A 57,671-nucleotide genomic window follows, 5' to 3' on the forward strand; every position below is an offset into this window, starting at 1 on the left:
CCAGTTGGCCGAAGCGCGAACCGGGCCCGTGCAGAAGACCGCGCCGAGGACCCGGCGCGGCGGTGCGGACGGTCACCGGCACACGGGGTGAGCAGGGGGTTCTCCGTGGCTGAGGGGAGTGGGAAGGCGCCGGGCGGGACCGTCGCTACCGGCGGGTTGCCGCCTGGCCGCGTGTCACCCGCATGGCCCCGTGAGGCCCTGGTGCGGGCCGCTCAGATCGCCATCGCCTCCTGGATCCAGCGGTTCACCCGGTACGGCAGCCACCACAGGTACGGGCCCGTGCGGCTGACCAGGCGTTCGGTCAGGAAGTCGGTGGCGATGGCTTCCGGGACCGCCGACAGCGGCGCGCCGTAGGACAGCCGGGCGATCGCCTCGCGGTACGCGGGCTCGTCGGCGGTGAAGCGGCGCAGTTCGCCCCACCGGCGGTCGCGGATCTGCACGAAACCCGGGCCCTGCCGCCACAGGCACTTGCACAGGTAGTGCTCGGCGCGCCATTGCGTCAGCGCGGCGTCGGCGTCGGACGGGCCGGTGAGGGCGGTGGGCGGCTGCAGGTGGCTGAGGTCGCGCCAGGCGTCGTCGTCGGGCCCGGCCGCGGGCAGTCGCAGTCGCCAGTGGACGAGGACGGCCCGGGCCGTCAGGTCGCGGATCAGGCACAGCTGACGGACGGCGTACGCGGCGGCGTCGGGCGAGCCCACCGCCGTCAGGTCGATCTCGTCGGTGAACTGGACCCGGCGGGCGCCGAGTTCCCACAATTGGGCGGCCTGTTCGTCGGCGGGGCCGGTCGGTTCGAGTCGGCCCAGACTCATTCCGGGCAGGGTGCATGCCTGCTCGTCGTAGTCGCGCCAGGCGTGCAGCGCCGGCGGTCGGTGGGGGAGGGCGGCGGCGGGGCTGGTGTCTGTGGCGGTGGCGGTCATACGGCCTCCTGGGAAGGACTCGTCGGGAGCGGGCGGGGCGGCAGCGGGCGGGGCGGGCGCGGACGGGCAGGCGGCGGAGGGCCGGGAGCGGAGGGCGAGGGCTCAGGCCCGGGCGACGGCGGGGGCCGCGGCGCCGGACTCCTGCCGCGCGGTGCCCGACGCATGGCTGTGCCGCATGAAGTCCAGTCGCAGCAGGTCCTCGTTGACCGCGGCGGGTGCGAGGTGGACGTACTGGCCGCCGTCGGTGAAGACCAGCCCGAGCGTCAACCAGCGCTGGAGGAGGGTGTGCACGGTGGTGGCGTCGACGGTGTGCTCGGGCAGGCGCGCGGCGAGCTTGCGGGCCAGCGCGGCGGGCGCGTGCGGTTGGTCGAGGAGCCGGAACGCCTCGGTCTCGACCGGGTCGGCGAGTTCCCTGGTGCCCCAGTCGAAGGCGTGCCGGCGGCTGACGAGCACGATCCGGTCGCCGAGGTCGGCATGGGTGAACCTGCTGTCCGCGTGACGCTTCTTCCAGGCGCCCAGCGCGTCGTTGAGGGCGGTGACGGTGGGCTCGCCGATGCCGCGTTCCGGGGCCTCGAAGACGTAGGCCAGATCGAGCAGTTCGCTCTCGGGAAGGTCGTACGTGAAGCGGTAGTGCTCCTCGGGGCGCAGTCCGGTGAAGCCGAGCTCGGGCCGGTTGAAGTAGGGGCTGAAGCGTTCGATGGCGATCCGCGCGGACAGGTCCACCGGCGGATCGAGGTGTTCCAGGGCCGGGATCTGGGCGATGACCGGCTCGTAGTCGGCAGCGGTCTCGCCGGGGAAGCCGTGCAGGTAGTTCCAGGAGACGGAGAGTCCGGTCTCGGCGCCGTCGCGGAGCATACGGACGTTCTGGCAGCCGCTGACGCCCTTGTCCATCAGGTCCAGCACCCGGCTGTTCAGGCTCTCGATGCCGGGCTGTACGTAGATCATTCCCGCGTCGGCGAGGGTGCGCAGCTGCGGGCGGCGCATATTGGCCTTGATCTCGATGTGCATCCGCAGGTCGTAGCCGCTGTCGATGATGCGGGGCAGGACGGTGCCGAGGTAGCCCATGTCGAGGATGTTGTCGACGACGTACATGTCGAGCACGCGGTGCCGGCGCGCCAGGTCCATGATCTCGGTGTAGAAGGTGTCCGGGCTCTTGCTGCGGAACTGCATGAACGAGCCGTTGAGGCCGCAGAAGGTGCAGTGGTGCTTCTCGCCCCACCAGCAGCCGCGGGCCCCTTCGACGACGAGCTTGGGCTCCACCCAGTTACGGGCGACGGAGCCGGCCAGGCGCTCGAAGTAGCCGCTGTAGTCGGGCGGCAGGATGGCGGCGGGCGGCAGCGGACTGGTGCTCATCGGGTTGGCGGTGCTCGTGCCGTCCGCACCGCGGTGGCACAGTCCGGGAACGGCGGCCGGGTCCGTGCCCTCGTCGAGCGCGGTCAGCAGCTGGGGGAAGGCGGCCTCGCCCTCGCCGCGGACCACGAAGTCCAGGAAGGGGAAGTTGCGGTGGGCGGCGGCGCCCTGCTCGGCGTCGCAGTTGGCGCCGCCCATCACGGTCCGGATGTGCGGGGCGAGGCGTTTGACGTATTTGGCGGCGGCGAGCGCGGCGGTGTTCTGCTGGAAGGTGGAGGTGAAACCGACGACATCGGGCCCGGACGCCACGATCCGTTCGGCGATCTCCTGCACGAACTCCGCTACCACACGGTGGAGTTGGTGCGACATCCGGATCCGCTCGGCCTTGAGCTTGCCGCGCATCGCGGCGCTGAATTCCGCCGTGCGCCACTCGGGATCGTCGTAGAGCGCGGACGAGAACACCCAGTCCCCGCACCCCATGAAGTACGAGGAGAGCGCGTAGAACTGGTAGTCGTCGCCGGTGAAGTCGGTGCGCCGGGTGATCCAGTCGGTGAACTCCAGGTTGGCGTGCAGGACTTCGGCCCGTCCCGTGGTGCGTTCGTCGACGCTGCGCCGGAGGATGCCGAGCGCCAGCGACGGCAGATCGATCGGGGACCAGGGCATGTTGACCAGCAGGACGCGCATCTCGGCTCCTCGTGGGCGACTGGCGGGGTGTGAGGTGGCCGGCGGGCGCGAGCGGGCCGGCCGGGGCGGTGGCCGGCCGGCCCGGTGGTGTACCGGGCCGGCCGGGGAGGTCACTCCTCCTCGGTGTCTTCCGCGGTGCGGAACGGGACGGTCACCGTGATGCCGATGCCCGGCTTGCGGTTCTCCTCGTCACCCGCGAGCGGGTCGTTGTGGATGATGTCCTTCTGCATGGCTGGCCTACCTTTCCTGTTGGTGAACGGAGTTCGGGTCGTGCGATCCGGGGGCACCGGACGGGCCGGTGCTCCCGGAGACCCCGCTCTCGGGGAAGCGGGGAGTTCGGGGGGCCGCCGGGACCGGGCGCAGGTGCCGGTCGAGGAAGCCCAGGGCGCGCCGCAGCACGGCCATGTGGTCGGCGCCGGTGTATCCGTCGTGCCCGGTCTCCAGCCACATCGACTCGTGCACGACGCCGGCCGCCCGCAGCGCGGTGAGATAGCCGCGTACCTGGCCGGGCGGGCACTTGGCGTCGAGGCTCGCGGCGACCACCAGCAGCGGGGCCCGGACATCGGCGGCGTAGTGCAGCGGCGAACTGCGCCGGTAGCGGTCGGGAACGGTCTCGGGGGTGCCGCCGAACAGCCGCTCGTCCAGGGCGCGTAACGCGGGGGTGCCGGCACGGTACGCCGCCACGCAGTCGGCGACGGGCTTCACGGCCACGCCCGCCTGCCACAGCCCGGGCCGGGTGCCGAGCGCCAGCAGGGTCAGGTAGCCGCCCCAGGAGCTGCCCCACAGACCGAGCGCGTCCGCCCGCGCCAGGCCGCGGCGCAGCAGATCGGCACGGACCGCGACCAGGTCGGCGACCTGGGCGAGCCCGACGCCCTCGGTGTACGCGGTGCGCCAGCGCGGCCCGTAGCCGGTGGAGCCGCGGTAGTTGACCCGGGCGACCGCGAAACCGGAGGCGACCAGGGAGTGCACCTGCGGGTCGTAGGCGTCGCGGTCGTGGTCGGCGGGACCGCCGTGCACGAGGAAGACCAACGGGGGCCGCGGTCCGGGTGCCGGGTCCGGTTGGCTGAGCAGGGTGTGCACCGGACCGTCCGGGCCGGGCGTCCACAGGTCGCGGTGCCGGCCGGGAACGGGCGCGGGCAGGCCCCCGAGCGCCGGCAGCCGGGTGCCGGCGGTGGAGCGGAGCTGCGGGGGCGTGGTGCTGTCGGTCCAGAGGTAGTGCACATCGTCGCCCGGGTGCGGGGCGGCGTCCAGCAGTGTGCCGGGCGGGGTGGGCACGGTGGTGAGGGTGTGCCGGTCGAGGTCGGCCGTGGCGAGGGCGGAACGGCCGTGCCGGTCCTGCCGGACGAGGACCCGGCGCCCGGTGGGGTACCAGCGCGCCGTGATCTCGGTGTCGAAGCGGCACCAGTCGTGGTTCCGCAACCCGCCGCTCGGCGTCCAACTGGCAATCAGATAGCGCTCGTTGGCCTCGCGGACGAGCAGCAGCTCGCCGTCCGCCGCCGCCCCGGGGGCGAAACCGAGCGCCCACAGTCTCCCGTGTCGTCCGGACAGCCGGGCGACCTCCGCGACCTCCCCGCCGGAGCAGCCCAGGAGGATGACCGCACGATCGGATGCGGCCGGCCCCGACACCGCCAGCAGCCGGCCCGCCGGCGAGATGCCCGTGAGCAGCGCAGGGCCGTCGACGGTCAGCACCGGTCGGCCCGGGCCGCCCGCGATGCCGAGGTGCACGGTCGTCCGGCGGCCGTCCCCCAGGCCGATCGCCGCCGTCCCGGTGTCGCTGACGGCGAGGCCGTGCGGCAGCCCCGGCCGGAGGCCGGCCAGTCCCGGAACGGCCGGTCCGCCGTCGAAGTCCTGGAAGTGCCACCGTCCCCGGCCGCTCCGGTCCTCCGCGAACCACCACACCCGCGCGGCCGCGTCGACCGCGCAGTGCAGCGTCCCGTCGGGGCTGTCGGTGAGCTGGCGCGTGGTGCCCGTGCCGGCGTCCCAGGTGAAGATCTCGCACCGGCCGTCGGCGTCCGCGGCGAGTGCCATCCGTGCCGGGTCGCGCGGGCAGACCTCGGGCAGCGCCGGCCGGTAGACCCGGAAGCCCGTACCGGCGGCCGATAGGGGGCGGGCGTGTGCCGCGGAGGTGTTCATGCCCGCTCCTTCGGGGTGGCGGAGGATTCCGGCGGGCGGGTGCGGGACGCCGTGGCCTCGCGGCGGTACGCCGTGGCCTCGCGGCGGTACGCCGTTGCCGCGTGGCGGGAGGCCGGGGAGCAGGTGGCGTACAGCGCGAGCCCGCTCAGCACCACGGCGCAGCCGAGGGACGTGGCGACGGTCCCGGCCTGATCGGTGACCAGTCCCGCGACCGCCGGTGCCACGGCCGCCGCCGCCCCCGACGCGGTGGCCAGCACCGTCCCGGTACGGGCCTGGAGTTGGGGCGGGACGGTCTGCAGGACCCGGGCCTGGAGCGCCACGGTGGCGAGCGGGGTCAGCGCACACAGCAGACCGAAGAGCAGACCGAACTGCCAGGCGTCGCGGGCCACCGCCAGGGCCGCGGCGGGCGGCACCAGCAGCCAGGACACCGTCACCAGCACCTGCGTCGCGGAGTGCCGGCCGGCCAGGCGGGGTGCGGCGAGCGAACCGGCGAGACCGGTCGCCCCGGCCAGCGCGAGCACCAGACCCAGGGGAGCCGCGGCCCTGCCGTGGTCCTGCAGGGCGAAGACCGCCGTGTAATACAGCGCGACGAGCACGGCGTTGACCGCCGCGGTCCAGACCAGCGCCAGCCTGAGAAAGGGCTCGCGACGCACCATGCCGAGTCCCGCCCCGGCTTCGGCGGCCAGTGCCCGCCAGGGCCGGGACGGTCCGCCGGGCGCCGGGCGCCTGGTGTGCTGCGCCGACAGACCGGACCGCATGGCCCCGATGCAGGCCGCGGCGACGACGTACGACACCGCGTCCGCGAGGAACGGCAGCCAGCGCCCGGCGTGGAAGAGCAGCCCGCCCAGTGCGGGTCCCAGTACGAGGGCGGCTCGTTCCCCCGCCTGTAATCGCGACAGGACGCGTCGGTGGTCCGCGGGGGCGCACACCAGGGCGACGGTGCCGAGGGACGCCGTCTCGTAGCAGGCGGTCGCCGCCCGTTCGACGAGTATGAGGGCCAGGAGTGCGGCCGGCGGGGCCGAACCGGACCATGCTGCCGCGGCGACGACGGTCATCGAAGCGGCAGACACCAGCGCGGCGCCCACCATGACACGCTTGCGCGCTCCGCGATCGGCGGGAACGGCGGCGAGCGGGCCGAGCAGCAGGGTCGCTGCCGCGGAGAGCCCCGCGACGGCGCCGACTTCGGCCGGGGAACGGCCCAGGCTCAGCAGCAACAACGGCAGGACGAGCCCGGACGCCTGGCTGCCCAGCGCGTCGGAGGCACCGGCCCACCAGAAGAGCCGGATGTCGCGACGGGCATGCGGTGTGCCGCCGGTGAGGGCGCCCGGCCGGGAGTCCTGAGGTAAGTCGTACGGCGAGTCGCCTGCTGGGGGCCCCGCCGGTCTTCGTTCCATGCGAAGCCACCCCACATCTGTGTGCAGATCGTGAAGATCGACACACGTTTAGGTCAACTTGCGAAGGAAATGTGCTCGAAGCGTGCCGGAGCTTAGCCACACCGTGACGCAGGCCACAAGGCCCCGAAGGGGGAGTCTTGGCGGTGGGCACCGCCGCTTCGCGAGAAAGCCGTCCGTCCGCAACGGCCGGCAAAAAAAGAAGGGCAAAGAGCGCACCGCTCCCTGCCACTCTCAACGTATAGCGCATGGGGGGCCTTGCGGCAAGGCCCCCGTCATGCCGCAGAATCGCCCGCCGAAGCCCAGAACCTGCGGAAACGGGGATTGTTGTGATCGACGTGATCATTGCCGGCGGCGGACCGACCGGCATGATGCTGGCCGCCGAGCTGCGGCTGCACGGGGTGCACGTGGTGGTGCTGGAGAAGGCGACGGAGCCGACCGCGTTCGTCCGCGCGCTCGGCCTGCACGTACGCAGCATCGAAGTGATGGACCAACGCGGTCTGCTGGAGCGGTTCCTCCAGCAGGGCCGGCAGTTCAGGGTCGGCGGTTTCATCGCCGGCATCGGCGTGCCCTGGCCCGACCGGCTGGACACCGCACATCCCTACACCCTCGGCATCCCGCAGACCGTCACCGACCGTCTGCTGGCCGAGCACGCCGCCGAGCTCGGCGCCGAGATCCGGCGCGGCTGCGAAGTGGTCGGGCTGAGCCAGGACGACGAGGGCGTGACCATCGAGCTGGCCGACGGCACGCGGCTGCGCTCGCGCTACCTCGTCGGCTGCGACGGCGGCCGCAGCACGGTGCGCAAGCTGCTCGGCGTCGGCTTCCCCGGCGAGCCCACCCGGGTGGAGACGCTGCTGGGCGAGATGGAGGTGGACGTTCCAGAGGAGACGGTGGCCGCCGTGGTGGCCGAGGTGCGCAAGACCCAGGTGCGGTTCGGGCTCGGGCACCTCGGTGACGGGGTCTACCGCGTCGTCGTGCCTGCCGCGGGGGTGGCCGAGGACCGTACGGCCGCGCCGACCCTGGAGGAGGTCAAACGGCAGCTGGTGGCGACCGCCGGCACCGACTTCGGCGTGCACTCGCCGCGTTGGCTGTCCCGCTTCGGCGACGCCACCCGCCTGGCCGAACGCTACCGAGTGGGCCGGGTGCTGCTGGCCGGCGACGCGGCGCACGTCCACCCGCCGATCGGCGGACAGGGCCTCAACCTCGGCATCCAGGACGCCTTCAACGTCGGCTGGAAGCTCGCCGCCGAGGTGAACGGCTGGGCGCCGGAAGGGTTGTTGGACACCTACGAAGCCGAACGGCACCCGGTGGCCGCCGCCGTGCTGGACCACACCCGCGCGCAGATGGAACTGGTGTCCACCGAGCCGGGCCCCCAGGCGGTGCGCCGGCTGCTGTCGGAGCTGATGGACTTCGAGGAGGTGAACCGCCACCTGATCGAGAAGCTCACCGGAATCGCGATCCGCTACGACTTCGGCGAGGGACACGACCTGCTCGGCCGGCGGCTGCGGGACGTGGAGCTGAAGCAGGGGCGCCTCTACGAGTTGATGCACGGCGGCCGCGGACTGCTGCTCGACCGGACCGGCAGGCTTTCGGTGGCGGGCTGGGCGGACCGGGTCGACCACATCGTCGACGTCGGCGGGGAACCGGACGTGCCCGCGGTGCTGCTGCGGCCGGACGGCCATGTGGTGTGGGTCGGTGACGACCAGCAGGAGCTGACCGGGCGACTGCCCGAGTGGTTCGGTGCTGCGGTGAGTTGAGCGCGCGGTCACGGCCGGAAGGGCGGGCCGTGATCGGCCCCTCCCGGCCGACTCCGTCGTGGGTCGGCCGGGAGGGGCGTCGGCGCTGTTCGGGCCGGCGGTCTCCGCGCCGGCGGGATGCGCTGCGTCGATCAGTGGTGCTTCGCCTTGGCGGCGCAGGCGCCGGACGCGCACGCGGTGAGCCAGGCGTCGAAGTCGGCGTCGTAGTTGGTGCCGATGTCGTGGTAGACGGCGTAGCCGCCCTGGTAGTCACCGGTCCGGAAGCGGCCGAGCATGGTGGCGATGTCCTCGGGGTGCTTCTCGAACATATAGCGGACCGCGAGGTAGCCCCAGGGGTAGGTGCGGGTCACGTCGCTGTTGTCGTAGGTGCTCTGGAACAGCGTGCTCAGCTTGTAGGTGTGCTTCCCGGCCTCGCTGACCGCCTCTTCGTCGGTGATCTTCCGGTAGCCGTACGAGACGTACTCGGCGAAACCCTCGATCCACCAGACGTCCGGGACCGACGTCTGCTGGCCGAAGTCGCCCTTCATGTCGTCACGGGCGTCGATGTAGTGCGTGTACTCGTGGTTGAGGTTCCAGATCCGGGCCGGGAAACCGTTGTCGTCGCTCCTCTGGTACATGATGGACATCGGCTTGTTGTCGGGCTTGGTGGGGTCCCCGATCATGGTGATGCCGCCGTTGTTGGTGTCGACGCCGAAGATGGCCCCGGCGTAGGTCTGGTAGTCGCTGCGACTGCCGAACACGACGAGCTGGATGGTCGATTCGTACTGGCCGGGTATCGGGCCGTCGTTCTTCACCAGGTCGTGGACGTACGCGTCCTGGCTCAGGAGGCTGGTGCAGGCGGCGTCGAGCTCCTCGGGCTTCAGCGCCTGCGCCTTGATGGTGTGCGTCGCATCGCACTCGTGGGTGACCGGCAGCGCCGCCTTGGTCAGCTGGTCGGAGAGGTCGCAGACACCGAAGTACGAGCAGTTGTCCTTGTCGTAGGAGTCTGCCTGGGAGGCGACGGTGACCCACAGCGGCGCCGTCGGGCCGTTGATCTTCGAGGCGTCCAGCAGGCCCTTCATCAGCGGCCGGACCTTGTCCCGGAGGGCCTGGTGCTCGACGTACCGGGCGACGTTCATCCCGGCGTTGGAGTCGAGGTAGGAGTTCTCGGTGCCCAGCATGTCCAGGTGGTCGAGCGCGAACTTGTTGAGGGTGTCGATGATGCTCGGATCGGCCGTGACCGCTTTGACGTACTCGGGGTTCCAGTTCCCGCGCCACAGCGGGGTGTACACGTTGTTGACGGCGGCCAGCATGCTGGGGATGTCGTCGTAGGAGCTGTTGTAGCCGCCCAGCACCTGCTTGTAGACGTCCAGGTAGCGGCCCTGCTCGTTGGCGCTGTCGGTGAGGGTGATGACCTCGCTCAGGACGTCGCCGTTGTCCGAAGTGACGTCCTTGGAATGGGAGTTGGCGAAGAACGCGTCCAGGCTGCCCTCGCTGGCCGCTGCCAGGTTCGCGCCGTAGTCGCCGACGTCGTCCGGGTGGTTGGACTGCACGTAGTAGCCGGCGCGCAGGAACAGCACGAGCTGCAACACATTGGCCGAGTTGTCACCGGGGTAGGCCGTCGCCCCGCTCTTGAAGGCGTCGGCGACGGTGACCATCTGCTCCTCGCGGAAGACGTCGCGCGCATCGCTGCCGGTGACGCTGAACAGCGTGTTGACGCACTCCGTGGTCGAGGCCTGGACGAACGTGACCAGTTCGGAGCCCGTACGGCCGCCGAAGTCGCCCGGGCTGCAGGAGGCCTTGGTGCCCGGCTTCGGGGCGTGGTGCCGTCCCGCGCCGGTCGGAGGGGTGGTGGCCTTCTCCGCGCTGAGTGGGGGGAGTTGGGAGGTGCCGAGGGGGCGGCGCTGTGCGGCGGGCCGTTCGTTCGCACCGGTGGTCGGACCGGTCGGGGGTACGGCGTGGGGGGTGATGTTCCGGGATGCGGACACGGCCTGGTCCGGGGCGGCCGGCGGGGGCGGTGCCGCCAGTGCCGGTGCGGTCAGGAAGCCGGCCAGTGTGGCGCAGGCGGCCAGGGCGCCGGTCACGCATCTGGGCAGGGGTGAGCGGTAGCGCATCCATGCTCCTTTGTGGGGGTTTCGTGGGGGGCCGCCTCGGGATCGGGCTGAGGCGTGAGTGGCACCTTCTCAGCGCACACCGGCCGCGACAATACGGTGTGACATAGCACATGGCGCACCGCAGTCATAACCTCAGGAACCACGGACCCCAAGAGCCCCAGCGACCCATGGGTGTGGGCCGGCTACGGTCTGGTCGTCACGTTCCAGGTGCGCGAGGCCCAGGAGCGGAAGTGCGGTGACTGCGCGATGAGCGCACGGTATGCCGCGGCGGCGGAGGTGAAGAGGGTGTCCGCGACCTCGTCGGCCGGGCTTCCGCGCCGCCAGGCCAGTACGTAACGGCACCACAGGGGCGTGCCGGACAGCGGTTTGACCAGGACGCCGGGGATCGGCCGGAACGTCGCCTGCACGATGGAGGCCCCGAGGCCCTCGGCGATCATGTTCTGCAACTGCTGCTGGTCGCCGAGGAATTCGTGCACCGCCGCCGGGGTGAAGCCGGCCGCGTCACAGGCCGCGTAGAAGACGCCCGGCCAGCCCGCACCGTCGTCCGGGGTGAGGAACCACGGGTCGTCGGCCAGGTCGGCGAGCGCCACCTCCTGGCAGTGCCGGAGCCGGTGACCGGACGGCAGGGCGACGAAGCTCGGCTCGGTGACGATCCCGCGGTGCGCCACGGCGGCGGAATGCCGCAACTCGCGTCCGGGGTAGTCGGCGGCGATCGCGGCGTCCACCTCGCCGCTCTCCAGGAGGTCGACGATCTCCGAGGACGGGTACACGCTGCTCACCGTCAGCGCGAGATCGGACCGCCGGCTGCGGAGCCGGACGAGCATACCGGCGAGGACCGGTGAGTTGGTCGCGGCCAGGCGGATCGGCCGGCCGGCTCGCGTGCCCGCGGCCGGCAGGCGTCCGATCGCGGCCGCGCGGGCCAGCACGTCACGGGCCTGCGCCAGGACCTCGGTGCCGTACCGCGTCAGCTCGACGCCCGAGGGGTGCCGCTCGAACAGCGGGCGGCCGAAGTACCCCTCTATCCGCCGGAGTTGGGTGCTCATCGCGGGTTGTGAGTACCCCAGTTCCGAGGCCGCCCGGCCCACGCTCCCGGCGTCGGCGATCGCGCACAGCACCCTCAGATGCCGAAGCTCCAACTCCATGCCCGCAACTCCTCCCGTCCGCGTGGAAGCCACCTCATCGCGCTCCGGGCGCCGGCGCCAGAGCGGGGAACGGCCTTGCCGGCCATCGGACGGCAGGAAAGGCCGAGCGCCCCTGCGTGAGGGGCGCTCGGGCGCGGTTCCGGGGGGAGGGGCTACTCGCCCACCACGCCCGACTTGGCGATGACGATGTCGGCGCTGGTGGCACCGCTGCGCGAGCCCAGGGCCTCGACCTTCTTCACGACCTCCATGCCCTCGACGACCTCGCCGAAGACGACGTGCTTGTTGTCGAGCCAGTCGGTGACGATGGTGGTGATGAAGAACTGGGAACCGTTGCTGTTCGGGCCCGCGTTGGCCATCGACAGCTGACCGGGCTTGGTGTGCTTGATCCGGAAGTTCTCGTCGGCGAACTTCTCGCCGTAGATGCTCTTGCCGCCGGTCCCGTCGCCGGCCGTGAAGTCACCGCCCTGAAGCATGAAGGTCGGGATGACCCGGTGGAAGCTGGAGCCCTCGTAACCGAAGCCGTGCTGGCCGGTGGCGAGCTCGCGGAAGTTCCGCGCGGTCTTGGGGACCACGTCGTCGAACAGGGTGAAGACGATCCGGCCGGCCGGCTCGCCGTCGATGGTGATGTCGAAGTACACGTCGTTGTTGCTCATGGTGGCATCTTCACATCCCGTCGCTCCGGGCCGCGCGCGGGGCCCACCCCTTCCGTTCCTGGCCCCGCCGGGCCCCGGGGTGGCCGCACCGCCGGACGCCCTCCTGCGGCATGCCCGCCGTGCCGGCGCATTACGGCAAATCCGGCCGCGGGACGACTACTACGGCGTACGCCCCGTGGCAATGCATGAAATTCGGCCAATGAATAGGCAGTCGAAAGTCAGACATCGGGGGAAACCTCTCCATGGCCGAGCGGGCATCGCAGAATCTGGGCCGTGAAGAACTGTGCGCGCGTACACTTCCGGCCCGCCGGGTCGGGCCGTTGGGGCGGCCGGCCTGCGGCCTTGCTCGAACGAACGGGCGATTTCGTCGTCCCATGCGCAACGGGGGTCACCGGGGTTGTCGGGCGTTAAGGTAAATGAGGGTAAAAGTTACCGTCGGTTAGTCTGAGTGGGGGTTGCTAGTGCGTGACCGGGGGTGAGACTGTGGCCACGTCGAACTGGCGTAAAAAAGCTTCTACAGGTGGATCGCAGAGAATGTCGAACGGTACTTGTCGGTAATACGTACGCTTCTCTCGTTCCTCCTTTCGGGTGTCGCCGGCTCGTATGTAATGGGCTGCGACGTGCCGAGAGAGTCTCGTACGCGTCGGTTGTCAGCAGCTCTTGTGTGGGGGGTATGTGATAGCGAGCCGGGCCATGGTGCATATGCCGCCGGGCGTCCTCTCGGGGACGTGGGGCGGAGGAAGCGCCCCGCAGATGTCTGCATCGCATCGGATGTGTGCATCGAGGCGGAGGGGGTACGCGGCGGGATCCGGACGGTATCCCGTCGACTGTCCGAGCCCGGACGCATATGCGGCCGTCGCCGGAGGCCGATGACGCCGCCCGGCCGCACGCCCACATAAGTCCGTCAGCCACCGGGCCGGCGCGCTGCCGGGTGGATACGGTGCCCAATTCCCCGGGGCGCCGGTGACATCGTGAATACCGCTACCGCCGTTCCGGCTGCGGTCATTTCGTCCTGGGCGGCCTGGGCGCAACGGCGTGGAAACGGTGGAAACGCATGCACAACGACAACTCGGCAGGCAGCAATCAGGATCTGGAGTTTGCGGTGACAGTGAGTTCCTGGAGTTCCTCGTGCCGTTCGGAGCAGTGCTTATCCGGCGGCATACCCGGCTGCCGGCCGTTAGGGGTGCCGCCCGCTCGCGCGGAACGCTCCTTTTCCTGTCCCGCTCCCCGTTTCCGTCCGGCCTTCGGGGAGAAGCGGTGACCAGCAAGCAGAGACAGGCCCCGTTCGCCTTCGACGCGCTCGTCGACCGGTGGAGAACGCGGCGGAAGGCCGATCCGGTCCGTTACGACGAGGACCAGAAGCTGTGGCAGGTCGCGGACCACCGCACGGTGACCGCCGTGCTCGCCGACCCGGTGACGTACTCCTCGGACTTCTCGGGTCTGGTCCCCACTCAGGAGGACTTCGAGACCTTCCGCCGGGGGAACTTCGTCGGGATGGACCCGCCGGCGCACCGCACCCTGCGCACTCTGGTCAGCCAGGCGTTCACCCCGCGCGTGGTGGCCGGACTGGAACCGAGGATCGAGGCCATCACCCGGGAGCTGCTGGACGCCGTCGCGGACCGGGACCGGTTCGACATGGTGGACGCGCTGGCCTACCCCCTGCCGATCATCGTGATCGCCGAGCTGCTGGGCGTGCCGGTCAGCGACCGCGGGATGTTCCAGGAGTGGGCGACCACCCTCTTCGCCGGGGAAGGCATCGGCGAATCGCTGGACATGGCCGATGTGGAGCAGGCGCTGAACTCCATCGCGCCGACCGTCCGTGAGATGAACGGCTATGTCCTCGACCACATCCGGCAGCAGCGGAAGGACCCGGGCGACGGGCTGATCGCCCGGCTGCTGGCGGCCGAGGTGAACGGCACCCGGCTGGCGGACCAGGAGATCGTCGGGTTCGTGGCCCTGCTGCTGGTGGCCGGGCACATCACCACCACGGCCCTGCTCGGCAACGCCGTGGTGAGCCTCGACCAGTACCCGGACGCCGCCGCGCTGGTGCGGACCGATCCCGGCCGGCTGCCGGACGCCGTCGAGGAGGTGCTGCGCTGGCTCCCGCCGTTCCCCGAACTGGGCCGCCGCACCACCCGCGAGGTCGAGCTGGGCGGCCGGACCCTCCCCGCCGGCTCCGTGGTGATGGCGAACCTGGCCACCGCCAACCGCGATGCGGACCGGTTCGCGGACCCCGACGTCTTCGACGTGACCCGCAACCCCAACCCCCACCTGACGTTCGGGCACGGCATCCACTTCTGTTTCGGTGCCCCCCTGGCCAGGCTGGAGGCGCGGATCGCGCTGCGGCAGCTGCTGGATCGTTTCTCCGCTCTGGCGATCCCCTGCCGCGACGAGGTCGAACTGCAGAATCCGGCCGTCATCGTCAGCGTGCGCCGACTGCCGGTGGAGGTGCAGCGGCGATAGCCCGCCCGGCGGGCCACGCGTCCTTCCTCCTCCGTCCCTCGTACCGGGAGTTCCCTTCTCATGCCGTACGCCACGACTGCTCCGGCCACCACCCGGCAGCCGACGCAGATACGACGCCTCTTACAAGAGCGTCTGGACACGCTCGCCCGCGCCCACCAGGTCCCGGGTGCCCAACTCGCGGTTCATACGGGCGGGGTGACGTATGCGGTGCACACGGGAGTCGCGGACGTCACGACCGACGAACCCCTGGGCAGCGGCACCGCGGTGCCGCTCGGGTCCGTCACCAAGGTCTACACCGCGGCCGTCGCCATGCTGCTCGTCGCCGACGGCGATGTGTCGCTCACCGACCCCGTCGGCACCCACGTGCCGGAGCTGGCGCGGCTGCCGCGGATGACCGTGCGGCAACTGCTCAGCCACACCGCAGGGCTGCCGACGGGACCCGACTCCGACGACGCGGCGGCGCTGACCCCGGCCCGTTACCTTGCCGGCCACGCCACCGACGTCGTCTGCCCGCCCGGCGGCGGCTTCTCCTACTCCAACGCCGGTTATGTCGCCGCCGGACGGCTGATCGAAGCGGTGACCGGTATGTCCTGGCAGGAGGCGGTGCGGGCCTTCCTCCTGGAACCCCTGGGCACCACGCCGGCCTTCCTCACCGACCCCGCACCGGCCCGACCGGTGGCGCGCGGCCACTCCGCGAACGCCCTCACCGGCCGCGTCCGCCCGGTGCAGCAGACCCTGGCGCCGGTGGAGGCACCGGCCGGTGCGCTGCTGGCCAGTGCGCTCGAACTGGTCGCCCTGGGCCGGGTGTTGATCGGTCACGGCCCCCGTACGGTGCTGACCGCGGAGGACGCCGAGGAGATGCGCCGCCCCGTCCCCGGCGCCCACCCCGGCGTGCTCGCGGATGCCTGGGGACTGGGACCGGCGCTCTTCCAGGACGGCGGCCGGCAGTGGTGCGGCCACGACGGCAACGCCCAGGGCACGTCCTGTTTCCTGCGGGCCGAGCCGGACAGCGGCGACATCGTCGCCTTCACCGGCAACGCCAACAGCGGCACCGCCCTGTGGCACGAACTGGCCGACGACCTCGCCCAGATCGCCGGTGTGAGCCTCCCACCCGCCCCCGCCCCCGCTCCGCGCGACGCCCCCGTCCGCGCACTTCCCCAGGGCGCCGGGACGTACCGCAACGGCACCGTCGACTACCGCGTCACGGCCGACGAACAGGGGACCCTCACGCTGTCCGTCAACGGCGACAGCCCCGCCCCGCTGGTCTGCCATCCGGACCTCAGCTGCGATCTGGTGGACCCCGCCACCGGCCGACGGCTGCCCGGCGGACGCTTCCTCCGCGATCCGGACACGGGCGCGATCGACCGGCTGCAGATCTCCGGCCGGACGGCACGCCGCACCGACATCGGCTGACCGCTCACAGCCCGGCGGTTCCGCGCGCGCCTCCCCCCCCTTTTGTGCGCCGGACCCGCCCGTACACCCCCCCACACGTCCGGGACCGCTCACCCGGGCCGCTCGGCGCACCGCTGCACCACTTCCGTCCCCGCCTCGAAGGACTGACCTCCATGACGGACCAGCCCCAGAACTCCGCACCCGCGTCCGCACCAGCGCAGGACCGGACCGTTCCGCAGGTTCCCGGGGCCGGACCGGTCCGTCCGGTGCCGCGCGCCCCGCTCGCCGAGCTGTTCGCTGCCCGGGTGGCCCGCAGCCCGGAGGCGCCCGCCGTGACGGACGGCCGGCGGACCTGGTCCTACCGCGACACCGACGCCTGGGCCAACCGCCTCGCGCACGAGCTGATCGCGCAGGGGGTGGGGCCGGAGCGCACGGTGGCGCTGGTGCTGCCGCGTTCGGTCGAACTGATCGTGGCGGAGCTCGCGGTGGCCAAGGCCGGCGGCGCCTTCCTGCCGGTCGACCCGGCGTACCCCGCCGAGCGCCGGGAGCTGCTGCTGACCGACGCGGCCCCCGCGGTGGTCCTCGACGACCCGGCCCGGATCCGCCGCGCCAACGGCGCGGACCACGCCCCGCGGGACACCGACCGGCTCGCCCCGCTGCACCCGGAGCACCCGGCCTACGTCATCTACACCTCCGGCTCGACCGGCGTCCCCAAGGGCGTGGTGGTGGCCCACACCGGGCTGGGCGCCTTCACCGCCGCGGCGCAGGAACGGTACGCCGTCGGGCCGGGCGACCGGGTGCTGCAGTTCTCCTCGCCCAGCTTCGACGCCGCCGTCCTGGAGCTGTGCATCTCCCTGCTGTCGGGCGCCACCCTCGTCATCCCGCCGGACGGCCCGTGGCTGGGTGACGAACTCGCCGAGGTGCTGCGGGGCCACCGGATCAGCCATGCCCTGATCCCGCCGGCCGCGCTCGGCACACTGCCCGGCCCGGCGGACGGCAATCCGCTGCCCGACCTGCGCACCCTGATCGTGGGGGCCGAGGCCTGCCCGGCCGAGCTGGCCGACCGCTGGGCGGCGGGGCGGCGGCTGATCAACTCGTACGGCCCCACCGAGGCCACGGTGGTCGCCTCCTGGACCGGACCGCTGGCCGTCGGCGCCGGCACCCCCTCCATCGGCCGGGCACTGCCCCGGACCCAGGTCCACCTACTCGACGCGGCGATGCGGCCGGTGCCCACCGAAACCGCCGGCGAGCTGTACGTCGGCGGCGAGGGCGTGGCCCGCGGCTACCTCGGCCGCCCCGGCCTGACCGCCGCCCGCTTCGTGGCCGATCCGTACGGGCCGCCCGGTAGCAGGCTCTACCGCACCGGCGACCTGGCGCGCCGGAACGCCGACGGCGAGCTGGAGTTCCTCGGGCGGACCGACCACCAGGTCAAGATCCGCGGCTTCCGCGTCGAACTCGGCGAGATCGAGGCGGCGTTGGCGGCCCAGGACGGTGTCGGCGAGGCCGTCGTCGTGGTGCGCGAGGACGAGCCGGGCCGGCAGCGGCTGGTGGGCTACGTCACGGCCGGCGACCCGGCCCGGCCCCCGCAGCCCGGGACGCTGCGCACGGCGGTCGCCCGCACCCTGCCGGCCCATATGGTCCCGTCCGCCGTCGTGGTCCTGGACGCCCTCCCGCTCACTGCCCACCACAAGGTCGACCGGCGCGCGCTGCCCGCACCCGGCCCGCTCCAGAGCACCGCCCACACCCCGCCCCGGACGCCCGCCGAGCGGACCGTCGCCGCCATCTGGTCCGATGTGCTGGGCGTCCGGCCCGTCGGCGCCGACGACGACTTCTTCGCCCTCGGGGGCGACTCCGTCGTGGCCGTACGGGTGCTCTCCCGCATCCGGGAGGAGCGGGCGGTCCGGCTGACCGTCCGGGACCTGTTCACCGCCCGTACGGTGGCCGGGCTGGCCGCCCTCCTCGACGCGGCGGAAACCCACGATCCGTCAGGGCCGATCACCGCGGCCCCGCGCAGGGGCCCGCTGCCGCTCTCCCGCGCACAGCAGCGCCTGTGGTTCCTCGACGACCTCACCCCCGGCGGCACCGAGTACCACACCGGGGTGGGACTGCGGCTGCGCGGCCCGCTGGACACCGGTGCGCTCGGCCGCGCCCTGGACCGGCTCGCCGCCCGCCACGACGCGCTGCGCACCACGTTCACGACGGTCGACGGGCGCGTGGTGCAGCGGGTGAACGGCCCTGCCGCCCTGCCGCTCGACACCGCCGACCTGAGCACCCTGCCGGCCGACGAGCGGCCCGAAGAGGTCGAGCGCCTCCTCACCGAAGAGCTGCAGCGTGCCTACGATCTGGACCGGGGCCCGCTCACCCGGGCCCTGCTGATCCGGCTCGACGAGGACGAGCACCGGCTACTTCTGGCCCAGCACCACATCGTCACCGACGGCTGGTCGGTCGGCCTCCTCGTCCGCGAACTGGCCGCGCTCTACGCCGCGGAGACCGAGGGGACCCCCGACGGCCTCCCCGAACCCGCCCTGCAATACCCGGACTTCGCGCTCTGGGAGCACGGCCGGCCGGCCCCGGAGCGGCAGGCCGACGACCTCGCGTACTGGAAGCGGCAACTGGCCGGCCTGCCACAGCTGGACCTGCCCACCGACCGGCCCCGGCCGCCGGTGCGCACCACCGCGGGTGCGGCCCACCGGCACGAACTGCCCGCCGACCTCACCGACCGGCTGTCCCGGCTCGCCCGGGCCAAGGGCACCACCCTGTTCACCCTGTTCTCCGGGGCGGCCGCGGTCCTGTTCTCCCGCTACACGGGACAACGGGACATCGCCTTCGGCACCGTCACCAACGGCCGTGACCGCCGGGAGCTGGAGGAGGTGGCCGGCTTCTTCGTGAACACGGTGGTGCTGCGCAGCGACGTCGACGGCGCCGCCACCGTGGACCGCTTCCTGGACACCATGCGCACGACGCTGCTGGACGCCTTCGCCCACGACGGGGTGCCGTTCGACCGGGTCGTGGAGGAACTCGCGCCGCCCCGCGATCCCAGCCGTACCCCGCTGGTGCAGGTCCTCGTGGTCCAGCAGACCGCCATGGTGCCGCCCGGGCGGGCCGCCGGCGTCCGGATCGACGAGCACCCGCTGCCGCGCCCGGCGGCCCGCTTCGATGTGGTGCTGGAGTTCCTGCCGCGAGCCGACGGGTCGTTCGGGCTGACCGTCGAGTACAACACCGACCTGTTCGACGCCCCGACCGTGGCCCGGCTCGCCCGGCATCTGCACCTCCTGCTGGCGGGCATGGCCGACGGCCCGCACCGGACCGTGGCCGAACTCCCGCTGCTCACCGACGACGAGCGGCGCACCATGCTCGACGCCTGGAACACCCCGCAGGCGCCCGGCTCCGCCACGACGCTGCCGGCGCTCTTCGAGGAGCAGACCGCCCGTACCCCCGACCGCACCGCCGTGGTCTGCGGCGACACCCGGCTTGACTACGACGAGGTGAACCGGCGCGCCAACCGGCTGGCCCGGCTGCTGGCCGCCCGCGGAATCGGCCCCGAGTCCCTGGTCGCCCTGGCCCTGCCGCGCTCCGCCGACCTGGTCACCGTCCTGTGGGCGGTGCTCAAGGCGGGCGCCGGCTACCTCCCGGTGGACCCCGGCTACCCGGCCGACCGCATCCGCTTCATGCTCGCCGACGCCCGCCCGGCCGTGGTCCTCACCACCCGCGGGACGGCCGGCTGCCTGCCCGAGGACACCGAGGCAGTCGTACTGGACGAACCCGGCACCGCCGACGCGCTCGCCGCCCTCCCCGCGCACGACCTGACCGACGCCGAACGGGTCCGCCCGCTGGACCCCGGCCACCCCGCGTACGTCATCTACACCTCCGGCTCCACCGGCCGGCCCAAGGGCGTGGTGGTCACCCACCGCAGCGTGGCCGACCTGGCGGCCTGGGCGGGGGAGCGGTTCGGCCCGCAGCGGCTGGCGCACGTGGTGGCCTCCACCTCGCTCAACTTCGACGTGTCGGTCTTCGAACTGCTCTGCCCGCTGCTCTCCGGCGGCAGCATCGACGTGGTGCCCGACCTGCCGGCCCTCGCCGAGCAGCCGGACGGCGCTCCCCGGCAGGCCGGGCTGATCAGCGGGGTGCCCTCGGTGCTCTCCCGGATGCTCACCGAGGACGCCGCCGTACGGGCCGGCACCGTGGTCCTGGCCGGCGAGGCGCTGCCCGCGCAGACCGTACGGGAGATCCGCCGGACCATGCCGTCCTGCGAGATCGCCAACATCTACGGTCCGACCGAGGCCACCGTGTACGCCACGGCGTGGTTCGCCGGCGACGGCACCCCCGAGCAGGCACCGCCGATCGGCCGGCCGGTCGCCCGGACCCGCGCCTACGTCCTCGACGCCCGGCTGCGTCCCCAGCCCCCGGGCGTGACCGGCGAGTTGTACCTCGGCGGCGACGGGCTGGCCCGGGGCTACCTCCGGCGGCCCGGACTCACCGCCGCCCGGTTCGTCGCCGACCCGTTCGCCGGGCCGGGCAGCCGGATGTACCGCACCGGTGACCTGGTGCGGTGGACCGCCGACGGCGAGCTGGAGTACCTGGGCCGGGTCGACCACCAGGTCAAGGTGCGGGGCTTCCGCATCGAACTCGGCGAGGTCGAGGAGGCGCTGCTGGTCTGCGAGAACGTCGCGCAGGCCGCCGCCACCACCCGGGAGGGCGACGGCCACAAGCGGCTGATCGGCTATGTCGTCCCCGCGCCCGGAACGGAGGCCGACCCGGAGGCGATCCGCCGCGCGCTCGGCCGCCGGCTGCCCGACTACATGGTGCCCGCCGCGGTCGTCGTCCTGACGGCGATGCCGCTCAACCCCAACGGCAAGCTGGACCGCGACCGGCTGCCCGCCCCGGACTGGTCCGCCGAGGCCACCACCGACTACGTGGCCCCGCGCACCGCCACCGAGCGGGCCCTGGCCGCGGTCTGGGCCGAGGTGCTGCGGGTGGAACGGGTCGGCGTCGACGACAACTTCTTCACGCTGGGCGGCGACTCGATCCTCAGCATCCAGGTGGTCGCCCAGGCGCGGCAGGCCGGTCTGGCCGTGACCTCGCGCGATGTCTACCGGCACCAGACGGTCGGCGCGCTCGCCCAGTGCCTGGACGCCGCCGACCGCCCCGCCGAGCCCGCCCGCGCCGACGAGGCCGCCACTGGCACCGCTCCGCTCACCCCGATCCAGCACTGGCTCTTCGAGGCCGACGCCGAGCGGGCCGGCCACTTCGGACAGACACTCTCCGTCGAACTCACCGGAGAATGCGACCCGTTGGCGCTGGAACAGGCCCTGCGGGACGTGGTCGCCCACCACGACGCGCTCCGGTCGCGCTTCGACCGCGACGACGACGGCCGGTGGCGGCAGCACATCGACGCCGGGCCGCCCCACCTCGTCCTGCACCGGCACACCGGGCCCGACGACGACACACCTCACCTGGGCCCGTTCGACCTCGCGCGGGGGCCGCTGCTGCGCGCCGTCCTGCACGACCGCGCCGACGGCCGCCCCGCCGTCCTCCACCTGACCGTCCACCACCTGGTCGTCGACGGCGTCTCCTGGCGCCTGCTGCTGGCGGACCTGGACCGCGCCTACCGGGCCCGTCGCGGTGACGAAACCGCCGCCCTGCCGCCGAAGTCCACCCCGCTGCGCCACTGGGCGCGACGGCTGACCGACCACGCGGACGCCGGCGGCTTCGACGACGAGGCGGGCCACTGGACCGCCCTGGCCGGCAGCTGCGACCCGGAGCTCCCGACCGACCTCGACGGCCCCAACACCTACGCCTCGGCCCGCTCGGTGACCGTCCGCCTCCCCGCGAGAACCACCGCCGTCCTGCTGCACGCCCTCCCCGCCGCCTACCGCACCCAGGTCAACGACGTGCTGCTGAGCGCGCTGGCCCGGGTGCTGCACGACTGGACCGGCCGCGAGCGGACCCCGGTGGACCTGGAGGGCCACGGCCGCGAGGAGCTCTTCGAGGACGTCGACCTCAGCCGTACGGTCGGCTGGTTCACCACCCGCTACCCCGTCGCCCTCTCCGTGGCACCGGACGCGGACTGGGGCGCCGTGCTGAAGTCCGTCAAGGAACAACTGCGCGCGGTGCCCCGCCGCGGCCTCGGCCACGGCGTGCACCGCCATCTGCGCCGTCCGGCCGGCCTGCCCGACGCACCGACCGCCGGCCTCAGCTTCAACTACCTGGGCCAGTTCGGCCTGCCCGACGGCGCCGGCGGCCTCTACCGCGGCCTGCACCGCGGGCTGGCGCTGGACGCCGACCCCGCCGCGGCACGGCCGCACGCGCTGGAGGTCGTCGGCCGACTCGACGGCGATGCCATGGAGTTCACCTGGTTCTACTCGGCGAACCTGCACCACGAGGAGACCGTCGCCCACCTCGCCGGGCGGTTCGCCGGGGCGCTGGAGGAGATCGCCCGGCACGGCGCCCGGCCCGGGGCCGGCGGACGCACCCCGTCGGACTTCCCGCTGGCCGGCCTCGACCAGGCCACCGTGGACCGGCTGGTGGGGAACGGCGGGACCGTCGAGGACATCCACCCGCTCACCCCCACCCAGGCCGGCATGCTCTTCCACCGGCTGTCCCAGGACGACCAGGGCGTCTACCACCAGCAGCTCACCTTCGTGCTGGACGGCGTGCCCGACCCACAGGCGCTGGCCGCGGCCTGGCAGCGGGTGACCGACCGCACCACCGTGCTGCGCGGCCGGGTCGTCTGGCACGACGTGCCCGAGCCGCTGTTCGTCGTCGAACGCCGTGCCGAGGTGCCGGTCACCCACCTGGACTGGCGCGGCCTCACGGACGACGAACGGCAGCAGCGGCTGCGGGAGTTGCAGGACCGGGACCGTCGGCGCGGCATCGACCTGGACACCGCCCCGCTGCAGCGGCTGACCCTGGCCCGGCTGTCCGCCACCGAAGTGCAGGTCGTGTGGTCCTTCCACCACCTGGTACTGGACGGCTGGAGCCTGTTCCAGGTGCTGTCCGACGTCTTCCGCAGCCACGCGCTGCTGCGGGACCCGGCCACCGGCGACGGCGGCACCCCGACGGACGCCGGCCTGCCCGCGCGCCGGCCGTTCCGCGACTACGTCGCCTGGCTGCGCGACCGCGACCGCACCGAGGCCGAACGGCACTGGCAGACCCGCCTCGCCGGGCTCACCGAACCCACCGCGCTGCCCTACGACCGCGAACCCACCGAGACCCACCGCGCGGAGTCCTCCGAAGCGGTGCGGGTCACCCTGTCCGCCGCCACCTCCCGGCGCCTGGACGACCTGGCCCGCGGCTCCGGCCTGACCGTCAACACCCTCGTCCAGGCCGCCTGGGCGCTGCTGCTGGCCCGCCAGACCGGACGGCCGGACGTCGTCTTCGGCACCACCGTCTCCGGCCGGCCGCCCGAGCTGCCCGGCGTCGAGGCGATGAACGGCCTGTTCATCGCGACCGTACCGACCCGGCTGACGGTGCCCGCCGACGGCACCGTGCGGGACTGGCTGCGCCGGGTGCAGGAGATCCAGACCGACGACCGGCGCTTCGACCATGTACCGCTGGCCCGGCTCAAGGCCTTCACCGAACTGCCCGAACGGGCCCGGCTGTTCGACAGCATCGTGGTGTTCGAGAACTATCCCGTAGGTGACGACCTCGCCGCCGCGCACGGCCTGCGGCTGACCGGCCTCGACGGCATCGAGACCACCAACTACCCGCTCAGCCTCGTCGCCTACCCCGGCCCCGAGCTGGCCCTGCGGCTCGGCTACGACCCGGAGCTGTTCGACGCCGCCACCGTCGAGCGGATGGCCGAGTACCTCACCGTCCTGCTCGCGGAGATGGCCGCCGACGGCGGGCGGCCGCCCGCCCGGCTGCCGGTCCTCGGCGCCGCCCGCCGCCGGCAGGTGCTGGAGGAGTGGAACGACACCGCCACCGCCCTCCCCGAGGACACCGTCGCCGGGATGTTCGCCGCCCAGGTCCGGCGCACCCCCGACGCCATCGCCCTGGACGCCGGCGACCAGACCCTGACCTACCGCCAACTCGACGCGCGCGCAGCGGAGTTGAGCCACCGGCTGACCGCCCTCGGCGTCCGCCCCGAACACCCCGTCGCCGTCCTCATGGACCGCTCGGCCGCCCTCGTCATCGCCCAGCTCGCGCTCGCCGGAACCGGCGGCGTGTACGTCCCGCTGGACGGCCGCGCGCCCGAGCAGCGGCTGCGGCAGGTGCTGGCGGAGAGCAGCGCGGACCTCGTCCTCACCGACACCGCCTGGCAGGGCACGGCCGCGGCGGTGGCACCCGGCGGGCGCACCCTGCTGGTGACCGATGAAGCGGCCGACCCCGCCTTGGCCGGCGCCCGCACACCCGACGTCCACCCGGACCACGTGCTCCAGCTGATGTTCACCTCCGGCTCCACCGGGCGGCCCAAGGGCGTCGCGGTGCGCCACCGGGACGTCGTGGCGCTCGCCTCGGACCGCGCCTTCGCCGGACACGACCGGGTCCTGCTGCACTCCCCGCAGGCCTTCGACGCCGCCACCTACGAACTGTGGGTGCCGCTGCTGCGCGGCGGCCGCGCGGTCCTGGCACCGCCCGCTGACGTGGACGCCACCACCGTCCGGCGGGCCATCGCCGAGCAGGGGGTCACCTGCCTCTGGCTGACCGCCGGGCTGTTCCGGCTGCTGGCCCAGGAGGACCCCGGCTGCCTGCGCGGCGCCCGGGAGGTGTGGACCGGGGGAGAGGCCGTACCGGGCGGGGCCGTGCGCCGCGTCCTCGCCGCCTGCCCCGGCCTCACCGTGGTCGACGGCTACGGACCCACCGAGACGACGACCTTCGCCACCCGGCGGGCCTTCCGCGCCGGTGACCCGCTGCCCGCCACCCTCCCCATCGGACGCCCGCTGGACAACACCCGGGTCTACGTCCTCGACGGCGCGCTGCAGCCCCAGCCGCCGGGCATCCCCGGCGAGCTGTACCTCGCCGGGGCCGGACTCGCCCGCGGCTACCACGGCCGGCCCGGCGCCACCGCGGAACGCTACCTCGCCGACCCCTTCGGCCCGCCCGGCAGCCGGATGTACCGCACCGGCGACCTGGTGCGCTGGAGCCCGGACGGCGAACTGCACTTCGTCGGACGGGCCGACGACCAGATCAAGATCCGCGGCTTCCGCGTCGAACCGGCCGAGATCGCCGACCGGCTCACCCGCCACGAGGCCGTCGCCGAGGCGGTGGTGGCCGTCCCCGCGGACGGCGGCCGCAAACGCCTGGTCGCCTACCTCGTGCCCGCCGCGGGCGCGAGCGTGCCCCCGGCGGACGAGCTGCGCGCCTCGCTCGCCGCCGAACTGCCCGACTACATGGTCCCGGCCGCCTTCGTCACCCTGGACGCCCTGCCGCTCACCGCCAACGGCAAGGTCGACCACCGCCGGCTGCCCACCCCTGACTGGTCCACGGCCGGTGCCGGGGAACACGTGGCGCCGCGCACCGAGACCGAGCGGATCCTCGCCGGGATCTGGCGCACCCTGCTGGGCGTGGACCGGGTCGGTGTCGAGGACAACTTCTTCACCCTGGGCGGCGATTCGATCCTCAGCATCCAGGTCGTCTCGCGCGCCCGGAAGGCGGGCCTGACCCTCACGCCCCGGGACGTGTTCCGGCACCCGACCGTCGCGGCCCTGGCGGCCGCCACCGGTTCCGCCGCGCCCGTCACCGGCACCGGCCCGGTCGACGGGGACGTCGACCTCACCCCCATCCAGCACTGGTTCCTCGACGCCGACCCGCAGCGCCCCGGGTACTTCAACCAGTCCGTCCTCATCGAACTGGCCGAGGACCCCGACCCGCGGGCGCTGGAGACGGCGCTGCAGGCGCTGTGGCGCCACCACGACGCGCTGCGGACCCGCTTCGACCGGCGTGCGGACGGAACCTGGCACCAGCACTGCCCCGGCCCGGACGTGACGGAGCCGGAGCTGCTGCGGAGCCACCGGCTGACCGGGCACACCGCAAAGGAGTGCACCGCCGAGACCGACGCGGCCATGGCGGAGGCCCACGCCGGCTTCCGGCTCGCGGACGGTCCGCTGCTCGCCGCCCGGCTCTTCACCGGCGCCCCCGCCCTGCCACCCCGGCTCTTCCTGACGGTGCATCACCTCGTGGTCGACGGAGTCTCCTGGCGGGTCCTGCTGGAGGACCTGGAGACCGCCTACCGCCAGGCACGCGCCGGAGAGCCGGTCCGCCTGCCCGCCCGCACCACCTCCGTACAGGAGTGGGCCCGGCGGCTGCGGGCCCACACCGAAGCCGGCGGATTCACCGGCGAGAGTGCCCACTGGAACGCGGTCGCCGAGCACTGCGCGGCCCCGCTGCCGGTCGACGCCGACGGCGGCAACACCGTCGCCGACCTGCGCTCGGTCACCGTCCGCCTGGACCCGCGGCAGACCGCCGACCTGCTGCACAAGGTGCCCGGCGTCTATCGCACCCGGATCAACGACGTCCTGCTCACCGCGCTCGGCCGGGTGCTGGCCGACTGGACCGGCCGTCGCACCGTCGCCATCGGCCTGGAGGGCCACGGCCGCGAGGACCACCTCTTCGACGGCGTGGACCTGTCCCGCACGGTCGGCTGGTTCACCAGCCTGTTCCCGGTCGCCCTCGACGTGCCGGCCGGCGGCTGGGCCGAGGCGCTCAAGTCGGTCAAGGAGCAGCTGCGCGCCGTACCCGGCCGGGGCCTCGGCCACGGCGCGCTGCGCCACCTCACGCCCACCGCCGGGATCGCCGACGCGCCCCTGCCGCCGATCAGCTTCAACTACCTGGGCCGGTTCGACTGGACCGCCGACGGCGACGGGCTGATCCGCGGCGTACGCGGCGGACTCGACGGCGCCGCCGCACCCGAGTCCGTACGGCCGCACCTGCTCGACGTCGTGGGCCGGGTCGAGGACGGCAGCCTGGAACTCACCTGGCACTACAGCCGCGGCGTGCACCGCGAGGAGACGGTCACCGCCCTGGCCGAGGGCATGCGCACCGCGCTGACGGAGCTCGTCGCGCACTGCGCCGCCCCGGACGCCGGCGGCCGCACCCCCTCCGACTTCCCGCTGGCCCGCCTCGACCAGGCGGCCGTGGACCGGATCGTGGCGGACGGCCGCACCGTGGAGGACGTCTACCCGCTCACCCCGATGCAGGCCGGCATGCTCTTCCACGGCCTGATGGACCCGTCCTCCGAGGCGTACTTCAACCAGGTCCAGCTGCTGCTGACCGGCGTCACCGACCCCGCCGCACTGGCCACGGCCTGGCAGCAGACCGCCGACGCCAACCCCATGCTCCGCACCCGCCTGGTGTGGCAGGAGACCCCCGAACCGCTGCAGATCGTGCAGACCCGGGCCACCGTCCCCGTCACCCACCACGACTGGACCGGCCGGAGCGCCGAGCGGTGCGAGGAGGCCCTGACCGCCCTGCTCGCCGCGGACCGGGCGGCCGGCCTCGACCTGACCACCGCGCCCCTCATGCGGCTGACCCTGATCAGGCTCTCCGCCGACCAGGTACGCCTCGTGTGGACCTTCCACCACATCCTCCTCGACGGCTGGAGCGCGGCCCAGGTCGTCGACGAGGTCTTCGAGCGGTACGCCGCGCTCACCGCCGGCCGCCGCCCCGAGGTACCCTCGCGCGCCCCGTTCGCCGGCTACCTGCGCTGGCTGGCGGAGCAGGACGACACCGACGCCGAGCAGTACTGGCGCCGCACACTGGCCGGCTTCACCGCACCCACCGAACTGCCCCGCGACCGCACGCCGTTGGAGGCCCACCGCAGCGCGTCCTCCGACACCGTCCACCTCACGCTGGACGCCGCACACTCCGCACGGCTGCGGGAGACCGCGCAGCGGGCCGGCCTCACCATGAACACCGTGCTCCAGGGCGCCTGGGGCCTGCTGCTCGGCCGCTACGGCAACACCGACGACGTGGTCTTCGGCAGCACCGTCTCCGGTCGGCCCGCCGACCTGCCCGGCGTGGAATCCATGGTCGGCGTGTTCATCAACACCCTGCCGACCCGGGTGCGGATCGACGCCGAGCGCCCGCTGCTGGACTGGCTGCGCGAGGTGCAAAGCGCCCAGTCCGAGTCCCGCCGGCACGACTTCGTCTCCCTCGCCCAACTGCAGAACTGGAGCGAACTCCCCGGCGGGGTCGGCCTGTTCGACAGCATCGTGGTCTTCGAGAACTACCCCTTCGACCGCGACGCCCTCGCCCGGCACGGCCTGCGGGTGGCGGAACAAGGCGAACTGGAGCCGACCAGCTACCCGCTCAGCGTGGTCGTCGCCCCCGGCGAGCGCCTCACCATCGCCCTGGACTACGACCCGGCCGTCTTCGACGCCACCACCATCGAGCGGCTCGGCGGCTGCCTGCGCGTGCTGCTCACCGAAATGGCCGCCGACCCGGACCGCCGGCTCGCGGACCTGCCGCTGCTCACCGCGGAGGAGAGCGCGCGCCTCCTCGACCGGTCCGGCACACCGGCCGCCGCGCCGCCGCACCGCGTACTGCCGGAGGTCTTCGAGGAGCAGGCGGCCCGCACCCCCGACACCCCGGCCGTCGTCGCCGGGACCGAACGCCTCACCTACCGGGAACTCAACGCCCGCGCCAACCGGCTGGCGCGGCTGCTGATCGCCTCGGGCGCCGGCCCGGAACGGTTCGTCGCCCTCGCGCTGCCCCGCACCGCCGACCTGGTCGTGGCCCTGCTGGCCGTCCTCAAGAGCGGCGCCGGCTACCTGCCGGTCGACCCCGGCTACCCGGCCGAGCGGATCTCCTTCCTCTTCGACGACGTCCGCCCGGACATCCTGCTGACCACCACCGACCTCGGCGCCCGCCTGCCCGACGGGCCCACCGTCCGCCTCGCCCTGGACGACCCCGGGCTGGCCGGACGCCTCGCCGCGCGGTCCGCCGCCGACCCCGCGGACGCCGAGCGGACCGGTGCGCTGCTGCCCGCCCACCCCGCCTACGTCATCCACACCTCGGGCTCGACCGGCACCCCCAAGGGCGTCGTCGTCACCCACGGATCGGTGGTGGCCCTGGCCGACTGGGCGGCGGACGCGTTCGGCAGCCGGGGCCTGGCCCACGTCGTCGCCTCGACCTCGCTCAACTTCGACGTCTCGGTCTTCGAACTGCTCTGCCCGCTGCTCTGCGGCGGCTGCATCGACCTGGTGCCGGACCTGCTGGCACTGGCCGAACGCACCGAGCCCTGGACCGCGAGCCTGCTCAGCGCCGTCCCCTCCGCCCTCGGCCGGCTGCTCGCCGAGGACACCGTCCACGTCACGGCGGACACCGTGGTCCTCGCCGGCGAAGGACTCGCCGCCCGCACCGTCCGCGACGTCCGCGCCGCCGTCCCCGGCTGCACGGTCGCCAACATCTACGGCCCCACCGAGGCCACCGTCTACGCCACCGCCTGGACCTGCGACCCCGCCGACCCGGAGCGCACCCCGCCCATCGGCAGCCCCGTCGGCGGCGCCCGCGCCTACGTCCTCGACGCCCGGCTCCGGCCGGTACCCCCCGGCGTACCCGGCGAGCTCTACCTCGCCGGCACCGGCGTGGCCCGCGGCTACTTCGCCCGGCCCGGCCTGACCGCCCGCCGGTTCCTCCCGGACCCGTACGGTCCCGCGGGCACCCGGATGTACCGCACCGGCGACCTCGTACGCCGGGACGCCGACGGCCAGTTGGTGTACCTGGGCCGGACCGACGACCAGGTCAAGGTGCGCGGCTTCCGGATCGAACTCGGCGAGGTCGAGGCCGCGCTGACCCGCCACCCCGACGTGGCCGAGGCCGCCGCCCGGGTCGTCGAGACCGACGGCCACAAGCGCCTGGTCGGCTACGCGGTCGGCCGGGGCGCGGCCCGCCCCGACCCCGCCGCCGTACGAGCCTTCCTCGCCGCGCGCCTGCCCGACCACCTGGTCCCCGCGGTCGTCGTCCCCCTGGACCGGCTGCCGCTGGGCGCCACCGGCAAGCTCGACCGGCGCGCCCTGCCCGCGCCCGACTGGACCGCCCCCACCGGCGGCCAGGTGGCCCCGCGCACCGACACCGAACGGACGCTGGCCGCCATCTGGTCCCAGGTGCTGGGCGTGGAGACGGTCGGCGTGGAGGACAACTACTTCACCCTCGGCGGCGACTCGATCCTCAGCATCCAGATCGTCTCCGCGGCCCGCCGCGCCGGCCTCGACCTGGCACCCCGGCACCTGTTCGTCCACCAGACCGTCGCCGCGCTGGCCGCCGCCGTCGGGCACCTGCCGGCCCCGGCGACCGGCACCGACCGGGGCCCGGTGGTGGGCGAGGTGCCGCTCACCCCCGTCCAGCACTGGCTGTTCGAGACCCTGCCCGGCACCGCGGCACACTTCACCCAGTCGCTCTCCTACGAACTCGCCGCCGACACCGACGAGGACGCGCTGCGCACCGCGCTGGCCGCGGTGCTGGAGCACCACGACGCGCTGCGCTCCCGGTACGAAACGGCCGGCGACGGCCGGTGGCGGCAGCACACCGCGGCCCCCGGCGCGGCCCCCGCCCTGGAGGTCCGTGACCTGCCCGGCCGGGACCCGAAGGACCGGGCCGCGGCGCTGCGCACCCTGTCCGGTGAGCTCTGCGCGGGCTTCGACCTGGCCCACGGGCCGCTGCTGAAGACCGTGCTGTGCCGCCCGGCCGACGACGAGGAGGCCCGCCCGGTGCTGCTGCTGGCCGCCCACCACCTGGTCGTGGACGCGGTGTCCTGGCGCATCCTGCTGGAGGACCTCGACACCGCCTACCGCGCGGTGCGGGCCGGGGGCCGGGCCGAGCTCGGGCCCCGCACGACCTCCTTCCGCGACTGGGCACAGCGGCTCCGGGACCACACCGCGGCCGGCGGCTTCGACGACGAACTCCCGTACTGGACACGGGAGCACGCGCCGTCCTCCCTGCCCACCGACCGCACCGGCCGCAACACCGCCGCCTCCGAGGACACCGTCACCGTCCGCCTGGAGGCCGAGGAGACCCGCAGGCTGCTCCAGGACGTCCCCGACGCCTACCGGACCCGGATCAACGACGTCCTGCTGTGCGCCCTGGGCCGGGTACTGGCCCGCTGGACCGGGCACGACCGGGTACTGGTCGGGCTGGAGGGCCACGGCCGCGAGGAGATCTTCGACGACGTCGACCTGTCCCGCACCGTCGGCTGGTTCACCACCATGTTCCCGGTCGCGCTGGACGTGCCGCCGGGCGCCGGGCTCGGCACCGCGCTGAAGTCGGTGAAGGAGGGCCTGCGGGCACTGCCCCGGCACGGCCTTGGCCACGGCGCCCTGCGCCACCTCCGCACCCCCGCCGCCCCGGGCCTCCCGGCCGCCCCGCAGATCGGCTTCAACTACCTCGGCCAGCAGGACTGGCACGCCTCCGCGGGGGACGGCCTGCTGCACGCACCGTACGGCCCGCTGGAGGGCGGGATGGACCCGGCGGCCGAACGGCCCCAGCTGATCGACGTGGTCGGCCGGGTGGCCGACAAACGGCTGGAGTTCACCTGGTCGTACTCGACCGAGCGGCATCTGCGCGCGACCGTGGCCCGGCTTGCCGAGGAGACGGCCGCCGAACTGCGGGAGATCGTCCGGCACTGCGCCGAACCGGGCGCCGGCGGCCGCACCCCCTCCGATTTCCCGCTGGCCCGCCTCGACCAGGACACCGTCGACCGGCTGGTCGGCAACGGCCGGGACGTCACCGACCTCTACCCGCTGACCCCCACCCAGACCGGCATGGTCTTCCACGGCCTCGACGCCCCGGAGGAGGGCCTCTACGTCGAACAGGCCACCTTCGTCGTCGACGGCGTCCGCAACCCCCGATTGCTGGCCGCCGCCTGGCAGCACGTCGTCGACCGCACCCCCGTTCTGCGCACCGCGGTGCTGCTGCACGCGGCGCCCGCCCCGCTGCAGGCCGTGCACCGCTCGGTCATCCTGCCGGTGACCGAGCTGGACTGGAGCGACCTGCCGCCGGTCGAGCGGGCGGCCGCGCTGGAGAAGCTGCTCGCCGAGGACCGGGCCCGCGGCATGGCCCTGGACCGGCCGCCGCTGCTGCGGCTCACCCTGATCCGGCTCGCCCCGGCCGAGGTACGGGTCGTGTGGACCTTCCACCACGTCCTGCTCGACGGCTGGAGCGTCTTCCAGGTGCTCGCCGACGTCTTCGCCTGCCACGCCGCGCTCGCCGCCGGCACCGAGCCCCGGCTGCCGGACCGCAGACCGTTCGCGGACCACGTCGGCTGGCTCGCCGCCCAGGACCCGGCCCCGGCCGAGGCGCACTGGCGCCGGGCACTGGCCGGACTCACCGCCCCCACCCCGCTGCCCTACGACCGCCGCCCGGCCCCCGGCGCCGCCACCCGCTCCGGCACCTGGCTGACCCTCGACCTCGACGAGGAACGCACCGCCGCGCTCCAGGACTTCGCCCGGCGCCACCACCTCACCCTCAACACCGTCGTCCAGGGCGCCTGGGGCCTGCTGCTGTCCCGCTGGAGCGGGGAGCGGGACGTCTGCTTCGGCTCGACGGTCTCCGGCCGGCCCGCCGACCTGCCCGGTGCCGACGCCATCCCGGGCCTGTTCATCACCACCCTGCCGGTACGCCTCGACGTCACCGGCGACGCACCCCCGGCCGAGTGGCTGCGCGGCGTCCAGACCGCCCAGGCCGACGCCCGCGGCTTCGAACACGTCGCCCTCGCCGACCTGCACGCCTGGAGTGAACTGCCCGCCGGCACCGCGCTGTTCGACAGCCTGGTGGTCTTCGAGAACTACCCGATCACCACCACCGCCGCCACCGCACACGGTCTGCAAGTACGCGAGCTGCACGCACTGGAGGCCACCAACTACCCACTGACCGTGGTGGTGTCGCCCGGCCCCCGGCTGACCGTCGAACTCGGCTACGACCCCCGGTACTTCGAGGAGGGCACCGCCGGGTCCCTGGCCGGCCAACTCGTGCACACCCTCGGCGCGCTCGCGCAGCCCGGCGCGGCGACGTCCCTGAACGGGATCGACGTGCTGCCGCCGGAGGAGCGCGCCCGGCTGACCGGCCGGCCCGACGCTGAGGCGGTCCGGCCGGCCACCCTTGCCGCGCTGGTCGAGGCGGCGGTGGACCGCCGGCCCACCGCGCCCGCGCTGGAGGGCCCCGAACTACGGCTCACCTTCGCCGAGTTGGAGGACCGCGCCAACCGGCTCGCGCACCGGCTGATCGCCCGCGGAACCGGCCCCGGCGACCTCGTCGCCCTGGTACTGCCCAGATCGGCCGACATGGTCGTCGCCCAACTGGCCACCGCCAAGGCGGGCGCCGCCTACCTGCCCGTGGACCCCGGCTACCCGGACGAGCGGATCGCCCTGATGCTGCGCGACGCGGCGCCCGCCGTCACCCTGCGGACCGCGGACGTCCGGGACCTCCTGGCCGCCGGTGCGGACGGCACCCCGTCCCACCGCCCCACCGACCACGACCGGACCCGTCCGCTCGACCTCGACGACCCCGCCTACGTCATCTACACCTCAGGGTCCACCGGAACCCCCAAGGGCGTGATCGTCACCCATCGCGGACTGGCCGCGTTCGCCGCCGCCGAGGCCGACCACTACCAGGTCCGCCCCGGTGACCGCGTACTGGCCTTCGCCACCCCCAGCTTCGACGCGTCCGTACTGGAGCTGTGCATGGCCCTGCCGGCCGGCGCCTGCCTGGTGGTACCGCCGCCCGGCCCGCTGCTCGGTGCGCAACTCGCCGACGTCCTGCGCACCGCCCGCATCACCCACACCCTGCTGCCGCCCGCCGCGCTCGCCACCGTGCCGCCGGACACTCCCGGCACCCTGCCGGACCTGCGCACCCTCATCGTCGGCGCGGACACCTGCGGCGCCGATCTGGCCGCCCGCTGGGCCCCGCACCACCGGATGATCAACTCCTACGGGCCCACCGAGACCACCGTCGTCGCCACCTGGTCCGACCCGCTGCGGGCCGACGGCGGCCCACCCCCCATCGGGCGCCCGCTGCCGGCCACCGGGGTGTACGTCCTCGACGCCCGGCTACGGCCGGTCGCCGACGGAGTCCCCGGGGAACTGTGGATCAGCGGCCCCTCCCTGGCCCGCGGCTACCTGGGCCGCCCCGGCCTGACCGCCGCCCGCTTCCTCGCCGACCCCTACGGCCCGCCGGGCAGCCGTATGTACCGCACCGGAGACCTGGTGCGGCGCGACGCCCACGGCGACCTCCACCACCTCGGCCGCACCGACCACCAGATCAAGCTGCGCGGCCACCGCATCGAGGCGGGCGAGGTCGAGGCCGCGCTCGCCCGTCACCCGGCCGTCCGCGACGCCGTGGTGACCGTACGGGAGGACGAGCCCGGACAGCCGCGGCTGGTGGCCCATCTGCTCGCCGCACCCGGGGCCGACGTCCCGACCGGGCCGGAACTACGGGCGTTCGCCGCCCGCACACTGCCCGCCCCCATGGTCCCCGCGGCCTACGCCGTCCTGGAGCGCTTCCCGCTCACCGAGAACGGCAAGACCGACCGCGCCGCCCTGCCCGCGCCGGAACCCGAACCGGACGGCCCCGCCGCGCACACCGCCCCGCGCACCCCCACCGAGGAAGTCCTCGCGGACATCTGGTCCCAGGTCCTGGAGACGGCCGTGGGCGCCGAGGACGACTTCTTCGCCCTCGGCGGTGACTCGCTGCGCAGCCTGCACATCGCGGCCCGCGCCAACGAGACCTTCGGCGTGGCCCTGACCCCCCGGGACGTCCTGGCCTCCCGCACCGTCGCCGCCCTCGCGGAACTGGTGGAGGAGCACGTCCTGCGCGAACTCGAAGACGCCGCCCGCGGCGACCACGACCCCGACGAACGGTGAGGACCGACGACATGACGTCTTCGAAGGAAGGCCGCGCCGCGGCCCTGCCGGCAGAACTCCAGGAAGCCCTGCGCCGCCGCCTGGCCGGCAAGGCCGGCGGCCCGGCCGCGGGCGCCCGGCCCGCGATCCCGCGCGCGGACCGGTCCGAGCCGCTGCCGCTGTCCTTCGCCCAGCAGCGGCTGTGGTTCCTCGACCAGCTGCGGCCCGGCGACGCCCGCTACAACAGCGCGGTCGCGCTGCGGCTCACCGGCGGCCTCGACCGGGCCGCGCTGTCCCGGGCGCTGGACGCCGTGGTCGAGCGGCACGAAGCACTGCGCACCACGTTCGACGACCACGACGGCCGGCCCGTGCAGACCGTGCGGCCGCCCGCCCCGGTACCGCTGCCGGTACGGGACCTCGCGGACGAGCCGGACCGCACGTCCCAGGGGCGCCCGGAAGCCGCCCTCGACGCCCTCCTCCTCGCCGAGTACTCCCGCCCGTTCGACCTGCGCACCGGGCCGCTGCTGCGCGCCCTGCTGATCCGCACCGCCGCCGACCGGCACGTCCTGCTGCTCACCGCGCACCACATCGTCACCGACGGCTGGTCGATGGGCGTGCTGCTGGAGGAACTCTGCACGCTCTACGACGCCTTCGCCGCGGGGGAGACGCCCGCCCTGGCGCCGGTGGCCACGCAGTACCCGGACTTCGCCGTGTGGCAGCGCGGCAGACTGTCCGGCGCCCTGCTCCAGGAGCAGCTGTCCTACTGGACCAAGCAACTGGACGGAGCGGTACCGCTGGAGCTGCCGCTCGACCGGCCCCGCGACGGGGCGGAGCCGGCCGGCGGCGCGGTGCACACCTTCCGCGTCCCGGCGGGGACCACGGCCCGGCTGCGGCAGGTGGCGGCCGACCAGCACACCACCCTCTTCGCCGCGCTGATCGCCGGCTGCCAGGCGCTGTTCGCCCGCTGGTCCGGTCAGGACGACATCACCCTCGGGTCCCTGACCCCCGGGCGCGGCCGCACCGAACTGGAGCGCGCGGTCGGCCTCTTCGTGAACACGGTCGTGCTGCGCTGCCCCGTCGACACCGCCCGCCCGTACCGCGACCTGCTCGACACCGCCGCCGCCACCGTCCTCGACGCCTTCGCGCACGACGACACCCCCTTCGAACGGCTGGTGGAGGCGGTCGGCACGGCCCGGGAAGCGGGCCGCAACCCGCTCTTCGACGTCATGGTCCTGCTCCACCCCGCCCCACCCGCCGCCCCCGGCCTGCGCGGACTGACCGCCGAGAACGTGACCGTGCCCCGCCGCTCGGCCACCTTCGACCTCAGCGTGGAGTTCGTGCCCGACGGGGACGGTCTGACCGGGCTGCTGGAGTACCGCACCGACCTCTTCGACGCCCCGACCGTGGCGCGGATGGCCGAGCAACTGGTCCTCCTGCTCGACGGCGTGGCCGCCGCACCCGACCGGCCCCTGGGCGAGGTGCCGCTCCTCACCGAGGACGACCGGCGGCGGCTGACCACCGAGTGGAACGACACCGCCCTGGACGTCGCCCCCGCCACCTACCCCGCCGTGTTCGAGGCCCAGGCCGCCCGCACCCCGCACCACACCGCACTGGTCGCCGGCGACACCACCCTGGACTACGCCGACCTCAACGCCCGCGCCAACCGGCTCGCCCACCACCTCATCCGCCAGGGCGCCGGCCCCGAACACCTCGTCGCGCTGCGGCTGCCGCGCACCGCCGGCATGATCGTGGCGCTCCTCGCCGTCCTCAAATCCGGCGCCGGATACCTGCCCCTCGACCCCGAACTCCCCACGGAACGGCTGGAGTTCCTGCTCGCCGACGCCCGTCCGCTGCTGGTGCTCGACGAGGCCGCACTGCGCGCCGTACCCGGCGACACGCCCGCGACGAACCCCACCGACGCCGACCGCCGCGCCCCGCTGCACCCCGGCCACACCGCCTACGTCATCTACACCTCCGGCTCGACCGGCCGGCCCAAGGGCGTCGCCGTCGAGCACCGGTCCCTGATGAACCTGCTGGCCGCCCACCGGCACGGCTTCGTCGCCGAGGCCGGCGGCGGGCCGCTGCGGGTCGCGCTGACCGCGTCGTTCTCCTTCGACACCTCGCTGGAGGGCGTCCTGCTGATGGCCGACGGCCATCAGCTGCACCTCGTCGACGAGACCACCCGGCTCGACCCGGCCGCGCTGGTCGAGTACGTCGTCACCCACCAGGTCGACTTCCTCGACCTCACCCCCTCCTACCTGCGGCAACTGCTGCCCGCCGGACTGCTCACCGACCCCCGGCACCGGCCCCGGGCACTCATGCTCGGCGGCGAGGCCGTCGGCCCCGCGCTGTGGCGGGAGCTGTCCGCGCTGCCCGACACCGCCGCGTACAACTTCTACGGCCCCACCGAGTGCACCGTCGACGCCCTGGCCTGCCGCATCACCGGCACCGGACGGCCCGTGGTGGGCCGGCCGCTGGCCAACATGCGCGCCTACGTCCTCGACGACCGGCTGCAGCCGGTGCCGCCCGGTGTCGGCGGCGAGCTGTACCTGGCGGGCGCCCAGGTCGCCCGCGGCTATCTGCACCGCCCCGGCCTGACCGCCGCCCGCTTCACCGCCGACCCCTACGGGCCGCCCGGCAGCCGGATGTACCGCACCGGCGACCTCGCCCGCTGGACGGCCGACGGCCGGCTCGACTACCTGGGCCGCGCCGACGACCAGATCAAGATCCGCGGCCACCGCATCGAACCCGGCGAGATCGAGGCGGCCCTGCTGGCCCTGCCGGACGTCGCCGAGGCGGCCGTCCTCGCCGTGGAAACCGACCAGGGACACGCCCGGCTGGCCGCCTACGTGGCGCCCTCCGCCACCGGACGGCCCACCGCGGCCGGCCTCCGCGACGCCCTGGCCCGCACCCTGCCCGGCCACATGGTGCCCGCCGCCTTCGTCGTCCTCGACGCCCTGCCGCTCAACAGCAGCGGCAAGCTGGACCGGCGCGCCCTGCCCGCCCCCGACCTCGACGCGGCCCCGCGCGAGCGGGAGTTCGTCGCACCGCGCACCCCGGCCGAGCGCGAGCTGGCCGCGATCTGGTCCGAGGTCCTCGGCCTCGCCCGGGTGGGCGTGACGGACAACTTCTTCGAGCTGGGCGGCGACTCGATCCTCAGCATCCAGGCGGTCTCCCGGGCCCGCGCCGCCGGCTGGCAGCTGACCTCCCGGGACGTCTTCCGGCACCAGACCGTCGCCGACCTCGCCGCCGCGGTCACCCGGCGCACCGCCCCGGCGACCACGCCCCGGCCGCGGCAGGACGCCGGCCCGGCCCCGCTCACCCCCATCCAGGAATGGTTCTTCGCCACCCACGGGCCGCAGCGGCACTTCACCATGTCGATGCTGCTCGACCTGCCGCACGACCTCGACCAGGCCGCCCTGGAACGGGCCCTGCACGCCGTCGCCGCACACCACCCCGCGCTGCGCACCCGCTTCCTGCGCACCGGCGACACCTGGCGCCAGCACCCCGGAGCCCCCGTGGCCCCCGGCCTCCTGGCCCGCCACGACCTGTCCGGGACCGGCGGAGCCGCCCAGGACGCCGCCCGCACCGAGGCGGCCGACGCCGCCCGCGCCGCCCTGGACCTCACCACCGGCACCCTGCTGCGTGCCGCCCTGTTCCTGCCCGGCCCGGACGAGCGCCCGCAGCTCTTCCTGACGGCCCACCACCTGGCCGTCGACAGCGTCTCCTGGCGCATCCTCCTCGCCGACCTGGAGACCGCCTACCGCCAGGCCGCCGCCGGCCGGCCGGTCCAACTGGAGCCCACCGGGACGCCGTTCACCACCTGGGCGACCACCCTGGTCCGCCATGTGCAGAACGGCGGCCTCGACGACGACCTCGCCTACTGGACCGCGCAGACCGCCGTACCGCGCACCCCGCTGCCGGCCGACCGCACCGGCACCCCGGTCGCCGGATCGGTCCGCACCGTACGCGCCTGCCTCGACCGCGACACCACCGAGGACCTGCTCCGCCGGGTCCCCGGCGTGTACCGCACCCAGGTCAACGACGTGCTGCTGAGCGCGCTGGGCCGGGTCCTCGCCGACTGGGCGGGCACCGACCGGGTGACGGTGGCGCTGGAGGGCCACGGCCGCGAGGACCTCGGCGGCACCGAGGCCGACGCGGGTGCCGGTGACGCGGCCGCCGCCGACGCCCCCGACCTGTCCCGGACCGTCGGCTGGTTCACCACCCAGTACCCGGTCACCCTCACCCCGGCCGGCCCGGCGGACGACCCGGACTGGGGCGGTACGCTCAAGGCGGTCAAGGAACAGCTGCGGGCCGTCCCGCGCCGCGGCCTCGGCTACGAGGCGCTGGCCCGCCTCGGCTCCCCCGACCCGGCCGCCCGCGCCCTGCACGACCGGCCGCTGCCCGAGGTCTGCTTCACCTACCACGGCCAGTGGGAGACCCCGCAGGACGCCGACTTCGCGCCCGCCGGCCCGGCCCCCGGCCGCGATCTGGCCGCCGACGCGCGGCTCGACCACCTGCTGGACGTCTCCGCCGTAGTGGCCGACGGCGTACTGGAACTGACCTGGCACTACAGCGACCAGGTGCACGATGAACGCACGGTCCGCGACCTGGCCGACGGCGCGGTCCGCGCACTGGCCGGGATCGTCGCCCACTGCGCCCGGCCCGGGTCCGGCGGCCGCACCCCCTCCGACTTCCCGCTCGCCGGACTGGACCAGGCCGGCCTCGACCGGCTCATCGGCGACGGACGCGGCATCGAAGACCTCTACCCCCTGACGCCCCTTCAGGAGGGCATGCTCTTCCACCGCCTCGTCGGCGGGGAGGGCGGGGACGGCGACGTCTACCTCGACCAGGCCGCCCTGCTCCTCGACGGGGTGAGCGAACCGGAGACCTTCGCCCGCGCCTGGCAGCGGGTGGTCGACCGGACCCCGGTACTGCGCACCTCCGTGGTCTGGGACGGCGTACCGGCCCCGCTGCAGCTCGTGCACCGCCGGGCCGCCGTGCCGGTCGTCCACCTGGACTGGCGCGACCTCGACGACGCCACCCGCGCCGACCGGCTGGCCCGCCTCCGCGCCGACGACCTGGCGCAGGGCCTCGACCTCGGCACCGCACCGCTGATGCGGCTCACCCTCGTCCGGCTGCCCGGCGGGCGGTTGCGGCTGCTGTGGACCTCGCACCACCTGATCCTGGACGGCTGGAGCCTGGCACAGGTGCTGACCGAGGTGTGCGAGGAGTACGCCGCCCTCACCGCCGGCCGGGACGCGACGCCGCCCGTCCGCCGCCCCTTCGCCGACTACGTCCGCTGGCTCACCACCCGCGACGGCCGCGCCGCCGAGGAGCACTGGCGCACCGTCCTGGCCGGCTTCGCCACCCCGACCCCGCTGCCCTGCGACCGTCCGCCGCGCGAGGCCCACCGCACCCGCTCCGCCGACGTCCTGGCCGCCGGCCTGACCTCCGAGCGGTCCCGCGCACTGGAGGACACCGCCCGGCGCTGCGGACTGACCCTCAACACCGTGGTGCAGGGCGTCTGGGCGCTGCTGCTGGCGCGCTACAGCGGGGAGCCGGACGTGGTGTTCGGCACCACCGTCTCCGGCCGCCCCGACGAACTGCCCGGCGTCGACGCCATGGTGGGCATGTTCATCAACACCCTCCCCACCCGGGTACGCGTCGAAGGACACCGCACGGCCGCCGACTGGCTGCGGGACCTCCAGGACGCCCAGTCCGAGTCCCGCCGCTTCGAGACCGTCTCGCTCGCGCAGCTGACCTCGCTCAGCGACGTACCGGCGGGCACCGCGCTCTTCGACAGCATGGTCGCCTTCGAGAACTACCCCTTCGACGAGGCCCGGACCTCCGGCGCGGGTGTGCGCATACTGGACGTCGCCTCCCTGGACGCCACCAACTTCCCCCTGGTGCTCCGCGCCCACCACGGCGACCGCCTGGGCTTCGACCTCGCCTACGACCCGGCTCTCTTCGACGAGGCCACCGTCCGCTCCCTCGGCGACCGGTTGTGCCTGCTGCTCGACGAGATCGCCACCGGCCCCGACCGGCCGCTGCGCGACCTGGCCTGGACGACCGCCGAGGAACGCCGACGGATGCTGGTGGACTGGAACGGCTCCGCGCACGGCCGGCCCGACCGGACGCTGGTCGACCTGTTCGAGGCCCAGGCCGCACGCACCCCCGGCGCCACCGCCGTGACCTGCTCCGGCGCCACCCTGACCTATGCCGAACTCGACGCACGGGCGGGGCGGTTGGCGCACCGGCTGGCCGCTTCCGGAGCCGGCCCCGAGCGGTTCGTGGCGCTCGCCCTGCCCCGCTCGACGGACCTGCTCGTGGCGATCGTGGCGGTGCTCAAGACCGGCGCCGCCTACGTACCCGTCGACCCGGAACTCCCCGGCGACCGCATCACCCACCTGCTGACCGACGCCGCCCCCGCCCTGCTCGTCACCACCACAGCGGTCGCCGGACGCCTGGGCGACACCGCCGTGCCCCGCCTCCTCCTCGACGACCCCGCGACCCGCGCCGACCTGGCCCGGCGTCCCGCCACCGCCCTCGCGCCGGAGCACCGCCCGCTGCCGGAGAGCCCCGCCTACGTCATCTACACCTCGGGCTCCACCGGCCGGCCCAAGGGCGTGGTCGTCCCGCACGCCAACGTGGTGCGGCTGTTCTCCGGTACCCGCGACCGGTTCGGCTTCGACGCGCACGACGTGTGGACCCTGTTCCACTCCTACGCCTTCGACTTCTCCGTGTGGGAGATCTGGGGCGCCCTGCTGCACGGCGGCCGCCTGGTCGTCGTCCCGCACGACATCGCCCGTTCGCCGGCGGACTTCCTCCGCCTGCTGGCGGACGAGCGGGTCACCGTGCTCAACCAGACGCCGTCCGCCTTCTACCCGCTGATGCGCGCCGACAGCGAACAGCCGCAGCCGGCCGCCGAATTGGCGCTGCGCCACGTCATCTTCGGCGGCGAGGCCCTCGACCTCGGCCGGCTCACCGACTGGTACGAGCGGCACCCGGACACCGCCCCGGCCCTGGTCAACATGTACGGCATCACCGAGACCACCGTGCACGTCACCCACGCACCGCTCGACCGCGCCACGGTGGCCGGCGCCACCGGCAGCGCCATCGGCTCCGGCCTGCCCGACCTCCGGCTCCATGTGCTGGACGCCGCTCTCGCCCCGGTGCCGCCCGGCGCGATCGGCGAACTGTACGTGGCCGGTGAGGGTCTGGCCCGCGGCTATCTGAACCGCCCCGGCCTGACCGCCGCACGGTTCGTCGCCCACCCCTTCGGGCCGCCCGGTGCCCGCATGTACCGCACCGGCGACCGCGTCCGGTGGCGGCGCGACGGGACACTGGAGTACCTGGGCCGGGCCGACCAGCAGGTCAAGATCCGTGGTTTCCGCATCGAACCCGGGGAGATCGAGGCCGCGCTGAACACCCACCCCGCGATCAGCGCCTGTGTGGTCTCCGTGCGCGAGGACACCCCCGGCGTGCGGCGACTGGTCGCCCACGTCGTCGGCACCGGCCCGGACGCGCCGCCGTCCGCCGCCGCACTCCGCGCCCACCTGGAGCGGACCCTGCCCGCCCATATGGTCCCCGCCGCCTACGTGCCCCTGGACGCGCTGCCGCTGACCGTCAACGGCAAACTCGACCACCGGGCGCTGCCCGCCCCGGGGCCGGACGGATTCGCCGCCGGTGAGCAGCGCACCGCCCCGCGCACCGCCGCGGAACGGCTGGTCGCCGGCGTCTGGGCCGAGGTCCTGGACGCCGCCGAGATCGGCGTCGAGGACAGCTTCTTCGCGCTGGGCGGCGACTCGATCCTCGCCATCCGCGTCACCTCCCGGCTGCGCGCCGCCTTCGGCGTGGACGTCTCGCCGCGGCTGCTGTTCACCCGGCCGACGGTGGCCGCCCTGGCCGCCGCCCTGCCCGACCCGGCCGCGGACCACCGGCCACCGGCCGACCCGATCCCGCCGGCCGACCGCGACAGCGCACTCCCGCTGTCGTTCGCCCAGCAACGCCTGTGGTTCCTCGACCACTTCGAGCCCGGCAGCACCGAGTACCTGACCTTCTTCGTGCTGCGCCTGCGCGGCCGGCTCGACGAGGCCGCGCTGCACACCGCCCTGGACGGCCTGGTGGCCCGGCACGAACCGCTGCGCACCACCTTCGCCGAGCAGGACGGGCACGCCCACCAGCACATCCACCCGCCCCGCCCGGTGGACCTGCCGGTGCACGACCTGTCCGCCGTCCCGGCCGACGCGCGCCCCGGCGCCCTCGACGAACTGCTCACCGCCGAGGCCGCCACCCCCTTCGACCTGGGCCACGGGCCGCTGCTGCGCACCCGGCTGATCCGCCTCACCCCGGACGAGCACGTCCTGACCCTGGCCCTGCACCACATCGTCACCGACGGCTGGTCCACCGCCGTCCTCGGCCGGGACCTGGGCGAGCTGTACACCGCGGCCCTGCACGACCGCCGGCCCGACCTGCCCCCGCTGCCCGTCCAGTACGCCGACTACGCCGCCTGGCAACGCGCCCGCGCCACCAAGGCCGAGCAGCAACTCGACTACTGGCGTGAGCAGTTGGCGGACACCGCCCCGCTGGAGCTGCCCACCGACCGGCCCCGGCCCGCGGTGCGCACCAAGAACGGCGCACTGCTGGAGTTCTCGCTGCCCGCCGCGCTGATCGAACGGCTGCGGGAGACCGGCCGGCGCACCGACGCCACCCTCTACATGACCCTGCTCGCCGCCTGCAAGGTCCTCCTCGCCCGCTGGGCCGGCCAGGAGGACATCGCGGTCGGCACCGTGACCGCCGGCCGCGAACGCCCCGAACTGGAGCACCTGGTCGGCATGTTCGTGAACACCCTCGTCCTGCGCACCCGGGTGCGCGCCGAGGAGCCGTTCGACGCCCTGCTGTCACAGGTCCGCGGCACCGTGCAGGACGCCTTCGCCCACCAGGACGTGCCCTTCGAACGGGTCGTCGACGCCCTGCAGCCGGAACGCGACACCAGCCGCACCCCGCTCTTCCAGGTCATGGTCGCCCTGCACAACCTGGGCGGCCGGGCCCCGCAGCTGCCCGGGCTGGACGTCGAGACGGTCCAGCCGCCCGGCCGGAGCGCCGCCTTCGACCTGGGCCTCGACTTCGTCGAGCAGGACGGCGGCGGCCTCACCGGCTTCGCCGAGTACCACACCGACCTGTTCGACCGGGACACCGTCGAGCGGCTGACCGGCCGGCTCCGCCTGCTGCTGGAAGCGGTCGCCGACGACCCCGGACGCCCGGTGGGCGAGCTGCCGCTGCTGTCCGACGCGCAGCGCCACCAGGTGCTGGAGGAGTGGCAGGGCGCCGCACTGCCCGTCCCGGACGCCACGTTCCCCGAGCTGTTCGAGGCCCAGGCGGCCCGCACCCCGCACGCCACCGCGCTGGTGGCGCGGGACGCCACCCTCGACTTCGCGGCGCTCAACACCCGCGCCAACCGGCTGGCCCACCACCTCATCTCGCTCGGGGTCGGCCCCGAGCGGGTGGTCGCCGTCCAACTGCCGCGCACCACCGACATGTTCGTGGCGCTGCTGGCCGTCCTCAAGGCCGGCGGCACCCAGCTGTCCGTCGACCCGGAGCTGCCCGCCGACCGGGTGGCCCACCTGCTCGCGGACGCCGCACCGCAGACCGTCCTCACCCCCGACGCGCTGCGCGACGCCCCGCTGGACCGGCAGCCCACCCACAACCCCACCGACGCCGACCGCATCGCCCCGCTGCACCCCGCCCACACCGCCTACGTCACCTACACCTCCGGCTCCACCGGCCGCCCCAAGGGCGTCGCCGTCGAACACCGCCAGCTGGTCAACCTCTGCCACGACCACCGGGAGGGGCTCCTCGCCCCGCACACCACCGACGGCACCCCGCTGCGCGCCGCGCTGAGCGCCGCCTTCTCCTTCGACACCTCCTGGGAGGGCCCGCTGCTGCTGGCCCTCGGGCACCAAGTGCACCTGATCGACGAGGACGTACGGCTCGACCCCGCCGCGTTCGTCGCACAAATCGCCGGCCACCGCCTGGACTGCCTCAACGTGACACCGTCCTTCCTGCACGAGCTGCTGGCCGCCGGGCTGTTCACCGCCGGCGGCCACCGCCCCCGGCTCGTCCTGGTGGGCGGCGAGGCCGTCGGCACCGCCGCCTGGCAGCAGCTCCGCGCGCTGCCCGACGTCACCGCGTACAACATCTACGGCCCCACCGAATGCACCGTCGACGCGGTCTACGGCCGCTTCACCGACCACGCGGAGCACCCGGTCATCGGACGGCCGGGGCGCAACCTGCGCGCCTACGTGCTGGACGGCTCGCTGCGGCCCGTACCGGTCGGCGTGCCCGGTGAGCTGTACCTGGCCGGCGCGCAGGTCGCCCGCGGCTACCGGGGCCGGCCGGGCCTGACCGCCGGGCGCTTCGTCGCCGACCCGTTCGGCCCGCCCGGCAGCCGGATGTACCGCACCGGCGACCGCGCACGCCGGCACCCCGACGGACTCCTGGAGTTCCTCGGACGCACCGACGACCAGGTCAAGATCCGCGGCTTCCGCATCGAACCCGGCGAGGTCGAGGCGGCCCTCCTCGACCACCCGGAGGTGGGCGACGCCGTCGTCGCGGCCCGCACCCAGGCCGGTCGCACGATGCTGGTGGCCTACGTCGTACCCCGCGGCACCCGGCAGCCCGCCGCCGACGCACTCCGCGTCCACCTGCGCCGGACGCTGCCCGACTACATGGTCCCCGCGGCCTTCGTCCCGCTCGCGCGGGTGCCCCGGACCAGCAGCGGCAAGACCGACCGGCGCGCCCTGCCCGCACCCCCGCTCCAGCCGGACACCGACACCCCGTACGTGGCCCCGCGCACCGACACCGAGACCCTGCTCGCCGGCATCTGGGCCGAGGTGCTCGGCGCCCCCCGCATCGGCGTCGAGGACAACTTCTTCGCCCTCGGCGGCGACTCGATCCTCAGCATCCAGATCGTCTCCCGGGCCCGCCAGGCCGGGCTCGCCCTCACCTCCAAGGACGTCTTCCGCCACCAGACCGTGGCCGAACTCGCCCTGCGCACCGGCGCATTGGCGACCCCTGCGGTCTCCGACGCCGCCGCCGAGGCCGGACCGGCGCCGCTCACGCCCATCCAGCGCTGGTACCTGGACGGCCGCCGGCCCGGCGACCGGCTGCACTTCACCATGACCCAGCGGCTGGAACTCGCCCCCGACACCGACCCGGAGGCGCTGCGCCACGCCGTCGACGCCCTGATCGCGCACCACCCGGCGCTGCGCACCCGGTTCCGCCACACGGACGGCACCTGGCACCAGGAGATACTGCCCACCGCACCCGGGGGCACCTTCACCCACCACGACCTGAGCGGCCTCGACGACCGTGCGCAGGAGGACGCCGTCCAGCGCACGGCCGCCGACGCCCAGACCTCCCTGGACCCCACCGAGGGCCACGTCCTGCGCGCCCTCCTCTTCGACCGCGGCCCCGGCCGGCCGCCCCAACTCGTGCTCACCGCCCACCACTTGGTCATCGACGGAGTGTCCTGGCGCATCCTGCTGGCCGACCTGGAGGCCGCCCACCGCGACACCGCCGCCGGCCGCCCGGCCACCCTGCCCCCGGCGAGCACCCCCTACCCGCAGTGGGCCCGCCACCTGGAACGGCACACCCGCTCCGGCGCCTTCGACGGCGACCTGCCCTACTGGCGCCGGGTCTGCGACGCCCCTGCCGACCTGCCCGTCGACCGTCCCGGCGGCAACCCGCACGGCGCCGCCGCCACCGTCACCGTCCGCCTCGGCCGGGACGCGACCGACGCCCTGCTGCGCCAGGTGCCGGACGTCTACCGCACCCAGGTCAACGACGTCCTGCTCAGCGCCCTGGGCCGCACCCTCAGCCGCTGGAGCGGCCGGGACACCGTCCTCCTCGGCGTCGAGGGACACGGCCGCGAGGACCTCTTCGACGACCTGGACCTGTCCCGCACCGTCGGCTGGTTCACCGCGGAATTCCCGCTCGCCCTGACCGTCGACCCGGACGCCGACTGGCGCGACACCGTCCGGTCCGTCAAGGAGCAGCTACGCGCCGTCCCGCTGCGCGGACTGAGCCACGGCGCGCTGCGCCACCTCGCCCCCCACACCCGGCTGCCCGACGCGCCCAGGCCGCGGATCGGCTTCAACTACCACGGCCAGTGGGACCTCACCGCCACGGACCGCCCGGCGGACGACGCGCTCTACCGCGCCGCCCTGCCGCCCGCCGGACAGGACACCGATCCCGACGAGGAACGCAGCTACCTGCTCGACGTGACCGGCGTGGTCCAGGACGGCCGGCTCGAACTCGGCTGGACCTACCCGCCCGCCGTCTACGACGAGTCCACCGTGCGCCGCCTCGCCGAGGACACCCTCGCGGCGCTCGACGAGATCGTCGCGCACTGCGCCCGCCCGGACGCCGGCGGCCGCACCCCCTCCGACTTCCCGCTCGCCGGACTCGACCAGCACCAGGTGGACCTGCTCGCGGGCGACGGCCGCGACGTGGCGGACATCCATCCGCTGACCCCGCTGCAGGCCGGCATGCTCTTCCACGGGCTGGTCGACGACGCCGACGCCTACTTCGACCAGATGGCGGTCCGGATCGCCGGCATCGCCGACCCGCACGCCTTCGCCGCGGCCTGGCAGCGGGTCGCCGACCACACCCCGGCACTGCGCAGCAGCGTCCACTGGCACGGCCTGCCGCACCCCGTCCAGGTCGTCCACCGGCACGCCGTCCTGCCCGTCACCCACCACGACTGGCGGACCCTGACGCCCGGCGAACGCGACCGGGCCCTGGACAAGCTGCTCGCCGAGGAACGCGCCACCGGCGTGGACCTCACCCGTGCCCCGCTCAGCCGGATCGCGGTGGCCGCACTCCCCGGCGACGAGGTCCTCCTGGTGTGGTCCTCGCACCACCTGATGCTCGACGGCTGGAGCACCGGCCAGATCTTCACCGACGTGTGCGCGCAGTACGCCGCCGCGGCCCGCGGCGCCACCATCCGCCCGCCGGCCCGCCGCCCGTTCCGGGACTTCCTCCAGTGGCTGGCCGACCAGGACGAGGAGCGGGCCGAACGGCACTGGGCCGATGCGCTGACCGGATTCACCGCCCGCACCCCGCTCCCGTGCGACCGGCGGCCCGCAGAGGCGCACCGGGCCCGGGCCACCGACAGCGTCGCCGTCGAACTGAACCCCGAGGTCTCCGACCGGCTGCGCACCCTGGCCGGACGCCACGGGCTCACCGTCAACACCGTCGTCCAGGGTGCCTGGGCACTGCTGCTGGCCCGCGCCGCCGGCCGCCGGGACGTCGTGTTCGGCACCACCGTCTCCGGCCGCCCGGCCGAACTGGCGGGTGTGGCGTCGATGGTCGGCATGTTCATCAACACCGTCCCGACCCGGGCCCGGATCGACGGCGCCCGCACCGTACCGGACTGGCTGCGCGACCTCCAGGAGCAGCAGAGCGACTCCCGCCGCTACGACTTCGTCTCGCTCGCCCGCATCCAGGCCCTCAGCGAACTCCCCGCCGGTGAGCCGCTGTTCGACAGCATGGTGGTCTTCGAGAACTACCCCTTCGACGAGTCGGCCGCGGCCGGCGCCGGCATCCGCATCACCGACGTGCGCGCCGACGACGCCCCCACCTTCCCGCTGTGCCTGCGCGCCTACCTCGCCGACCGCCTCGGCTTCGGCCTCGCCTACGACCCGGCGCTGTTCGACCGCGGCACGGTGGAGCGCACCGCGGACCGGCTGCTGGCCCTGCTCACCGCCGTCGCCGACGGCGCCGCCCGCACCGTGGACGACCTCGACCCGCTCACCGACGCCGACCGCGCAACGCTGCACCGGTGGAACACCCCGGCGCGCCAGGCGCCGCCCGGTTCCCCGGTGGCCCTCTTCGCCGAGCAGGCCCGCCGCACCCCGGACGCGCCCGCCCTCGGCGACGGCGTACAGGAGGTGACGTACCGTCAACTCGACGGCTGGTCCGACAGGTTGGCCCATCGTCTGCACGCTGACGGGCTGCCCGCCGAGGGCCGGGTGGCGCTGCTCATGGACCGTTCGGTGGCGCTCGTCGTCGCCCAGCTCGCGGTGCTCAAGGCCGGCGGCGCCTACGTCCCGGTGGACCTCCGCGCCCCCGAGGAGCGCCGCCGCACCCTGCTCCGCCAGGCGGGGGTCACGGCGCAGCTGACCGACCGGGACGTGACCGACGCCCGCAGCGACGGCCCGGCCGACCCCCTGCCGGCACCGGCCACCGACCCCGACCGCCTCGCGTACGTGATGTTCACCTCCGGCTCGACCGGTGAGCCCAAGGCCGTCGGCGTGCGCCACCGCGACGTGGCCGCGCTCGCCACCGACCCCCGCTTCCAGGGCCCCGACTGCGCACGGGTGCTGCTGCACTCCCCGGTGGCGTTCGACGCCGCCACCTTCGAGGTCTGGGCGCCGCTGCTGAACGGCGGCCGCATCGTGGTCGCCCCGCCGGGCGCCGTCGACGCGGGCCTGCTGCGGCGGCTGGCCGGCGGGGGAGAGGTGACCGCGCTGTGGCTGACGGCCGGGCTGTTCCGGCTGCTGGCGCAGGACGCGCCGGACTGCTTCGCGGGGCTGCGCCAGGTGTGGACCGGCGGCGACGTGGTCCCGGCCGCGGCCGTGCGCCGGGTCCTCGACGCCTGCCCCGGCCTGACCGTCGTCGACGGCTACGGCCCGACCGAGACCACCACCTTCGCCACCACCCACGCCATGACCGACGCGGCCGCGGTGCCCGACCCGGTGCCCATCGGCACCCCGCTCGACGACATGCGGGTGCACGTCCTCGACGCCCGGCTGCGGCCCGTACCGCCCGGCACCGCGGGCGAGCTCTACCTGGCCGGCGAGGGCGTCGCCCGGGGCTACCTCGGCCGGCCCGGAGCGACCGCCGAACGCTTCGTCGCCGACCCCGCCGGCCCGCCCGGCAGCCGGATGTACCGCACCGGCGACCTCGCCCGACGGCACCCCGACGGCACCGTCGAGTTCCTCGGCCGCGCCGACGACCAGGTCAAGATCCGCGGCTTCCGCGTCGAACCCGGCGAGGTCGAGGGCGTCCTGGCGACCCACCCGGCCGTCGCGGACGTGGCGGTGGTGGCCCGCGAAGGACGGTCCGGCGCACAACGGCTCGTCGCCTACGTCGTCGGGCACGACGGACTCGACCCCGACGCACTGCGCGCCCACGCCCGCCGCACCCTGCCCGACTACCTCGTGCCCAGCGCCGTCGTCGTGCTGGACGCACTGCCGCTGAGCAGCAACGGCAAGGTCGACCGGGCGGCCCTGCCGGCACCCGACGCCGCCACCGGCAAGGCGGAGGCCGTCGCACCGCGCACCGACGCCGAACGCCGCACCGCCGCCGTCTGGGCCGACGTCCTCGGCGTACCCGAGGTCGGCGTGACGGACGACTTCTTCGCCCTCGGCGGCGACTCCATCCTCAGCATCCGGCTCACCTCACGGCTGATGGAGGAGTTCGGCACCGAGCTGACCCCGCGGGCCGTGTTCAGCCACCCGACCCCGGCCGCCCTCGCCGCCCTGCTCACCGCACCCGAACAGCCCGCGGTCCGGCCGGGCGGCGCCCTGGTCCCGGTCGGCCGGGACATCCCGCTGCCGCAGTCCTTCGCCCAGCAACGCCTGTGGTTCCTGGACTCGTTCGCCCCGGAGAGCACCGAGTACCTCACCCCGCTCGCGCTGCGGCTGCGCGGCCGGCTCGACACCACCGCGCTCGCCGCCGCCCTGACCGCACTGGCGGCCCGGCACGAATCGCTGCGCACCACCTTCGACTCCGTCGACGGCCAGGGCGTCCAGATCGTGCACCCGCCGCAGGACGTCCCGCTGCCGCTGCACGACCTGACACAGCTGCCGCCCGCAGCCCGCCCGCAGCGGCTGGCGCAACTGCTCGCCGACGAGCGGACCCGCCCCTTCGACCTGCGCCGCGGCCCCCTGCTGCGGGCCGGACTGATCCGGCTCGCGGACGACCACCACGTCCTGACCCTGACCCTGCACCACATCATCACCGACGGCTGGTCCACCGGCATCCTCACCGGCGACCTGGCCCACCTCTACCGCTCCGCGCTGACCGGCACCCCGGCCGCGCTGCCGCCGCTGCCCGTCCAGTACGCCGACGTGGCCCAGTGGCAGCGGACCGCCCTCACCGGCCCGGCCGCCGAGGACCGACTGCGCTGGTGGAAGGACCGGCTGACCGGCATCGAACCGCTCCAGCTGCCCACCGACCGGCCCCGGCCGCCGGTCCGCACCCGGCACGGCGCCACGACCGGATTCGTCCTGCCGCCGGAAACCGCCCGCCGGCTCGCCGAGTTCGGCCGGACCCGGCAGACCACCCTGTTCATGACCCTCGTCGCCGCGGTCCAGACGCTCCTCGCCCGGCTCTCCGGACAGCGGGACATCGCCGTCGGCACCGTCACCTCGGGCCGCGAACGCCCGGAAACCCAGCGGCTGATCGGCTTCTTCGTCAACACCCTGGTACTGCGCTCCACCGTCGAGCCGGAGCGGTCCTTCCCGGACTTCCTCGCCGACGTCCGCGACACCGTGCTGGACGCCTTCGCGCACCAGGACGTGCCGTTCGAGCGGGTCGTGGACGAGGTCCAGCCGGACCGCGACACCAGCCGCACCCCGCTCTTCCAGGCCATGGTGGTGCTGCAGAACGCCCCCGGCGCGCCGATGGACCTGCCCGGCCTCCAGGTCAGCGACATCGAACCCGAGCGTGACGAGGCCGCCTTCGACGTCACCCTGGAGTTCGCCGAGGCGGACTCCGGCGCCCTGCACGGGCTGCTCACGTACCACACCGACCTGTTCGACGCGGACACCGCACGCCGGATGGCCGACCAGCTCACCACCCTGCTCACCGCCCTCGCCGACGACCCCGACCGACCGCTCGGCGCCCTCCCGCTGGCGCCCCCCGAGGAACTGCGGCGCCTGCTCACCGACCGGCACGGCGACGAACACCAGGCCCCACCGGCCACCCTGCCCGAACTGTTCGCACGGCAGGTGACCCGGCGGCCCGACGCGCCCGCCCTCGCCGACGGCGACCGGGTACTCACCTACGCCGAGCTGGACACCGCGGCCAACCGCCTGGCCCACCGGCTGATCTCCCGCGGCGTCGGCCCGGAACGGCTGGTCGCCCTGGCGCTGCCGCGCGGCACGGACACGGTCGTGGCGCAACTGGCGGTGGCGAAGGCCGGTGGCGCGTTCCTGCCCGTCGACCCCGCCTACCCCGCCGAGCGAAGGGAGTTCATGGTCCGCGACTCCGCGGCGGCCCTGGTCCTCGACGACCCGGCGGACGTGTGGTGCCCCGACGGCCCCGCCACCGCCCCCACCGACGCCGACCGCCTCGCCCCCCTCACCACCGACCACCCCGCCTACGTCATCTACACCTCCGGCTCCACCGGCACCCCCAAGGCCGTCCTGGTGACGCACGCCGGACTCGCCGGCTTCGCCGCGGCCGCCGCCGACCGCTACGACGTACACCCCGGCGACCGGGTCCTCCAGTTCGCCTCGCCCAGCTTCGACGCCTCCGTCCTGGAGCTGTGCATCTCCCTGCTCGCCGGGGCGACCCTGATCGCGGGGGAGGAGGGGCCGCTGCTCGGCGACCGGCTCGCCCAGGTACTCGCCGACCGGCGGATCACCCACACCCTGATTCCGCCCGCCGCACTCGCCACCGTCCCGCCCGCGACGGCCGGCACCCTGCCGGACCTGCGCACCCTCATCGTCGGCGCCGAGGCCTGCCCGGCCGACCTCGTCGACCACTGGGCCCCGGGCCGCCGCATGATCAACTCGTACGGCCCCACCGAAGCCACCGTGGTGGCCACCTGGACCGGACCGCTCACCCCGGGCGCGGGCGCCCCGCCCATCGGCCACCCCCTCGACGGCACCCGTGCCTACGTCCTGGACGGCGCCCTGCGTCCCGTGCCCGTCGGTGTCACCGGCGAGCTGTACGTGGCCGGCGCCGGACTCGCCCGCGGCTATCTGGGCCGCCCCGGCCTGACCGCCACCCGCTTCCCGGCCGACCCCTACGGTCCGCCCGGCAGCCGGATGTACCGCACCGGCGACCTGGTGCGGTGGGGCGCCGACGGCCAACTGCGCTACGCCGGGCGCACCGACGACCAGGTCAAGGTCCGCGGCTTCCGCATCGAGCCCGGCGAGATCGAGAGCGCATTGCGCCGCACCCCGCAGGTCCGGGACGCCGCGGTCGTGGTCCGCACCACCGGCCCGTCCGGCACCCAGCCCCCCGCCCCCGGCCGGCTGGTCGCCTACGTCGTCCCCGCCGACGGACCACCGGAGGCCCTGGACGTCCAGGAACTGCGCGCGGACCTCGCCCGCACCCTCCCGCCCCACATGGTGCCGTCGGTGTTCGTCCCGCTCGCGGAGCTGCCCCTCACCCCCAACGGCAAGACCGACCGCCGGGCCCTGCCCGCACCCGTCCCGTCCACCACCCCCTCCGCCCACCACGTCGCCCCGCGCACGGACACCGAACGCCGGATCGCCCGGATCTGGGCCGAAGTCCTCGGCCTCGACACCGTGGGCGCGGACGACAACTTCTTCGCGCTGGGCGGCGATTCGATCCTCAGCATGCAGGTCGTCTCACGACTGCGCCGCACCGGACTGCACCTCGCCACCAAGGACCTCTTCACCCATCAGACCGTCGCCGAGCTGGCCACCGTGGTGACCACCGGACCCGACCGGGCCGACGACGGCCCGGTCACCGGCGACCTGCCGCTCACCCCCATCCAGCACTGGTTCCTGACCACCCCCCGCGCCAACCACCACCACTTCAACCAGTCCGCACTGCTCGAACTCGACGGCCCACCCGACCCCACCGCACTGGAGGCGGCACTCACCGCGCTCCTCACCCACCACGACGCACTCCGCCTGCGCTTCACCGAACAGGACGGCCGCTGGCACCAGCACAACCCGCCCCCGCCCACCACCCCGGACCGCCTCCTCACCCACCACGACCTGACCGGCCTCACCCCCGACCAGACCGACACCGCCCTCCGCACCACCGCCGACACCCTGCACACCGGCTTCGACATCGGCCGGGGCCCACTGCTGCGCGCCGCACTCTTCACCGGCGGCCAGGACCACCCCGCCTACCTGCTCCTGGTGGCCCACCACCTCGTCGTCGACGCGGTGTCCTGGCGGATCCTCCTCGACGACCTGGACACCGCCTACCACCAGGCCGCCCAGGGCCACGAGGTCACGCTCGGCGCCCGCACCACCTCCTTCCGCGACTGGGCCCGCGGCCTCGCCGCACACGTTTCCGCGGGCGCCCTCGATCACGAACTCCCTTACTGGGAAGAGGCGTTGACCTCGGCGCCGCTCCCCGTCGACCACACCCCGGAGCCCGCCACCGCCGCCGAAACCAGGACCCTGACCCGCACCCTGGACGAGCCCGACACCACGGCACTCCTCCGGGCCGCCCCCACCGCCTACCGCACCCGCATCAACGACGTCCTGCTCGCCGCCCTGGCCCTCGCGCTGGCCCGCTGGACCGACCAGGACCGGGTCTCGGTGGACCTCGAAGGACACGGCCGCGAGGACCTCCTGGACGGCGTCGACCTCTCCCGCACCGTCGGCTGGTTCACCACCGTCCACCCGGTCGGCCTGCACATCCCCGACCGCACCGACCTCGGCCCCGCCCGGGACTGGCGCGCCCTGGTCAAGTCCGTACGACGGCAGCTCCGTACGGTCCCCGGCAACGGCCTCGGCTTCGGCGCCCTGCGCACCTACGGCAGCCCGGAGATCCGCCGACGCCTGGAGCGCACCGGACAGGGCCGGCTGGTCTTCAACTACCTCGGCCAATGGGACGCCCGCCGCACGGGCTCCGGCACCGACGGCGGCCTGATCCGCGCCGAACACGGCAGCTTCGGCCAGGACCACGACCCCCGCGACCCCGGCTCCCACCTCCTGGAGGCGGTCGGCGCCGTCCAGAACGGCCGGCTCACCTTCACCTGGCACTACCGCCCCGACACCCACGAGGAGACCACCGTGCGCGCCGTCGCCGAGGACTTCACCGAGGCCCTCCACCAGATAGCCCGGCACGCGCAGAACAGCCTCTGAACACGCCCCCGGCCCCACAGAATCAGTCAAGACGACTCGACCCGACCACCATCGGGCTCAACCCAAGGAGAAGTGACATGGACGAGAACGCCCGCTACCAGGTCCTGCGCAACGACGAGGACCAGTACTCGCTCTGGCTCGCCGACCTGGAGATCCCGGCCGGCTGGCACGCCGTCGGCAAGGAGGGCACCCAGGACGAGTGCTCCGCCTACGTCGACGAGGTCTGGACCGACATGCGCCCCCGCAGCCTCCGCGCACGCATGGAGAACGCCGACGCCTGATCACGCCGACGCCTGATCACCCGTCACCGGTACGCGTGGGGCGCGGCACTCCGCCGCGCCCCACGCCGACCGGGCGACACGTCCCCCCACACGCCCCGCACCCCCCGGATATCCCTATGCGGCCCTTTGCCCGTGGCCCTCCACCGAAGACAAGGACGTCTGCCATGACCCCGACCCTGCGCACCGCACGGCTGCTCTTCCGCCCGTACCGCCCCGAGGACGAGGACGCCTTCGTCGAGCTCCTCGGCGACGAAGCGATCTGCCGCTGGATGGGCCAGGAGAGATGCTCCGAGGCGGAAATCCGCACGATCTACCGCTCCATCCTCACCGACGTCTACGGCAAGCACCTCTTCGACGTGTGGGGCGTGTGGTCCGACGGCGACTACGTCGGCCATGCCGAGATCAAGAAGACCGGCAACGTCGACGGCCACGAGGCCGTCGCCGCTCTGGTCAGGAAACACTGGGGCCAGGGCCTCGGCCGCGAACTCGTCCGGGGCCTGCTGACCTACGCCGCGGACACCCTCGGCCTCGAAGAGGTCTACGGGATGGTCGGCGCCGAGAACACCGCCAGCCTCGCCCTCTGCCAACGACTCGGCTTCCGCCACGTACGCGATGTGCTCTCGGACACCGGCGCGGTCACGAAGATGCTGGTGGTGTCCACGGTGACGGACACTCCACGTTCCTCCGAAGGCATCCACCGGGTCCGTTGACCACCACGACTCCCTCGCCCATGCGGGAGAACGCCCGCATCACCACCAGCATCGACGGCCTGCCGGGCCTACCGCTCCCGCTGCCGCCGCGCAGCCGCCGACCTGCCCGCCGAAGGCCGCCCCCCTCGGCGGGGTGCGGCCTTCGGCGCGTGGGCGCGGGTGCTTACGCCGGCCAGCCGCCGTACGGCACGGTGATGAGCTCCATCGCATGGCCCGCCGGGTCCAGGAAGTACACGCCCCGACCACCGTCGTTGTGGTTGATCGCGCCGGGCTGTTTCTGGTGCGGGTCGGCCCAGTGCTCGATGCCGCGCCGGGTGATCTGCGCATACGCCCGGTCGAACTCCTCCTCGGAGATCAGGAAGGCGTAGTGCTGCGGGGTGATGTGCTCCGCGGGAAGGGTGGCGAAGTCCAGCGTGACGCCGTTGCTCAGACCGACCGCGATGAACGGGCCCCACTCCGTGGTGATGTCAAGGCCCAGCAGCTCGGTGAAGAAGGTGGCGGACTCCCGGTTGTCCCGGGCGTGGATGATCGTGTGGTTCAACTCGACTGACAAGGAATGCCTCCGAAGGCATCTCCCGACACCTCCATGCCTCACCCAGCCGGTGACCGACACGCGATGTCGCCGCAGAGCGTAGCCGATCTCCTTGTGCGGTGCATCGAATGTGGACCCCGGCGTGCGGATCTGCTCGTTCCGGCAAAGGCTGGAGGGAGAGAGCCGCGGCGGTGCCCGCTCAGCGCCCGCTGCCAGTGGCTGTCGCGCCCCAGTGAGGAGGACCCATGGACGCGTCCCGGCCCGGATACACCGCAGAGCTGCTGAGGCATTTCGCCGATCTCCGCGACGGTACGCACCAGCGCGCGGTCTCCCGTGAGGACAAGGAGCGTCTCTTCGCCCGGACGGTCGAGCTCCTCGACCCCTACGCCCGGCAGGCACTCGGCGAGATCAACGAGGACCTGCTCCTGGGCACCGGAGAGATCCTGGCCACCGGGATGCGGTCGAGTGACGAGGGCGCCGATGCGGTCTGGTCCCTCACCTGGCCCGAGCAGCGGGACGCCGGGGTGAGCCCGGTGGTGCTGCACGCCTTCTTCGGCGCCGGATTTCACCATCCGCATCTGCGCGGTGGCGCATTGCGCGACTGGCCGCTCAACATCTTCACCGAGGAGCAGGCCGCCGCCAAGCTGTCGTGCCTGCGCGAGATCGCGGCCGCGCAGGTCCACAACCTCGTTTTCGAGCGGGACTACCGGATCATCCCGGCCACCGTGAAGGAGCACGCGTACTGAGCGCATCACCCCAGGCCCAGCAGCTCCGCCAGATTCCCGCCCAGCACCCGCTCGCGGACCTCGCCGGGCGGCGTCACCCGCTCCACCGTGGCGCGGGAGAGGACCGGATCGCCGTAGGGGGCGTCCGAGCCGAAGAGGGTGCGGGTGGGGAGTTCGTGGATGGCCAGGCGGACGGCGAAGACGATGTTCGCCGTGGACAGTTCCAGGTAGAGGTTGGGGGTGGCCCGGGCCAGTTCGATCGCCGCCATCCAGTGCGCACCGGCCAGTTGGCTGATCACCAGCGGCACCTTCGGATAGCGGGCCGCCAGGCCGGCCAGGGTGCGCACGTCCGCCGCGGTCGTCGGGGCGGAGCCGTGGACGACCACCGGCAGCCCGGCCTGGTCATGCGCCGCCCGGAGAACCGGCTCGACCAGGGCCGCCCGGTCCGGGGGCGGGGTGAGCTCCCCGATGCCGTGCAGTCCGCGGCCGACCACCTCCCGCGCCACCCACGCCGCGGTCCCGTCCGCCCCCAGCCCCAGGGGCACGGAGCCGAAGCCCAGGAAGCGGGTGGGATGGGCGGCCAGC

17 protein-coding genes (1 of these 17 only partly in view) are annotated in these 57,671 nt (G+C 74.1%); 8 read left to right on the forward strand and 9 right to left on the reverse strand.

What is annotated here, in order from left to right; genetic code table 11:
• Positions 1–212: 212 nt before the first annotated feature.
• The 4 genes from AB0G35_RS12885 to AB0G35_RS12900 form a co-directional block, all read right to left on the reverse strand.
• On the reverse strand, positions 213–914 hold the full coding sequence (locus AB0G35_RS12885) for a DUF5825 family protein (protein ID WP_360947753.1): 702 nt from the start codon (positions 912–914) through the stop codon (positions 213–215).
• A gap of 102 nt (positions 915–1,016) precedes the next feature.
• Positions 1,017–2,948 carry a RiPP maturation radical SAM C-methyltransferase gene (locus AB0G35_RS12890; protein WP_360947755.1) on the reverse strand — a complete coding sequence of 644 codons (1,932 nt, stop codon included), beginning with the start codon at positions 2,946–2,948 and terminating at the stop codon, positions 1,017–1,019.
• 237 nt (positions 2,949–3,185) lie between these two features.
• Positions 3,186–5,081 (reverse strand): prolyl oligopeptidase family serine peptidase, encoded by a 1,896-nt coding sequence (locus tag AB0G35_RS12895; protein WP_360947757.1) that lies wholly within the window; start codon positions 5,079–5,081, stop codon positions 3,186–3,188.
• Positions 5,078–6,475, reverse strand: a complete 1,398-nt coding sequence (locus AB0G35_RS12900) for an MFS transporter (RefSeq protein WP_360947759.1) — start codon at positions 6,473–6,475, stop codon at positions 5,078–5,080. The genes AB0G35_RS12895 and AB0G35_RS12900 overlap by 4 nt, the downstream gene beginning before the upstream one ends.
• A 326-nt stretch (positions 6,476–6,801) precedes the next feature.
• Between AB0G35_RS12900 and rox the strand changes: the two genes are divergently transcribed.
• Positions 6,802–8,229 carry a rifampin monooxygenase gene (rox, locus tag AB0G35_RS12905; protein WP_360947761.1) on the forward strand — a complete coding sequence of 476 codons (1,428 nt, stop codon included), beginning with the start codon at positions 6,802–6,804 and terminating at the stop codon, positions 8,227–8,229.
• 131 nt (positions 8,230–8,360) lie between these two features.
• Here rox and AB0G35_RS12910 read toward each other — a convergent pair whose 3' ends face one another.
• The 3 genes from AB0G35_RS12910 to AB0G35_RS12920 form a co-directional block, all read right to left on the reverse strand.
• Positions 8,361–10,322: a collagenase gene (locus AB0G35_RS12910; RefSeq protein ID WP_360947763.1), complete on the reverse strand. Its 1,962-nt coding sequence runs from the start codon at positions 10,320–10,322 to the stop codon at positions 8,361–8,363.
• Positions 10,323–10,504: 182 nt separating this feature from the next.
• Positions 10,505–11,464 (reverse strand): LysR substrate-binding domain-containing protein, encoded by a 960-nt coding sequence (locus tag AB0G35_RS12915; RefSeq protein WP_360947765.1) that lies wholly within the window; start codon positions 11,462–11,464, stop codon positions 10,505–10,507.
• A 152-nt stretch (positions 11,465–11,616) separates the two neighbouring features.
• Positions 11,617–12,117, reverse strand: coding sequence for a peptidylprolyl isomerase (locus AB0G35_RS12920; RefSeq protein ID WP_360947767.1), 501 nt, complete (start codon positions 12,115–12,117; stop codon positions 11,617–11,619).
• Between the two features lie 1,257 nt (positions 12,118–13,374).
• Here AB0G35_RS12920 and AB0G35_RS12925 point away from each other — a divergent pair.
• The 6 genes from AB0G35_RS12925 to AB0G35_RS12950 all read left to right on the forward strand — a co-directional run bounded on the left by AB0G35_RS12925 (position 13,375) and on the right by AB0G35_RS12950 (position 55,829).
• Positions 13,375–14,580, forward strand: a complete 1,206-nt coding sequence (locus AB0G35_RS12925; RefSeq protein ID WP_360947769.1) for a cytochrome P450 — start codon at positions 13,375–13,377, stop codon at positions 14,578–14,580.
• Positions 14,581–14,640: 60 nt separating this feature from the next.
• Positions 14,641–15,993, forward strand: coding sequence for a serine hydrolase domain-containing protein (locus tag AB0G35_RS12930; protein WP_360947771.1), 1,353 nt, complete (start codon positions 14,641–14,643; stop codon positions 15,991–15,993).
• 152 nt (positions 15,994–16,145) lie between these two features.
• Positions 16,146–34,766, forward strand: a complete 18,621-nt coding sequence (locus AB0G35_RS12935) for a non-ribosomal peptide synthase/polyketide synthase (protein WP_360947773.1) — start codon at positions 16,146–16,148, stop codon at positions 34,764–34,766.
• A gap of 11 nt (positions 34,767–34,777) precedes the next feature.
• The gene (locus tag AB0G35_RS12940) at positions 34,778–54,838 is read left to right on the forward strand and encodes a non-ribosomal peptide synthase/polyketide synthase (RefSeq protein WP_360947775.1); all 20,061 of its coding nucleotides are present in this window, start codon (positions 34,778–34,780) and stop codon (positions 54,836–54,838) included.
• Between the two features lie 77 nt (positions 54,839–54,915).
• Positions 54,916–55,119, forward strand: coding sequence for an MbtH family NRPS accessory protein (locus AB0G35_RS12945; protein ID WP_360947777.1), 204 nt, complete (start codon positions 54,916–54,918; stop codon positions 55,117–55,119).
• A gap of 164 nt (positions 55,120–55,283) precedes the next feature.
• Positions 55,284–55,829, forward strand: coding sequence for a GNAT family N-acetyltransferase (locus tag AB0G35_RS12950; RefSeq protein ID WP_360947779.1), 546 nt, complete (start codon positions 55,284–55,286; stop codon positions 55,827–55,829).
• Between the two features lie 163 nt (positions 55,830–55,992).
• Here AB0G35_RS12950 and AB0G35_RS12955 read toward each other — a convergent pair whose 3' ends face one another.
• Positions 55,993–56,382: a VOC family protein gene (locus AB0G35_RS12955; RefSeq protein ID WP_360947781.1), complete on the reverse strand. Its 390-nt coding sequence runs from the start codon at positions 56,380–56,382 to the stop codon at positions 55,993–55,995.
• Between the two features lie 224 nt (positions 56,383–56,606).
• Here AB0G35_RS12955 and AB0G35_RS12960 point away from each other — a divergent pair, with 224 nt between their 5' ends.
• Entirely contained in the window at positions 56,607–57,107 is a 501-nt protein-coding gene (locus AB0G35_RS12960; RefSeq protein ID WP_360947783.1) for a hypothetical protein, read from the forward strand.
• 5 nt (positions 57,108–57,112) lie between these two features.
• Here AB0G35_RS12960 and AB0G35_RS12965 read toward each other — a convergent pair whose 3' ends face one another.
• Positions 57,113–57,671, reverse strand: partial view of an amidohydrolase family protein gene (locus tag AB0G35_RS12965; RefSeq protein WP_360947785.1) — the 3' portion only. It continues 248 nt past the right edge of the window; the window shows 559 of its 807 coding nt (coding positions 249–807); the start codon falls outside the window, past its right edge; the stop codon is at positions 57,113–57,115.

The sequence above is a fragment of the Streptomyces sp. NPDC021749 genome (genome assembly GCF_040640655.1).
Lineage (GTDB): Bacteria > Actinomycetota > Actinomycetes > Streptomycetales > Streptomycetaceae > Streptomyces.

Coding starts and splice junctions, on each gene's coding strand:
- AB0G35_RS12895 (WP_360947757.1), bottom strand. CDS start 5,081: ATGAACACCTCCGCGGCACACGCCCGCCCCCTATCGGCCGCCGGTACG.
- AB0G35_RS12950 (WP_360947779.1), top strand. CDS start 55,284: ATGACCCCGACCCTGCGCACCGCACGGCTGCTCTTCCGCCCGTACCGC.
- AB0G35_RS12935 (WP_360947773.1), top strand. CDS start 16,146: ATGACGGACCAGCCCCAGAACTCCGCACCCGCGTCCGCACCAGCGCAG.
- AB0G35_RS12940 (WP_360947775.1), top strand. CDS start 34,778: ATGACGTCTTCGAAGGAAGGCCGCGCCGCGGCCCTGCCGGCAGAACTC.
- AB0G35_RS12960 (WP_360947783.1), top strand. CDS start 56,607: ATGGACGCGTCCCGGCCCGGATACACCGCAGAGCTGCTGAGGCATTTC.
- AB0G35_RS12945 (WP_360947777.1), top strand. CDS start 54,916: ATGGACGAGAACGCCCGCTACCAGGTCCTGCGCAACGACGAGGACCAG.
- AB0G35_RS12890 (WP_360947755.1), bottom strand. CDS start 2,948: ATGCGCGTCCTGCTGGTCAACATGCCCTGGTCCCCGATCGATCTGCCG.
- AB0G35_RS12930 (WP_360947771.1), top strand. CDS start 14,641: ATGCCGTACGCCACGACTGCTCCGGCCACCACCCGGCAGCCGACGCAG.
- AB0G35_RS12920 (WP_360947767.1), bottom strand. CDS start 12,117: ATGAGCAACAACGACGTGTACTTCGACATCACCATCGACGGCGAGCCG.
- AB0G35_RS12900 (WP_360947759.1), bottom strand. CDS start 6,475: ATGGAACGAAGACCGGCGGGGCCCCCAGCAGGCGACTCGCCGTACGAC.
- AB0G35_RS12885 (WP_360947753.1), bottom strand. CDS start 914: ATGACCGCCACCGCCACAGACACCAGCCCCGCCGCCGCCCTCCCCCAC.
- AB0G35_RS12915 (WP_360947765.1), bottom strand. CDS start 11,464: ATGGAGTTGGAGCTTCGGCATCTGAGGGTGCTGTGCGCGATCGCCGAC.
- AB0G35_RS12910 (WP_360947763.1), bottom strand. CDS start 10,322: ATGCGCTACCGCTCACCCCTGCCCAGATGCGTGACCGGCGCCCTGGCC.